The organism is Variovorax sp. 38R (assembly GCF_014843395.1).
Lineage (GTDB): Bacteria > Pseudomonadota > Gammaproteobacteria > Burkholderiales > Burkholderiaceae_C > Variovorax > Variovorax paradoxus_H.
The window spans coordinates 3,622,706-3,676,965 of the sequence record NZ_CP062121.1 but is presented as its reverse complement, the minus strand read 5'-3'; the positions used below and the strand labels follow the sequence as shown (position 1 = coordinate 3,676,965).

The following is a 54,260-nucleotide window of genomic DNA, read 5'->3' as shown; positions in this document are numbered from 1 at the left end:
GCACCGGTGTCCTTTGCGGCCGCATAGCCGCGGTCGAAGGCGATCAGCTGTTCTTCGCTGAACTCGGGACAGGGTACTGGCAGCGCGGCCAGCTTTGGGTGGGCCGTGTGCCCGGGGTTGTTGTACATCTGTGCTCCTCGCGGCTGCGTCAGCCGGTGGAGCGAATATTAGGTGCACCGAACTATTTGGTCAATAGGTGTGCCTAATATTTATGAGAAAGTCTCGTAGGTGGATGGTGCGGCGCCTTTTGCCTATGAACTTTCGGCGAGGCCTTCGGTGCCGCATAGGTTGATTGGGCCAAAGGCCTACCCTGAACGAGGGATGTAAGCCAGACGACTCCTTGCCAAACTCCGCACGGGTTCTCAATCGTGTAAGTCAAAAGGAGACAATTGTGAAAATCGCTGCTGTAGCAATGACGGTGGTGCTTGCGATTACGGCACCTGGTGTCTGGGCTCAGGCTGCTGGCGCGGGTGCTGAGTACAACAAGCGCGAGGCCGCCAGGATGCAGGAGGTTCGACGGCTGGAAAAATATGACAAGCCGTTGCGGGATGACCCAATAGGGAATGCGCTGACGGGCGGAGCTGCAACAGGCCTGGTGCGAGGGGCCGCTGCCGGCGCAGCAGGAACCGCGTCGCGTGCTGCCACCGGCACCGCTTCTTCTGAATACAAGCGGCGCAACGAGAAGTAGAAGTTCAGCGCGCGCCGCGGAGGACCATCAAAGGCCAAGCGGCGAGAGGCGTCGAGGAGGGAGGACTCGGCGCTCTCGTCGCGATATGCCGGATAGATCCGGCCGCGATCAGTACTGTTCGCTTTTCCAGACGGTCAATATCTTGCCGATGATCTGAAGGTGTGGGTTCTTCGGAGAGAGGTCATAGGGCGGGAAGTCCTCATTTTTCGAGATCACGCGCAGCACGAAGCCCGGCCCGTTGAACTCCGGGACGCGCTGCAAAATCTTGATGTAGCCCTCGTCCCCCACGCGAAAAAAGTACACGCCTTCGTGGTCAACGCGGGTGACGCCTCGATCCATCAACAGCGGGTCGCCGGGGTTGAACATGCCTCGCATCGAAGGACCGAAGCCGGTCACGATGCAGAGGTTCTGAATGCTCGAGTACGACCGGACGTTGAGCTGCAGCCACTCTCGATCCACCCTCCAGCTCTTGATGATTCCGGGTGGCTCTGCTTCGAGGAGCAGCTTTCCACGGCTATCCATGCCGCCGCTCACATCGTATTGAACGATCAGCACCTCGTTGTCGCTTACCTGCGGCGCGGCGGCGCTTGCTTGCGATAGCTCGCTCGGCGGAGTGGGGGCGACCGCTGCGGTCGTTGTGCTGTTGCGAGAAGTCGGCCACATCTGTCCCTGGCCATCGGACAGCCAGAGCGTGTTGCAGCCATACAGCTCCGCAGCCTTTGCGGCAGTGGTGGCTTTCATGGCCTTCGTCTCACCGCTAAACCACGCATTCACTGAAGGTGGCTTCGCACCGGTCGCGCGTGCGAGGTCGGCTTGGGAAATGTCGGGTCGCTCGTGGGCCAACAGAGCGAAGCGCTGCTTCAACGTGGTCATTAGGCAATCCTAATAAATAAAGCATTAGGCGTGCCTTGCAATGAATCTTAGGCACACCTTAGAATGCCGTGCATGATCACCGTACAAGACCTCGGCGGCCCGACGGCCGTAGCTCGCATGGTTCGCCTTTCCGTGCCGACCGTGCACGGGTGGAAGGCGATACCGGAGCACCACTGCCCAACGATTGAGCGAGCAACCAACGGCCGCTGGGTCTGCGAGCAGCTGCGCCCGGAGGCTCCGTGGCTGCGGGTGCCTGACAAGAAATGGCCGCACCCGAAGGGCCGCCCCGTCCTCGACCTCGCCGCCGCTGCGCCTGCGGCCGAGCCCGCGGGGCAGGGGGCAGAGGCGTGATGTCAGTCTTGCATTTCGCGCCGACGGCTGCGCAGCAGCTCTCCGCATTCGTGGCGGCGCATCAGGCTTTTGCTGTCGTAGTAGCTGTAGATGAACCAGTAGCCGGCAGCGACTGGTACCGAGACCCAGCGCCGGAATCGTTGATCGGGGGTGGCGTCCATGGCTAGCCATGAACAAATCAAAGCTCCGAAGGCCAGCGGCCAGAACTTGACCAGCGACAACAGCAAGAAGCGGTCGTGGCGCACGGCATATCGAATCAGCTTGATCTTCACGATCCTGACCATCGGGATCTCTTTCATCGCCGGTGATTCCGCCTACAGCGGAGGGGTGTGGTTGCTCGGCATCGTCTCTTTCAGCGTGGCGATGTCCGCCCGCGCCATCAGCGAGGTCTAGACCATGAACCCCTTCGAAGCCATCGGCGCGGCTGCGCTCTTCATCGTGATCGTCGGAGTTGTTCTCTGGTGCGCGGGCGTCCTCAAGGTGTCCGTCGGCACAGGCGGGGAGGGCTGATATGAGCAAGCCATTGCTTGGAACGCCTGAGCACATCAAGGCCAAGTCAGTTGAGGTGCTGCGCCCGCTCGCGGGCATGTCGTACGCGGACGCGCTGTATGTGCTGGAGATCGCCCAGCGCACGATGGCGGACGCAGTTGACCGGTTGCACGCGGAGCAGTTTTTTAGCCCTCCCGTTTTCCAATGTTCGCCTCCCAAAGATTCGGGAGATCGTCCTTGAGCAAGCGGTGCAGCTTTTTCGACAGCGCATCCACGTGCTCGGACGTGTTGTTGGCGTACTCGTACATGTCTTCTCGTGAGTTGCCTGCGATGTCTAGCTTGCGCTTGATCTCCTGGATCTCGATGAAGTTGGCAATGCACATGAGCTTGATCGTGCGCAGCTCGTCGAGCAACTGTTTTTCCATGGTCGGGGCCTTCGTTGGGTTGTTGAGGAACACCCATTGTGGCGAAGCAACCCCGGCCACCATTTCGGGAGATGCCTGACATGCGAAGCACCACGAAGAAGGGGGCGCGCACGCCGGCCCTGATCAAGGCGAAGAGCCGAGTTGAGATCGCTGCGCGCGTGCATGAAGTGCTGCAAAGCGCGCAGTTGGTAGTGGCGATGTCGACCGCGTCGCTCAATGCGATCGGTGTCTCGGCCAACGAGATTGCGCGAGCCGCCGGATACCGCGAGCCACTCGAGCCGGAGCCCGCGATCCAGAGCACCCCGTTGACGCCACTGACCCCGACAGGTGGCGCCGCGCGCCCCATCACACTGACCTTGCGTTCTGGCGGTGCTGCATGTCTGGAGATCGAGGATGTGGCGCTCTCACTGAGCTCCGATGAAGTCGCCTTGCTTCGGACTATCTGCTCGCCGAGTCCGCCGAGGGGGTCTGGCGTGACGGTGCTCGAGGCGCTTGAGCTGGCGCGCATGGCGCTGGTGACCAACCACAACGTGTTGGCCACGGACCGGCCTGACCTGCCGCGCTCGCCCGACACCGGCTGGACGACGAACTTCTTGCGCGAGATCGCGGCTATCGACGCCGCGGTCGAAATGCAGGTTGGAAGCCGTTCCCGTACTGATCTCGGATGTGGTCGTTGTAGTACGAACCAGCAGAGCGGGCCAGGCATAGGCCATTCCACACCTGTACCGGAACTCCCGGGAAGTCGTACCCCTGATGAGGTTCGCTCGTGAACCAGAGCGTCAGAACCTGCGCTGCTGGCTCGTATGTGCCCTTCACGAGGGCGCTCGAAACGAATCGCGTCTCTTCCATTTTGTCCGCCCCTCGCGGGGTCCGTGTTGTGGTGACCGGACTTTACCCCGCGAGGGCGCGGGCACCCCGTCACCACCTCATTCCTTCGAAGGCCCGCTGATGCACGTCAGGTCTCTTTCCGCGCTCGATCACGCTGAAGTCGTCGAACTCGCCACGCTCGCGGCCGAGCGGGGCGACGACATCGCGAATACCAACCCGTTTCCGTCGGGCTGCTGGCGCCACACCGTCTTCCGCGACGTGTTCGTCGCCCGCACCGCCGACCTCCAGCCGGTCGGCTGACCACTTCACCCCAACGAGCAATTCCAGATGTCCACCCTCAACGAGAACGACGAGCCGGCTTTCGCCCGCGGCATCGCCGGGCCCCTCGGCAAGCTGACCGAAGACCTGAAGACCAAGGTTGACGAGTCGACTGACAAGGTATTCCGGCAGCACTGCGCCATGAGCGGAACGGATGCCTCCACGCTGCTGCGCGACTTCGTTTACCTGACCTGCTACGGCAAGACATGGCGGGCGATGGCGGCTGAGAAGCTGATTCATGACGAGGAGCGTATCGGCGCGCTACGCAAACTGACAGGGCCTTTTGAGGGCCCCGAATTCGCACAGCGGGGAGGGCGGGCTTGATGGGCGGCGCGACTCCTGCACCCGCCGTGAAGCGGCCGCTGCTGATGGCTCAGCAGCACTTCGACCAGTTCACTCCGGCCTTCATGGCCTATCTGCCCGAGAACCTGCATGTCTACGACGCCTTCGAGCGCGAGGCCATGCGCGTGGTTCGCCGCGGCTTCGAGCACTACAGCGCGCGCACCATCATCGAGGTGCTGCGCCACAACTCGGCGCTGGCCGAGCGCGCGGGCCCGTGGAAGCTCAACGACTGGCACACGCCATACCTGGCGCGCCTGTTCGCGCTGCTGAACCCGGCTTTCGCCGGCCTGTTCGAGTTTCGCGTCACGAAGGCCGTGGGCCGCGGCCGTGCTGCTGCGGCCAATGATCCTTCGATGGGGGGCGCGGACTGACGTGACGAAGACAGTTCCATACCCCGCAGACACCCGTGCGAAGGGCTGGCGCTTCGAGCTGGACCACGAGCGCATCGAGCAGTCGGACACCTGGGCGTTGGCGCCGGCCGACGTGCGCCCCTGGCTGCTGATGCTGTGGCTTTCAGCTTGGCGCCAGGAGCCCTGCGGCTCGCTGCCCAACGAAGACGAGCTGATCGCGGTGCGCATCGGCATGCCCATGAAGACCTTCGCCAAGGTGCGCTGCAAGCTCATGCGCGGCTGGTGGGAAGCCGAGGATGGCCGCCTGTACCACGACACGGTCACGAAGCGTGTCCTGGAAATGCTGTCCGCCCGCGAGGCGGAGCGACGCCGGAAGGCCGAGTACCGCCAACGGAAGGAAGCGGAAAGGACGGGTCTGTCCCATGGGACACCCGGCGGACACCAGCAGGACGACGCGGGGAGCGACACCGGGAGAGACGACACCGGAACCGGAACCGGAACCAGTACCGGTAAAGAAGAAACCACCACCACTTCCCGAACTACGACCGGAGAGGTGGGGGGTGATCGGCATAGCCCGTCGAAGGCGGGAGCCACCTGCAAGGCCATCCGTGCGAAGGGCATTGCCGACGTGAACCCTTCGAGCCCGGAGCTTCTGGCCCTCATCGCCAAGGGCGTGCCAGTCGAGACGTTCGAGGCCGCGGCCGAAATTTGCGCCAAGGCCACGCCTCCCAAGGGCTTCGCCTACCTGCTCGGCATCGTCAAGCGCCAGCTCGGCGAGGCTGCGGCCATTGCTTCCGGCGTTGGCATGCCTGCGAAGCCCTGGGACGAGTCCCGCACGTCCATCGAAGCGAAGGGCGAAGAGGTCGGCCTGGGCCGTTGGAACGAGCACGACCTGAGCGTCAACCGCGAAACCTTTCCCCAGTACACGGCCCGTGTGCGCCGGGCCGTCGAGCAACGACAAGGAGAACCCGCATGACCAGCATCGCTCACGTCGCCTCCATCGCACTCGGCGCGCAGCGCCGCCTACACGTCCTCTCGTGCGCCGAGCGCCAGCTGCGCGGCCAGGGGCAGCTGTCCGCCGCGGCCGCGCACGGCATCAGCGCCTACCGCGCTGTCGAGCGCAGCAGCCTGGACGTGTGCGCCGAGCACTTCGCAAACCTGACGCCGGCGAACGACGGCGCCTTCACCCCAACCCCGGAGTCCGAACTGGCATGACCACGCGCCGCCCCAAGATCGAATTCGACGCGGACGAGGTGTTCGCCCGCATCCGTACCAAGCCGGTTCGCTGGAATGACCTGGCAGGGACCAAAACTGCACGCCGCCAGCTGCGCCCGATCATCGACAACCTGCTGGCCAGCGGCGCCGTCAAGTTCGTGCGCCTTGGTGGCAGTCGGCACCTTGCTGCAGCAGCCTGGAGCCCGTCGAAGCAGGAGGAACTGGACGAAATCTACGGCCGTTGCCGTGCGGTCGACGGTTGCATGCTGTGGACCGGGCGCATCGACCCTGACCGTGGCCCGGCCATGTACGCCGCTTGGGGTGGTACCGAGCGCTCTGCGCGTCGGCGCGTCTGGGGCATCCGGCAGCGCAAGCTCGACCGCGCGAGCACGATTGCGATGACCTGCGCCAACCCCTCCGACTGCGTGCTGTTCGAACACATGCAGCGCACCAACAGCGGCGCGAAGATGAAGGGCAAGCCCAAGACTCTTCTGCACCGGATTGCCATCGCGACAGCGAAGCGCAAGACCTCGGGAAAGCTCACGGACGAGAAGGTCGCGCGCATCCTCGAGGGTGATGAGAGCACCAGGTGCCTCGCGCGTGAGCTGGACGTGAGCCAGGCCACGGTCCATGCAGTGCGCTCGCGCGATCGCTGGCGCAACTACCGTGCGACTCCGTTCTCTGGCCTCGACGCCGCCAACGATTCGGGGAGGCGCCGTGCATGAGCTGCCCGAACTGCGACCTGGCCGCCGTGCGCGCCGATCACCCGGGCTACACGGCCAACTGCCGTGAATGCCTTGCCCGTGGCATTGCCAACGGCCCCGAGTTCTGGCGCTCGCGCCAGGACGGTGCCATGAGGCCCGAGTACGTCACCGCGCTCAAAAGCATCTGGGGCGAAGACTGGGAGGCTGGCAACGCGGCCGTGAAAGCGGCGCACGTGCGACTGCGCGCGCTGCGCACGTCGCCGCAGGGGGCGCTCCTGTGACGACACGAATCCTCGGCATGGACCCCGGCGCCAGCACCGGGCTGGCCTGCTACGAAGACGGCGTGCTGACCTGGCTGCGCACCATCGAGCCGCACGCCATCGACCACTTCCTCCGCGACCTGATGCCGGCGCGTGTGGTGTTCGAAGACAGCCGCCTCGAGAAGCGCGCGTGGAATGCGCGCACGAAGAAGGACTACGGCGCGGCACTAGCCACGGCCCGCTCGCTGGGGCGGGTGGACGCCTGGTGCAGCCTGATCACTTCCATCTGCGCGAACCTGGGCATCCCGGCCCACGGCATCAGCCCGACCGCGAAGGGCGCCAAGTTGGACGCGGCCGCCTTCGCTGTCGCCACCGGCTGGACGGCACGCAGCAACCAACACGAACGCGACGCCGCGATGCTGGCGCGCATCTACCGGAGAGCGATTCGATGAGCGACCTTGCCTTGCATGTGGTCTGGCCGGACCAGGAGCGCGCGCGCTCCAGCTTCCTCGAGCGCGTGGCGCCGTGGTGCAAGCAGCAGTGGGCCGCCGGCCGTCGCCTAGAGCTGGAAATCCGGCTGCACGAGGACGCCAAGACCGACCGTCAGCGGAAGTACTACCACGGCGTGGTGCTGAAGACGATTGCGGCGCAGGCCCGACCGCAGGGTGCACAGTTCCCGCTGGCGGTGTGGAAAGAGCACTTCCGCGCCGAGTACCTGGGCCACAAGACCGTCATGACGAAGAACCCTCTCACCGGCAAGAAGGTGCGCCGGCGCGAGCGCGTCAGCACCGAAGACCTCGGCGTGAAGGGCTACAGCCAGCTCATCGACCGCGTGAGCGCCTTCGCCGCCACCGAGCTGGGCGTTAGCTTCGCTGCAAGCTACGAGCAGTGGGAGCGCATCCAGGTCGACCCGGACACGGGCGAGATCATCGGAGCCATCACGCCATGAAGTCGCTGACCTTCGGGCTGGACTACGACGACACCTTCACCGCAGACCCGGACCTGTGGCGCCAGTTCATTGCGACGGCGCAGGCGCGCGGCCATTCGGTGGTGTGCGTCACCGCGCGCCGCACGCCGCCCGACTTCTCGCGCGAGCCGCGCATGCCCGACAGCGTGCCCATCGTGTGCACGGGCGGCCAGCCCTACAAGAAGCATGCGGCGGCCAAGGCGGGCTTCGCCGTCAACGTGTGGATCGACGACATGCCGGGCCTCATCGAGCCGTCCCTGGTGCTGGACTTCGGCCTATGAAGCGCAGCGCGCCCCTGAAGCGAACCGCCTTCAAGCGCCCCCGGCCCAAGGTTGTCGGCGTGGACCTGGCCGCGGGCCCGGACACCACGGTGCTGGTCCGCGTGCAGCAGGTGTCGGGCCGCATCGTTCGTATGGCTGCGATCAACGATGCGGACTTCCGGGGCGGCGCGCCGAAGACCGAGGCACAGCGCAATCGGGCGCTGCTGGCGATGGCGCGCGGCCAGCGCTGCTTGCTGACTGTGCCTGGCGTCTGCCGGCCGGACCCGGCCACCACGGTCGCGTGCCACAGCAACCAGTCGGTGCACGGCAAGGCCGGCGCGCGCAAGGCTGACGACCAATGGCATGTGCACGGGTGCGCGGCTTGCCATCGCTGGCTCGACCAGGGGCCGGCGCCGGTGGCCGAGAAGAACGAGCGCTTCGCCGTGGCTCACGACTGGATGGTCTCCATCTGGCAGGACATCGTTGCCGGCATGCAGCCGTCGACGCCGAAGGAACGGAAGGCCGCCCAGTGGGCGCTCGACCGCATTGAACCCAGACGAGGAGAAAAAATAAATGGCTGACGCTCGGAAATCTACAACCGCCCTGGTGCTCGAGGCAGTGCAAGACCTGCATGCCCAGGAGCAAATCGTCACTCGCGAGACGCTGGCCGAGCTCACGGGCCTGAAGCTGAGCGTGATCGACGACCGCTTGGGCACCCTGGCTGACGACGGCGCCATCCTGCGCGTGCAGCGCGGTGTGTACGTGCCTGCGCCACAGCATCCGCCAGCGCGCCCGATGTCGAAGACGGTGATGCCCAACGGAATGGTCAAGATAGAGATCGGCGACGAGGTGCTCACGCTGACGCCGCGGGAGGATCGATCGCTCGCGAATCTGATGGCTGGAGCAGCCGCGCAGGCGGCCGCCATTGAGGCTGGCCGGAATACCGCCATCCTCGCGGCCGAGCTCAGCGAGGAGGTGAAGCGTCTGCGCCGCCAGGTGACAGCACTTGAGTCAAAGATTGATCCGAGTCAGGGGCAGCTATTTGGATTGTCTCAAGGGATTGAGAACCGAGTTGCAAACGGAGCACTATTCTTAGCTTCAGTGTGATACGAGGTTATAGATCGCCGCTTCCGAAGGCCAAATAGTCGTAAATACAAACTGCTTTAATAAATTGGGTTTGAATCAGAGTATTTCCCTGTTCAAGAGTCGCTTCGTGCGCTTTTAGATATTCTCTTAACGGATTAATTAGTATTTTTTCTTCGGGCAGGCCGCCCAAGTACATCACGACATCCTCAGGAGGCATTGAATGAAGATATCCTTCAAAAGAACCGGCCTGCTCGAGCAAGTGAGGGGCTTTTTTAGCGTAATCCCTAGGTGGCTTGAACGTCTCAAGCGTCGCAGACGCGGCTTTAGCAACACGAGGATCGAGGACTACATCTTTTCGGACACGTCCTTTCTCATCAAGCATTTTGGCAAGATGGAGATAACGAAAAACCGGTACGTATCGATTTGCCTTCAAAATTACAGGCAGTGATTCACTAACGATTGAGCTCGCCGTATAGTTCTTGTTCTCATGGAGCAAATCTTCGAGCAAATCTTTTCTTGCCAAGCCCGTGTAGCCGACGCCTTTAATCGCAGATATCGCGCCTACGCCATAAACGATTTCGATGTGCTCTCCATCTTCGTCTGCCTCATCCAAATCTTTAACGTATAAAGTTTTGTGCGGATCATTATCCCGTACTAGCGTGTATACATGCTCCTTGAGCCGGCGAAGAACCTTGGCTGGGAATGCGCGAGGAATTCCCATGAGTGCTTCGTAGACGGGTTTGAAGGAGGCGGCACGGATTTCAAGCACGGGAATCGCATACCCCTCTGGCACAACAATATTGCCGGCCTGCATCTTCGGGGTCGCACTATCTTTGTCCCAGGTCACAAATATCAGACGATCGCGAAGTGAATCAATATTTGCTGATGTGAGACAGTTTCCGATATCTTTAAGTATTTGAACAATATTGCTATCCGTCATCGAGTAACCGAGAAATATTATCGGGTGTTCGACGAATATGGTAAGCAGTTTTGCAGTCAAATAAGCATTTCGCTCGACAAAGCGAGCATAATCTTTGTCTGTTAGGATTAAGGAGTTTGGATCTGAAATGCTTCCGTGAATTTTGTAGATTTCACCAATTCCTTGGGGTGCCGCGAAAAGCAATTCATCTTGGCCGACGTAAGGTTTTAAATCTGGAAAGGAGTCTTCCAAAAAAGAATCCCAGTTTGTTGTAATTATCCCGTCTATAACAGCCTTTTTTAATGTTTCTATTTCTTCGATCAAGGCGGGATTGTCTACGAGCTGGTGGCCCTTCTTGTCCAGGTATCGCGAGATTTCAATCTTCAATGCGGAATCGGGAGCAATGCAATATTCGGCGTTTTCTTTTCTACTTTGTTCAAAGTCTTTCGACTCCCACCAGACTTTGTGATATGCCTCTGCAAGCGCGCGAGCGACTCCAGGAAGGCCGTTAGATGCGCTCGATCGGAAAAATTCGTATGCCGCGCCAGTTGGCTCTGCAAATCGTCGTAGCAAAGCCTCCCAAGTTTCCGCGTCAAGATAGCGTCGAGAAATTCCCGAGCCAACAAAAAGAAAAGGTGCAGTTGAAAACTTCCGTAGGTGTTCAGCCAGTTCTTTCATGTCACGCTTTAATGTAGAGAAGAAGCGCGAGTATCTACGATTAATTTCACTGTCGAACGCATATGTAGCGCGGTACTGGTCTAGCGCTGCGTTGCCGCGCTTCGCTCGCTCGTAGAAAGGACTCGCCGCGTCAACTTCTAGGGGATATGAACAACGCAGCCGGTTCCGGTCGCGTGGCTTAGGCCGCACGGTCGCCGCCAGGAGCACCAAGGGCGGGACTGTTGCATGCACTAGGCCCGTTCCGATGACGGCTTCGCAAGCTGGATCATGGCTTCAGCTTGGATCTTCGCCAGTATTCGCAGAGCCTCTTCCGGCTTCGTTTTAGCGAACTCTGCAAGCCAACCTTCGAGATCCGCTTGTTCGAACTGGAAATGCACGAGGAACGAGCCGCTGAGAGCTAGATCATTGACCTTGCCGTAGGCCGAGCCGGCATCATTCCAGATCAAGGCTCTATTCGACTCTGTCCTCAGGCCCCCTCCAGTGCTCTTACGCACCGGCGTTACGGGATGCCCGTGCAGGGTGGTCGCCCGCTGCCAGCCGCGAAATGTGAGTTTCATGTCGCCTCCGTTGTTGTTACATCATCGTAACAACATACGGCGCACCCCAGCCGCGCAGGTCTGGGACGGCTCAGCTTTCAAGAGGCGTTGTAATCGCCGGGACTATTGCCGTTCCAGTCGATGTCCCTCAGCTACTAATGCCACCAAGCGATCTGCGATGGAGGTAGCTCTGCCGGCAACAGCTTCAATCAGCTCGGTCCCACTCGAGAAGCCGTTGTAGCGAACCTCTATGAAGTGCGCGAAGCCGTTGGGTACGTCACTTGCCTCACCAGCTATGGCAGCCTCGATTGAGTGGTACTCGCGGGGGTCAGTAACCAGTGCACCGGTGTTCAGCAGCCGAGCGGTGTAAATGCCGGGCACTTCTTTGTGGATGTCGAGTGTGAGGATCATGCGACTCGCTCTGAGTTGATCTACTCGTCCGATTTTTTCTTCACTGCAGTCCACTTTGAGCGCATGGCCGCGATTCGTTCGCGAGTTGCCGTGGCGTCCGCTAGGCGCTCGGAGTCGACATTGACCCCATAGTTGCGAAGAGCTCCATGAATCTCGTCCAGCTCATTCGCCAGTTCATCAATCCGCTCGAGCATGAGTTCGATCGGTTCAGGCTTTTCAAGCTCGATATGAATCCATTTGAGGAGCTCGCCTAGTTCATGAGCTTCGTCCGGACTGAGCTGCGCCCTCGACTCTCGCATCTTGCCTTGCAGAAGGCCGAACATGTTCTTAGTCAGCCGCAAGAGCTCACGCAGCTTTTGCATATCGGCGCTTCGGTCGTCCAGCTCGGTCTGGAGCCGCTGAACCGTTCGAGCCATGTCCGAGCTTTCAAGCTCGCCAGGGTTGAGCGATTCCTGGAGGCGGGCCACGATTTCGGCATTCATGCTTCGGCCGCTCTCACGGGCGGCGGTCTCAATACGTTCCTTCAGCTCCGGCAGCATCCTTAGCCCGAAAGGTGGCAGTTGACCCGTGGGGGCGGTGGTGGTGTTCGGTGCTTTTGCCATAGCTACGCAGTGTAGTCAAAAAACAACTTGCGGACGATAGTTACGCGGCGATACTATCTACGCCGTGTAGTTATATAACGGCTGAAAGGAGCTTCAATGGCTACGTTAAATAGACAGGATGACTGGGCTCGAACGGCGATTCGGCTGCCCAAAGATGTCCACCAACAGGTTCACGAAGTTGCTCAACGAGAGGACCGAAGCTTCAACGGACTGCTTGTCGCCCTCATTCGTGACGGCCTACGCCTTCGGCCGCAGCACCCTCTGGGAGCCCGGCAATGAGCGCCATCCTCGATATCGACAGCGGCCGGCTGACCATGAGTAGTCGAGAGATCGCGGACTTGACTGGCAGGGACCATGACAACGTCCGTCGCGACATCAAGAACATGGCTGAGCAGCTTTCCCTCAGTTTTGAGGAAAAGGTCGAACCCTCTACCGGTGGTCGTCCGTCCAGAATTTTCCTGTTGCCCAAACGCGAGACGCTGATCCTCGTGAGCGGCTACAGCGTGGAACTGCGCGCCCGCATCATCGACCGCTGGCAAGAGCTCGAGGCTGGCGCGCCGCCGGCACTGAACATGCGTGACCCACGCCAACTGGTCACGGCGGCGCTGCAATTGATCGAGGTCAACCAGGAGCTGCAGGCCACCATCGACCAGCAGCAGCGAAAGATCGATGACGATGCTCCGAAGGTCGACGGATTCGAACGCATCGCGCGTTCGGATGGTTCGCTGTGCATTACCGATGCAGCCAAGACGTTGCAAGTTCAGCCGCGCAGCCTGACTCAGCTGCTGCAAGAGAAGGGCTGGATTTATCGCCGCCCGATGGGCTCAGGCTGGTTGGCTTACCAGGACCGTATCCAGTCGGGTCACATGGAGCACAAGGTCACTACGGGCGAGAAGTCTGACGGTCGCGAATGGAGCAACACCCAGGCGCGCATCACGCCGAAGGGGTTGGCCAAGTTGGCTGAGATCGTGCGCCAAGCGGGGTTGCATTGACTCCGCCGGCATCGCGACGCCAACCAACTGACTGTGATTTTTCACTAGTGCGTTTCGAGGATCGAACGCATATGCTCGAAGCGAACCTACCAAGGCGAAGGCCCCAACGGCGGCAACCGTTGAGGCCTTCTATGAAAACCACCCAGCTCTAACTGAAAGGCATTCACCATGGATGATAAGTCCTTGACCCATTCTGGGGAAGCGGAGGCTTCCTCTTCGCTCGAGACCCGCGTCGCGCAGGTCTTGAGCGGCCCTGGCCACCGGGCCGCGATGGTTGTTCGGCGCGGAGGTGGCGGCTTCACTATCCGACCGATCGAGCATGGGAAGTCCATCGTCAACATCCAGCGCGATTTGCTGGTGCACTTGAACGAAATTCCTTTTGAAGATGGCTGGCTGATGGCGCTGCGCGACTACTGCGACGGCCGCTTGAAGGCGAGGGCCGAGGCTCGTAGTGTCCGCGGCTTCATCACCCCGAAACCGGCGGCATGCTGGGACCTGACCGTGTTGTCTGCCGGGGAACGCTGACGTGGCCGGCTTGTGCGCACGGCCCTCGCGATAGGCGATGATCAGCCGCCGGCTGCGCAAGGGGGAGGGCGGTTGGGTAGAGGAGCGCGCGGCGCGCGCCATCGTTTCAGCGAGATTCGGAGGAGAAGTTGATGGATGACGAAGACTCGAAGATCAGGCGCAATCTGGTTGCTGCCTGCATGTTGATCCTGCTCGCGGGGTGGCTTAGGGCGCCGCTCGACGTGCTGAGCGAGCAATTGTTGAAGCTCAAACCCGTTGGACCGGACTTTGCGTGGCGAGTCTGGATAGCCGCAGGAGCGGCGCTCGTATATTTCGCACTGCGCTTCCGTTTTTCGAGTGAGAACCTCGATGCACTTCATCCGCTCGAGGTCGAGTACTTTACGGTGGAGAAGAGAATTGTTGCGAGTTACCTCGCGCGTCGTATGGCGAAGTTCGTTCGGGTCGGCGCCGCGCGCCCGTTGGACACTGGCGCGCTTTCGATGTTCGTCGAAGCACAGCGGCGGGGAATAGAACAGACCCAAGGGGGAAACGGGAATGCGAAGCTCCAGCGCATCACAGTCGCTCAGACCGGGCGAGCGGCGCGGCAGGGCGGCCAAGCGGGAGAGCGTGCCAGCCTGAAATTTGTCGAGGCAGATCTAACAATCTGGTTCAGCTCGAACGGCGGTTTGGCAACAAACGTCGTGACGCTCGGCTTCGAGCTGCCTGCCTGGGTGGTTGCGCGGATCAAGCTCAACACTCTCGCGTGGATGCTCATGTACTCAAAGGCTAGCACCCAGATTCTGTTGCCGTGGATCTTGAGCGCCTGCGCATTTTTGCTAGTGGTCTACAAGGTCTACCGCACCTGGTAGAGCCTCTCAAGGGCACGCTCGCAGCAGACATGCAGCGAAGCCTATCTCCTCGCTCGCCTATTGCCTGCGATTTGCCCGCGCAGCAAGCTGGCGGGCATTTTTCAGTCGAAATCGAGTTCCACAATAGCGGGCTGCCGCAAAGTTCCCAGGAAAGTGTGCATGCCAGGCATGCGGGATTTGCGGTTCAGATTCAGTAGGTCAGGGTACAACCCGGCTGTTATATGCGCGCTGATCCATTCGGGTGTCACTTCGACGAACTCGACGCGATCCACGGCACCTGAAGAGGCGATATTCAGATCCCAAACGAGCTTGTGCAGCCGAGCTACCGCCACGGCGCGAGTTCGTTCTGGCGGAAGGTTGGCCCTAAAGCACATTGCGAATTCGGAAGCAGCCACGCCAGGCCCTGAGGCGTTTGGAGAGATCAAGAAGCCTTCGGTGTAGGCCTCTTGGTTCCCTTCAAGGGCAAGAATTGCGAGATATGGCGGGCGGCCACGTTCGACTCGGACTTCATAGACTTCGACGCTCATGCTGATGATCCCAGAGTGAAGATCGGATTTTCGAGGGCATCGATGACCGTGGCATTGGTGGCATCCCGCGAAGGCGGAGCACCCCTTGTAGGGTTCGACCGCAAGGCCTGCGCTCGGAACACTCGCGAGCATGGCAACTCGCAAGCCGGCCAAGAAGCCAGCACCCGCAACGAAGAAGACCACCAAGACTCCCGCCGCCCCGAAGAAGGCTGCAGGTGTTCCTGCGCGCAAGAAGGCCGCAGCCGCGCCTGTGAAGCCCAAGAGAGCGCCCCGGAAGGTCAAGCCCGCACCTGTCGAGAGCCCACAGTTCGGCCTCACCCCCTTGCAGCAGCGCTTCGTCGACGAGTACCTCGTTGACCTGAACGGCACGCAGGCTGCGATCCGGGCGGGCTACAGCGTCGACACCGCCCGGCAGATGGCCTCCGAGAACCTTGCAAAACCGTACATCGAGGTTGCCATTGCAGATGCTCGCCAGCGTCAGCAGGAGCGCACGCACATCCAGGCCGACCGCGTGGTGCTCGAGGCGTGGAACATCGTCTTCGCCGACCCGCGCGAGCTGGTGCAGGTGAAGGTGGGCTGCTGCCGCCACTGCTACGGCGAGGGCTTCAAGTACCAGCGCACCCTCGGCGAGTTCAACCATGACCAGGAGCACCACGCCCTGAAGGCTGGCAGCCTGGCTGACTTCGATGAGAAGGGCGGCATCGGTTTCGATCCGCTCAAGCCGCCGCACCCGTCGTGCCCGGAATGCGGCGGCGATGGCCATGCACGCGCCGTGCTGGCCGACACCCGCAATCTGTCGCCCGCCGCCGCGGCGCTGTATGCCGGCGCGAAGCATGGCAAGTACGGCATCGAGGTGCTGACGCACGACAAGGCCGCATTCGCCGAGAAGCTGTTTAAGCACATGGGCCTGTACGAGAAGGACAACCAGCAGAAGGCCGACCCGCTCGCGGCTTTGCTGCATGCCATCGCGAAGGGAAGCGGCAACGGTTTCAGCCCGGTCGCCAACGACCCGGAACGCACAGCAGCGCCCGCGGCGCCCAGCGCCTTCGTGCCGCGCGCCGACGTTTCGGAAGACGAGGACTGAGCGTGGCCGGCCGGACCCGAGTCGTCCACGACACGCCACTGCGCCCTCTGCCTACCAACGCGGAGGAGCTGCAGCGCTGCCTGGCCGACCCGGAATGGCGCCTGTTCAGCGGGTGCCTCTACAAGATCATGGTGAAGGGCGACGACGCGGAAGAGGGCGAGCCGGCCGAGTCGTTCGTGTTGCCGTTCAAGCCCAACGGCGCGCAGCGGCGCTTCCTACGTCGCCTCTGGCACCGGAACCTCATCCTCAAGGCCCGCCAGCTCGGCTTCACCACGCTCATCGCCATCCTGTGGCTCGACCACGCGCTGTTCAATGCCGACCAGCGCTGCGGCATCATCGCGCAGGACCGCGAAGCGGCCGAGGCGATCTTCCGCGACAAGGTGAAGTTCGCCTACGAGAACCTGCCCGAGGAGATCCGCCAGCGCTTTCCGCTCGCGCGCGACAGCGCCGTCGAACTGCTGTTCGCCCACAACAACAGCAGCGTGCGTGTCGCCACGTCGATGCGCTCCGGGACCATCCACCGGCTGCACATCAGCGAGTTCGGGAAGATCTGCGCGAAGTACCCGGAGAAGGCCCAGGAGGTCGTCACCGGCTCCATTCCGGCCGTGCCGAAGAACGGCATCCTGGTCATCGAGAGCACCGCCGAAGGCCAGGAGGGCGAGTTCTTCGACATCGCCAAGCGCGCCCAGGCGCTGCACTTCGGCCACCGCGTGCTCACGGTGCGCGACTACCGCTTCCACTTCTATGCGTGGTGGCAGGAGCCGAACTACACGATGGACCCGGGCCTGGTGCCCATCACTGTCGAGCAGCACGAATACTTTGAGCGCATCGAAGAGGAGATGGCCTGCAAGATCGACATGGGCCAGCGTGCCTGGTACGTCGCCACGCAGCAGGCAGACTTTCCGGGCAAGGAAGAGCGCATGTGGCAGGAGTACCCCTCCACGCCCGATGAAGCGTTCCAGGTCAGCACCGAGGGCAACTACTACGCCAAGGACATGGTGAAGCTGCGCAAGCGCGGCGGCATCACCGCGGTGCCCGTGTTGGACCTTCCCGTCTACACGTTCTGGGACATCGGCAACAAGGACGGCACGGCCATCTGGTTCATGCAGGAGCTGCGCGGCGAGGCCCGCTTCATCCGCTACTACGAAGAGCACAACGAAGACCTGCGCCACTACGCCGCGCAGCTGAAGAACACCGGCTATCTGTTCGGCGCGCACTTCCTGCCGCACGACGCCGACCACAAGCGGCTCGGCGACTTCAACCACAGCACGCGCGATCAGCTGCAGGCCCTACTGCCCGGCCACACCTTCTTCATCGTGCCGGCCATCACGGAGTTGATGTCCGGTATCAGCATGACGCGCAAGCACCTCAAGGGCGCGTGGTTCGACCAGGAGGGATGCAAGCAGGGGATGGAGCGCATCCAAGGCTACAAGAAGAAGTTCAGCCGCTCCGAGAACCGCTACCTCGACCAGCCCGACAAGAGCAACGGCTGCACTGAGGCCGCCGACGCACTGCGCCAATGGGCCCAGGCCAAAGAGAACGGCCTGCTCGCATCGATGACCGACACGAACTCATATCAAGAAGCACCCGCCCTCCACTGGCGCGTGTAGGAGCACCCAATGACCGCAACCGACACCACCACCCAGAACAGCACCGATGAATTCGAGGCCGAAGGCGCTCTGACGCTGGAGGAATACAAGGACTTCATCTACGAGATCGAGCAGCAGCCGCACTGGCGCGTCGTGGCCGACAAGGAGCTGGACTACGCCGACGGCAATCAGCTCGACACCGAGCTGCTGGCGGCGCAGCGCGAGTTGGGCATTCCGCCGGCCAAGGAAGATCTGATCGGGCCGGCGCTGCTGTCGATCCAGGGCTACGAAGCCAACGTGCGCACCGACTGGCGCGTCACGCCGAACGGACAACCGGATGGCCAGGACATCGCCGATGCCCTGAACTTCCGCTTGAACGAGGCCGAGCGCCATTCGAAGGCCGACCGCTCATGCTCCGCGGCATTCCGGCCGCAGGCGGCGGTGGGCCTGGGCTGGGTGGAAGTCTCACGCGACTCCGACCCGTTCAAGTACCCGTATCGCTGCACCGCCGTGCACCGCAACGAGATCCACTGGGACTTCTATGCACTGGAGGATGACCTGAGCGATGCGCGCTACCTGCGACGCACGCGCTGGCTTCACCCCAGCCGTCTCGTGAAGGTATTCCCGCAGCACAAGGACTTGATCCGCGAATGCGGCCGCCACGGGCAGTCGTGGTGGCTGAACTACTCGCCCGAGGCGCTGGATGGTGGCAGCTCGACTGGCCTGTCCACTGGCGCGTGGGATGCGGCGCGCAGTTGGACCGTGGCCGAGCACCACTGGTACGACCCCGTCAGCAAGGACGTGTGCTTGGCCGAGCTGTGGTATCGCCGCTGGGTGGACGCCGTCGTGCTGCGCGCGCCTGATGGCCGCGTGGTGGAGTACGACGAGAAGAACCCGATGCACAACTACTCGCTGGCGCGCGGCTTGGTGCGGCCCCAGCGTTCGGTCGTCGCGCGCGTGCGTCGCAGCTTCTGGCTCGGCCCGCACTGCCTGCACGACGGCCCGAGCCCGTACACGCACCGGCACTTCCCCTATGTGCCGTTCTGGGGATTCCGCGAGGACAGCACGCGCGTGCCTTACGGCCTGGTGCGCGGCATGATCTTCCAGCAGGACCGCCTGAACAGCGGCACGGCCGCGATGACCTGGGGCATGACGGCCTACCGGGTGGAGCGCACCGGTGGCGTGGTGGACATGACCGACGAGCAGCTGCGCCGCCAAGTGGGCCGCCGCAACGCGGACATCAAGCTCAACGCCGCGGCCATGATGCAGCCGGGCGCGCGGTTCGAAGTGAAGCGCGACGTGCAGCTCACGGACCAGCAGCTGCAGATGCTCGCGGATGCGCGCATGGCGCTGGAGCGCGTGTCTCCGGCTGCCGCCGGCGCTTTCTCGGGCCGACGCGGCACCGCCACCAGCGGAGTGCAGGAAGAGACGCAGGTGGAACAGGCGAACCAGAGCCTCGCGCATCTGATGGACAACTTCCGCGCCGCGCGCACGCAAGTCGGCGAGCTGCTGATGTCGATGATCGTGGAGGACATGGGCCGCGAGCCGCACACGGTGGTTGTCGAAGGCGACGCAGTCACACCGGACCGCGTGATCCACATCAACAAGCCGGAGATGGATCCGGCGACGGGCGCGCCGTACCTGAGCAATGACCTGCAGCGCATGCGCCTGAAGGTCGGTCTGGAGGACGTGCCCAGCACCGCCACCTACCGCGGGCAGCAGCTGCGCGCGATGTCGGAAGCGGTGAAGAGCCTGCCGCCGCAGTTCCAGGCCGCGGCCATGCCGTTCCTCGCCAGCCTCATGGACGTGCCCTTCAAGCGCGACCTGGTCGAAGCGCTGCGTGCTGCCGGGCAGCAGGAGTCGCCTGAGCAGATCGAGCAGCGTGTCAACGAGGCGGTGCAGCAGGCGCTGGCCAAGGCCGGCAACGAACTCAAGGCCCGCGAGCTGGACATGAAGGAGGCGCGCAACGACGCCGAGATCAAGAAGATCATGGCCCAGGCCGTGCAGATCGGCGTGCAGGCAGCCTTCTCGGCGATGCAGGGCGGCGCGCAGGTGGCGACGATGCCGATGGTGGCGCCCATCGCCGACAACATCATGCAGGGCGCGGGCTACAAGCGCCCGAACCCCGGTGGCGACGATCCGAACTTCCCGACGCCGGTGCAGACGGCGGTCATGAGCATCAAGGACCCCTACATCCAGGGGCAGGGGCCTGCGATGGCGGCCGAAGAGGAAGCGTCAGCCGCGGCCCCCGTCCGCGAGAACACCAGCCCGATGTTTCCGGCTCGGTCGGCAAATGGAGGCACAGGGATGAATGGAATCGAGACGACGCGCGTCACCGATAACGTTGCATAGGAGAAGCTAGGCGCCGCGGGAGGTGTTCCTCATCTCAAGCGAATCTCAGTCAATCGCGCTTTGGTTTGGGAAGGATCGGACTGTGAGGATAGGGCTGCTTCGTCCCCAGAAGCCTGGCCCTAGTAGCGCGGTCTCTGAGTAAGAAGGTTAGAGAGAACGCAACCAGCCGGAAGAGGCCCTTAATGTTGCCATCGTCTGAATTCGGATGGTCCGCATGAAGCTCTTGACCCAATCGCAACGATTTGCAGCGAGAAGAAATTTTCTGACTAGCAAAGTTCAGATTTTCTTCTTCGTGAGCAAAGAAATTTCGGATCTTTCTTATCAAATTCAGGTCGTGGTGCTCTGCTTCTGAAAGAAGACCGCACAGATTGGCGACCGTTATGCGAGAGGAAAAGGTCGATAGTGGGCCATTCCCCTCAAAAATTTCTTCCTTCTTGCTTCCATCGACTGGAAGAAAGTGAGCGATCAGCAATTCGCGAAGTCGGTTGTCCAAATTTGCTGCGAGCACAAGGGCACAGGTCCTATCGTCGGCGCTGTCAACAGTGCCCAGAAGGCGCTGAACTGATTCCGGATTCATGGTCATTTTGTCGCCAATTTAGCTGAGGTGATTTGACCGGGTAGCCCTGTCTGAACTTCTGCGGCCGCCTTGGTCCCCACAAATGTAAAGCGTGCTACCCCCTGTAGGGTTTCGCCTTTCAAGCCTGTTTTCCCACACTGCCCCCAAGCAACCGCGCGCGAGCGTCGTTGCGAAGGTCACGACCGAGAGGGCGTGAGTCTCCATAGCAGATGGAGCAGGGCCGCGAGGTCTTGCACCAGATTGCTGGCCCTTTGCGGCCACGGCGATATGTGGCGGGACAGGCATGACGACATCAACCAACGAATTTTTCCAGAACACCGAGATTGACGGTGCATTGACGCCGGAGCAGGCCGCGCAGCTCATGGAGCTGTCGGATTTGGGCGATACCAGCAACTCGCTGGACAACGGTGGCGCGCCCTCGACCACCACTGCGGCCGACGCAGCCAAGACCGAAGACACGAACGACAACGCAGCAGCTGCTTCGCCTACCGCGGCGCCTGCAGCAGCTCCCGCCAGTGAGCTCGACGCGACCAACGCTGTCGTGCTCGCGAAGGATGGCAAGCACACCATCCCCTACGCGAAGCTGGTGGAGGCCCGCGAGGGCGAGCAGCACTGGAAGGCGACGGCGGAAGCAACGCAGCGCCAGCTGACTGACCTGCAGGCCCAGGCCCAGCAGCGCGCGGACGCCGGCCAAGCGCCGACCACGACCGACAACCAAGTGGCAGCCGCGCAAGCGGCCATCGCCAAGGGCGTCGACCCGGCGATCTTCGGGGACTTCTCTGAAGAGGAGCTGGCCAAGGGCATCCAGACGCTGGTGGCGCAGCAGGTGCAGGAGCAGGTGACTGCTCAGGTTGGAAAGGCACTCGCGCCGTTCCAGCAGCACCAGCAGCAGACCGCACAGGACGCCCACACCGCGGCGATCTACCGCGCGCATCCCGACGCCGACTCCGTCGCGGAGAGCGCTGAGCTGAAGCAGTGGATCACCTCGCAGCCCAGCTACCTGCAGCCCACGTTGCAGGCCGTGCTGGAGAAGGGCTCCACGAGCCAGGTCATCGAGCTGTTCAATGACTTCAAGAAGGGCACTCGCGCACCCGCGCCGGCGCCGTCTCCTGGAAAGAGCGCGACCGCTGCAGCTGATCCGGCTGCAGCGGCGAAGGCCGCCATCGCGGCTGCGGCGCCAGCGGTTCCCGCATCCCTCTCGGACATCCCGGGCGGGCGGGCGGACTCGCTGTCGCCGCACGAACGACTGGCGGCGATGGATCCGACGTCGATGGCGGAGGCCATGCAGGGCATGTCTCCCGACCAGATCGACGCATTCCTGAACCGTTCACTGTGAGCCACGAGGCCCACGCAGCACCACATCACAAGGAGGTCTAGATGACCGCGACCAAAACGCAAACGTCATATGGCGACCCGAAGGCAATGGTCCAGCAAGCCGCTGGTGTCTTCGCCGTCTGCCAGCAGCGCAACACCACGATCAACCGCCTCACGGGCAAGATGCCCAAGCTCGAAGGCGCCATCGCGACGATCAAGAAGCAGTCGAGCAACCACATGCCCATCGTGCAGGCGCAGGACCTGGGCAAGGGCAAGGGCGACGAGGTGAAGTTCAACCTCATCAACCCGAGCGGTGGCTACCCGATCATGGGTAGCGAGTACGCCAAGGGCAAGGGCGTCGGCGTCAAGCTGTCCGAAGACCGTCTGCGTGTGAACCAAGCTCGCTTCGCCATCGACATGGGCGATGTGATGAGCGAGATCCGCAGCCCGGTGGACCTGCGCCGCGTGGGCCGCCCGCTCGCGCAGCAGAAGATGAACGACTACATCGATCAGTCGATCCTCGTTCACATGGCCGGCGCTCGCGGCTCGCATGACAACATCGAATGGCGCGTGCCGGTTGAGTCCCATCCGAAGTTCAAGCAGATCATGGTCAACCGCGTGAAGGCGCCGACCAAGAACCGCCACTTCATCGCGAAGGCCGGTGGCATCGATCAGTTCAAGGTCAACGCGGGAGAAGTGGACATCGCTTCCACCGACCTGCTGAAGATGGGCACGGTCGATGCTGTGCGCACCTACATCGATCAGATCGCGCTTCCGCCGCCCCCGGTGCAGTTCGATGGTGACCAAGCCGCGACCGACAGCCCGCTGCGCGTGATGCTGATGTCGCCGGCCCAGTACAGCGGCTTCGCGACTGACCCGGCGTTCCGCAACTTCCAGGCTGCCGCCACGGCCCGCGCTCGTCTGGCGAAGGATCACCCCCTGTTCCTCATGGACGCGGGCCTGTGGAGCGGCATCCTCATGGTGAAGATGCCCAAGCCCATCCGCTTCTATGCTGGTGACTCGCTGCGCTACTGCGGTGCCTACGACACCGAGGTTGAATCCGACGCCCTCGTGCCCGCCGCTTTCGCAGACAAGTTCGCCATCGACCGCGCGATCCTGCTCGGCGGCCAGGCGCTGGCGCAGGCATTCGCCGCGTCGCGCCACAGCGGCATGCCGTTCTTCTGGAGCGAAGACGACGACGACCACGGCGACAAGATGGAACTGCTCATCGGAGCCATCCTGGGCATGTCGAAGATTCGCTTCGCTGTGGACCACGGCGACGAAGTGCAGTTCACCGACCACGGTGTGACGGTGCTCGACACCGCCGTGCCAATCATCAAGCCGCGCGGCTGATGTCCAGGGCCGGGGCAGCCCGGCCCTCTCCCTTTACTCCCTCATTCATAGGAGCCACACATGGCCACCATCAAACTCAAGGGACTGGGCATCAACCAGTTCGGGGGCATGGTCCCCTACGGCAACGTCACCACGCTGCGCGCGACGCTCGAAACCGATGCGACCGGCGCCGCGGTGCGGGCGAATGTCACCACGCCACTCGGTATCGGCGACAAGGTCTACCTGCAGATGCTGCCCGAGGGCTTCCGCCTGGAAGACGCGCAGACCATCGTCTCCACTGCGCTGACCGCGGCCGTCACCGGCTCGCTGGGCTTCGAGTACGCCGATGGTGTTGATGACGCCGCCGTGCCGCAGGACGCCGCCTACTTCGGCGCCGGCATCGTGCTCAACGCCACCGGCCGCGTGCGCACGGCGTCGTCTAAGGCGCCTGTGACGCTTGCCAAGGAAGCGTTCCTGGTGCTGACCATCGCCGGCGCGGCAAACGCAAAGGTCGGCCGCGTGGACGTGGTCGTCCACGGCGAACGCCTCGGCGCGCAATAAGCGGCAAGGGGAGGGCGGCGACGCCCTTCCCCTCGGCATCACCCCCAAGGAAACGAAATGACCACCTCCACGCCTGGCGTGCCCGTGAAGTACACCGGGCGCGAAACCCCGTTCATCGACCGCCTCTACGGTTCGAGCCTGCCGTTCGATCCGGGGCAGACGCGCGTCATCGCCGACCTCGACCTGGTCGCCAAGCTGCTGCGCCACTCGGACGTGTTCGAGCGCGATGACAAAGCCAAGCCGGCGGCCAATCCCGTGACGCCTTCCGTCGAAGACGACACCACCACGCACCTTCAGGAGGCCGACAAGCTGAAGCAGCAGCGCGACCTGGCCGAGAACCAGCGCCAGGACATCGTGGAAACGCTGAACTCGATGGACAAGGACGGGCTGCAGACCTTCGCGCAGGAAAAGTTCAGCCAGAAGGTTCCCAAGAACCTGAGCGTGGACAACATGCGCGCGAAGGTCGTGGAGCTGATCGACCAGTACGGCCTTCCATGAACGTCGAAGACCTCATCGGCTCATTTCGCGTTGACGCGGATGACCTTGCGCGCAGCCTCGGCGGCGGGCAGGGCGACCTTCTGTGGTCGGACGATGACGTGGCGCGCTGGCTCACCGAAGCGGAAGAGGAAGCCGCCATCCGCAAGCGACTGCTGCCCGATGAGGTCGCACTGTCGATCACGGCGCCCACGCGCACCTATCCGTTCACCGAGCTGTTCGAGATCACGCGAGCCGAGTTGCAGCCTGTCGGCGGCGACCCCATCGTGCTCCGCATCGTCAGCCGCGACGCGATGGACCGTATCGAGCCCGACTGGCGACGTGCCGCCTGTCCGCCGGCGCACCTGATCCAGGAAGACACGCGCATCGTGCTGGCCGGCACCATTGACCAGGCATACACGCTCAGCCTTGAAGGGATGCGGCTGCCGAAGGTGGCGTTGAGCGCCGACGATCAGACCGCATCCCCCGAGATCGCACCAGTTCATCACCGCTTCCTGGTTCACTGGGCGCTTCACCGTGCCTACGGCAAGCAGGACGCCGACACGTTCGACCCCGCACGGTCGCAGCGCGCACTGCAGGCCTTCGAGCAGTATTTCGGCCTTCGTCCGACTGCGGATCTGCGCAAGGACATGCGTGCCGACGTTGAGCATCAAACGCGCGTCTGGCAGTTCTGATGGCATCCAAGCCCGTATCCCTCGGCACCTTCCTCGGCGTGAACAACCGCCGGGAAGCGGCGCGCCTGCAGGTTCGACTGCCCGGCAATGTCCAGGCGACCTACCTGCGTGCCGCCGAGAACGTCGATGTCGATGGTGGCTTCATGCGCCGCCGGCGCGGCATCAGCGCGGCACTGACGCCACGGGCACACTCCATCTGGGGCGACGGTGCCGATGACGGTTATGCAGTCGTCGATGGCGCGCTGGTGCGCCTGGCGCTGGACGGCGACGAGCTGCAGCAGCAGGCGCTGCTGGCGGGCTTCACTTCGGCGCCGGTGTCGTTCGAACGCATGCCCACGGGCGCGGTCGTCTGGTCCGATGGCCAGCGCCTGGGCGCTATCCGCAACGGCGCGCCGGGCGAGCTGGTGCCTGAGGCGCCCAACCCGGTGCCCGTGGTCAACGTCGTGGCCGGCGCGCTTCCCGCGGGCCGCTACCTGCTGGCATTCACGCGCGTGACCAGCGCCGGCGAGAGCGCCGCCACCCAGCCGGCGCAGCTCGACCTGGCGGACGGCTCTGGCTTCGTCATCACTGGCATGGACGCCGCCACCCAGGTCTACATGAGCGGGCCCAACGGCGACATCCTCACGGCCGTGGCAGGCGACACCATCCTGAGCCTCACGAACACCGGCCCGCGCTGCGAGACGCTGCTGCTCGAGCGCATGCCCGCCGGGCAGATCGTGCGCCACTACAACAGCTCGCTGCTGGTGGCGCGCGGCAACATGCTGTGCCGCTCCGAGCCATACCGCTATGGCCTCTGGCGGCCAGGCAAGAGCTTCATCCTGTTCCCGGCCCCCATCACCGTCATGGAGCCCTGCGTGGGGGGCGTCTTCGTTTGCGCGGACCGCACCTACTGGCTGGCCGGCGACCTTGATGCCACCGCCATGCAGCCCGTGCTGCCCTACGGTGGCGTGGCTGGCTCTGGCACGCGCTGCGGCACCGACGACAACGTCCGCGTCTTCTGGGTGTCACCGCACGGCCTGGTGATGGGCACGCCTGATGGCGCGGCCAAGGCCGTGCAGGAAAAAGACCTGACCTTCTCCGGCGCCGCGCGCGCCGCAACCCTGTACCGCGAAGGGCAGGGCATCGCACAGGCCATCTTCACTCGCCAGGGCATCCGGCCACTGGCAACCGCATCCCGTGGCTTCGTCGCCTCGGAAATCCACCGAAAGGAAACCGTCCTATGAAGCTCGAAGAACTCGGGTTCTGGTATCGCCTTCGCATGACCCACGCGAACGGTCTGATCGAATTGTCTGACCCGGTGCACAACCTCGTTCCCGTAGAGGGCCGGACCTACCTGCTGAACACTGGCTTCAAGGGTGTGGCTGCTGCGCCCAACTGGTACATCGGCCTCTACTCGGGTGACTACTCGCCCACCGGGCTGGAGACGGCCGCGACCTTCGGCGCGCTTGCCACGGAGTTCACCGCGTACAGCAGCGCCACGCGCGTGCCCTGGGTGCCCGGCACCGTGGTGAATGGCTCGGTTGACAACGCGGCGTCGCTGTCCGAGTTCATCTTCACGACCAACGCCACCGTTCGCGGCAGCGTGCTCGTGTCGGCGTCATCCAAGGGCAGCACGGCCGGCGTGCTCGGCAGCATCGTGCGCTTCCCGTCTCCGATGGCAGGTGCCATCGGCTCGAAGCTGAGCGTGCTGGCCGGCCCGACTGCTCAGTCCATCGCATAAGGAGTTCAACCATGAAGCCATCCACTGGCCTGCGCAATCACGTCCTCGCCTCTGGCTCGGTCAAGGCTGCATTCGACGGCGTGAGCGAGATCCGCATCTACGCCGGAGCCATCCCCGCTGACGCCGACGCCGCGACGACCGGCGCCACGCTGCTCGTCACCCTCAAGAAGGACGGCACCGATGGCATCAGCTTCGCGGCCTCGCCGGCCGGTGGCGTGCTCGCCAAGAACCCCAGCGAGACCTGGACTGGTCTCATTGCCGCGTCCGGCGCTCCGGCGTTCTTCCGACACGTCATCACTGGCGACGCTGACGGCGAATCGACTGCGGCGCTGCGCTACCAGGGCAGCGTGGGCGTGGTCGGCGCTGAGATCAACCTGACAAGCGCTGCGCTGGTGTCGGGCGAGAGCCAGGCGCTCGCCTACTACCAGTTCACTTGGCCCGCGGGCTGAGCGCAGGAAGGGTAGGGCGTGGCTTCGATCTACCGGGCTGACTTTTCCGCGGTGTCCGATGGCGACCTCGTGGGGAAGACCATCGACGGGCTGACTTGGCAGCTGGACTCGGGCTCGCCCGGCAGCACTATCACCGGTGGTGTGCTCACTGCGCGCGATCAGGCCTTCGTGGAGATTCCGGGCACGCGGTTCAATGCTGGTGCCACGCAGATCGAGATCGTGCTGCAAGTTGACCTGTCCGCGTGGCGAGGCTTGGACATGACACTGTTCCACCAGCCGAATGACTCCTACTGGTGCGGGCTCGTCGCGAACACCTTTTATGGCGACAACAGCTTCACTCCCTACTACCCGCCCGACCACCAGGGCGGCTCCACCGTCAGCTATGACGGGTATCTCAATGGCGGCCCTGTCGAGTTGCGAGTCACCACGGACCTGACCACCTCGGAGACGGTGATCCGCGTGAATGGCATCACTGTGGTGATCTCGTCAGCGGGAGAGCCGTTCGACCCGACCACCTACACGCACCGCCTGCGCATGAGCCCCGAGTACGACCCGCAGATCACACTCATCGAGGTGCTGGACGACACCGGCGTCGTGACGCCGCCTTTCTGGACAGGGTTCAAGGGCACGTATGAAGTTCGCTAAGGACCGTACGTTCCCCATGCCCGTGGGCCGCGCCGTGGCGGCTGCGCGCGGGCTCGACGAGAGCGGCGTCGCCTTCCTCAAAAAGCGCGTGCTCGGAGGTGCCGTGGCTGAGAAGAAGGGCGCGTTCCTCTACGTCAGCAACGCGCAGAAGGAAGAGGAACCGGTGCTCTGGTACATCGTCACCCGCGATGCCGACGGCTCCCAGCAATTCGCCCTCGGCGTACCCACGCGCGCCCCGCAGGTCAAACGCCGGCGCCGGTTGCGCGCGCTGACCTTGGCCAGCAACTTCGGCGCCTTCAACCTGCAGCTGTACGTGGGCGGCGGCTACCTGCTCGCCGCCGACTATCGCCACGGCATCAACTGGAGCGACACACGGCCGCGCCAGAGCTTCGCGCTGCTGCCGCGCGCCACTGACCGGGCCAGCACCACGCTCGTGGCTTCGCTGAGCGAGGACAACACGCCGGGCGCGGCGGTGCTCTTCGACGATGTGCTGCAAGACGGAGCCTGGCTGCTGCCCGTGGCCTATGGCGCCGACACGTCGGCCGTCGGCGGCGCCACGCTGTTCGCCTCGGGCTGGGATGCCACGCGCCAGGCCTACCGCTTCGGCATGCATGGCCTCTGGTACGACCCGGCTGCCAACGTTGCCAAGCGCCGTTTCTTCGTGGGCGGCACCGACGACCGCAAGCTCGTCGAGGTCGCCAGCCCGTTCGCCGAGGTGGACAGCTCCAACTGGCCGCTGCGCTGGTCGAGCGTGAACATCCAGGCTCGCCAGCCCGCCAACCTGCATAGCGTCACGGTGCCGCGTGGCCCGTCGCGCACGACCGAGGGCGGCGGCTCGGGCAACGTCGTCACCTACCTGGCATATCCGGCGCCGCTCAAGGCTCTGCGCTCTGCAGACCACGGCACCACCTGGGCGCTCGCTGACCTCGCCGAGCTGACGCCGCACCTGTACCGCCGGCGCTACACCAGCGAAATCGTGGACTACAACTACGCGCACGACGACACCTGCGCGGCGCACGTCGCATCGCCCATCGGCGGCGGCCGCATGGCGCTGGCGCTGGTGTGCGCCAAGCTCTACGACCACACGTACACGCCCAGCGAAGCCTCGGATTCCGTCACCGGCGGCGAGTACGCGCCGATGGCGACGAAGTGGAAGTTCTTCGTGTCGGATGCGAACGGCCTGAACTACGAGAACAGGCCGTGGCCGCTCGACGACGAGCACGGCATTCGCTGGCCCTGGCCGCCGACCTTCGAGGCGGCCATCGACTTCAAGGGCTGGCACCTGACCAACGAACAGGGCTGGGCCCTCGGCGCCTCGCAACTGTCGGCCGGCCCCGGCTCTTTCTTCGTGCCTATCTGCCGACTGGAGAGCGAGGGGCCGCCCACCGCTGAGCAGCTGCGCGACGCGCCCATGCGCATGCTCTGGACGGTGGACTACGGCGACACCTGGCAGATGAGCGAGCCGCTGCCCGCCGATCTGCGCACCGTCGGCCTGAACGATGGCGAGCGCCTCGGCTTCCCCGGCGTCAGCTTCACCGTCTGCCGCGGCATCACGGCAGACGACGACGGGCTGCTGTATGCGGTGGTCGTGCGGCAAGGGGAGGGCGCGGTGCTGTGGCGCACCGACGCGCGTTTCTCGGCCTTCGAGAAGGTGCGCATGCTGGAGGCAGACCTGCAGGCGGCGCCTCTCTTCGAGCTGCGCGCCAACGCGCAGAACGCGGTGTTCGTCGGCTCGCGGACTGTCGCGGCGTCGGTGCGGCCGGGCTTCACCGGCTTCGACAAGGACTGAACATGGCGAACACTCTCACGCGCCTGGGCCTGCGCTACTCTATCCCCGGCTACCCGTACCAACCTGCGCGCCCCGGCTACTGGACCAGCGTCCCGGTCGTCGTCGAAGAGCCGATCTACGGGAAGTCGCCGGGCGGCACCTTCATCGACAGCACCGGGAAGGTGGTGCACGTCCCCGTCACGGTCATCGTCGGCTACCGGCGCGTGACCACCATGCGCGCGGAGTACATCCCGCCCGTGGCCGAAATTCCGGGCGTGCCGACGACGACGGCGGAGAATCCGCCGCGCGGCTGGACTTCCTTCGCGCGTTCCATCGGTGCGATCCCTGCTGCCGGCACCGCCACATGGAAGGTCGTGCACGGCACCAATGGCGCGGCCGTGGGTCTGGCGCCCTGGGCCGCGCCGGAGTCGGGCTACGGGCACATCACGCACGGCCTGGTGTTCCTCGACGGCTACGCGCGCCTGCTGCGCACTGGCGCCGTGCTTGGCACCTTCGCCGATGGCGACACCTTCACGCAGGACGTGGATGCCGTCAACGTGGTGTTCAAGAAGAACGGCGTCGAGCTGGCGACCGAGGCCAATGTCTACCCGGCCTCGACCCCGCTGCACCTGCAAGGCGTGCTGTACAGCGTCGGCGACAGCCTGACCGATCCGGCGCTGGCGACCGCGGCCCCGCCGTTGGCAAACACTGGCAGCGGGTCCGTGGTTGCGCCGCAGTTCGCCGTACTGGGAGGCGATGCCGCCATCAGCCAGGGCGCGGTGGTCGCGCCGCAGTTCACCGTGTCGGGCTACGGCGGCGGTGTCGAGCCGGCACCGATCAGCTACGGCGGCGTGGCCGCACCGCAATTCGCAGTCGCCGGCGTTGGCGCCGTGACGCACACGGGCGAGGGCGCAGTGACCGCGCCGCAGTTCGCCATGCTGGCTTCCGAAGAGGCCTATGGCGAGGGCCGCGTGACGGCGCCGCAGTTCACCGCGCTGGGCGTGGCCTACCCGCCCGGCATGGAATACGCGCTCGACGTGATCCTGTTCGATGTGCCGATGCTCGCGCGCTCCGAGCGCATCGTGGATGCTCGGGACACGTTCACCGTCGATGCACCGATGTCGGCCGAGCAGTCGGCGATGGTGGACGCGCGCGACGCCTTCACCTTCGACGTGGTGTTCAGCTTCATCGGCGACCAGGTGGCCGACGCCCGCGACGTCTTCTGGTTCGATGTGCCCATGCTGGTGGCCTCGGACAGCACTGGCGATGCGTGGGCCGTGAACCTCGACGGCTTCGGTTCGACCACCTACTCGGGCTTCACCTTCAACAGCTTCGCCAACATCGGCGGCCGGTACTTCGGCGCGGCAGCCACCGGCATCCACGAGCTGGACGGCGGCACCGATGCCGGCGCGCCCATCCGCGCCGCCGTGGACTTCGGCGATGTCGACTTCGGCGACAGCTTCAAAAAGACCGTGGCTGCGTGCTATCTGGGCATGTCGAGCACCGGGTACCTGTTCATCAAGATCCTGGCCGAGGGCCAGGAGTTCATCTACCGCACGAGCGGCTACAGCGAGCACATGCAGCAGCAGCGCGTGATCTTGGGCAAGGGCCTGCGGCCCAACTATGCCGGCCTGCAGCTGTTCAACGACGACGGCGCCGATTTCGCGCTCGACTCGGTGGAGTTCCTGCCCGTCACCATGACTCGGAGAATCTGAAATGGCCACCACCCCACCCATCCCACCCGGCGGCATCGTCTCCGTTCCGACGCCTGAAGGCGGCGTGGGCGCGCCCATCGTGGTCTCGCAGATCGTCAACGCGAAATGGGCCAACGCGGTCGCGATGTTCAACCGCGCGTACACGCTCAACGACAAGGCCGTGGACATGCTCGACCCGGCGCCGCAGATGGCGACGCCCGTGCTCGACACCAGCTATGTGCCACCCGTCAAGCCAACGCTGCCGGTGGCTGATCCGAATGAGGCCAAGTCGATCTATGACGACGCCTACCAGCAAATCGGCAACCTGATCGAACAGGGCTTCTCCACGTTCCTCGCGGAGAACTTTCCGACGGGCCCGTACTGGAATGCCGCGCTGGGCTGGCTGGAGCGTGCGCTGACGCAGGGCGGCACCGGGCTGAACGTCGACGTCGAGCGTGCGCTGTGGGAGCGCGACCGCGGGCGCTTCCTCGGGCAGAACGAGCAGGCGCGCCAGGAGGGGCTGGCAACCTGGGCCAACCGGGGATTCGACCTGCCGCCCGGCGCGCTGGCCAACCAGCTGCATTCCCTCGACCTCGAGGCCGGTCGCCAGCTGGCCGCGCAGAGCCGCGACATCGCCATCAAGAGCTTCGAGGCCGAGCTGGAGAACACGCGCTTCGCCGTGCAGCAGGTGCTGGACCTGCGCCTGCGCAGCATTGCTGCCGCCGGCGACTACATCCGCACACTGATGCTGGGCCCGCAGACGGCGATGCAGCTGGCGCTCGGCCAGGTAGGTCTGCGCACCGACTACGCACGCACGCTCACGGCGCTCTACCAGGCCGAGAACGCAGCGCTCGAGCCGCGCGTACGGCTGGCCATCGCCGATGCGCAGATCAAGCTAGAAGGCGAGCAGGCGAACCTACGCGCGCGCACGCAGACGATGAGCGACCGTGTGCAGGCCGCGCTGGGCAACGCCAAGATGACGGCGGATGCTGCTGCAGCTTCGTGGAACGGAATCGGCGCAGGTGCTTCGATCAGCGGCAGTGACAGCTCTTCGGTGTGATGTGCCTGCCCCCTCTGGGGTTTGGCGCTCCGCACCGCACCCGAAAGAATCGCGCGATGCGACACATGAAGGGATAGGCCATGTACGGCTTTCAACCACGCTCGGCACGCAAGGCCCAGCACAAGGCGAACGGTGGGCCCATCCGTGGGCCCGGTACCGGCACGTCCGATTCCATTGAAAAGACGGTGCCCGAGGGCAGCTACATCATGCCGGCGGACTCCACGGAGCAGCTCGGCGAGAACCAACTGGCTGGGCTGGGCGCGCCGGTGCCGGTGCGCGTCAGCAATGGCGAGTTCGAGCTGCCGCCCGAGCAGGTGCATGCCGTCGGCGTGAAGGCGCTCGACGCCATGAAGGGTGCCACGCACGCACCCACTGGCGGTGCGCGCGGTTTCAAGCCACGAGGCGCCGAACCGCCCATGTTCTTCGCCAACGGCGGCGACGTGACGCGCGTGGGCAACTCGTACAGCGGCGGCGACGTGTCCGGCCAGGTCACGGTCAACGGCGGTGCGCCTGGCGGCACGGTGAGCACGGTGGGTGGCTTCAAGGCGCCGCCGCCTCCGCCTGCACCTGCGAATCGAACCGTATCGGTCCTCCTGCCGACGCCGCGCACCGCGCCTGCGCCGGTCGCCGCCGCCGGCCCAGGCGTCATCGACAGCTCGGCGCAGCGTCAGCAGTTCTTCGACCAAGCGACGACGGGCACGGCGGCCGCGCAGGGGTTCGCGCCACGTAGCGCGCGCGCACCCAGCGCGCCGGCGCCGATCTTGCCCGGTGGTGCGCGCGGCTTTCAGCCCGCGGGCGGGCAGGGCGCGCCCACGCCATCGTCCGGTGGCCTGCTTGGCGCATCGGAGCACGATGCCTTCGGCTTCCAGCCGCGTGGCTTCGCGAACGGCGGTGCCGTGACGGATGAGGAGCGCGACCGCGCGGTCTTCGGCGTCTACCCGAAGCCCAGCAGCATGCGGAGCACGAATGCCAATGACGCGGCGCTGCGGCGCGGCGTAGTGGCCACCGGCCCCTCGAGCTTCCAGCCGGCCAACGACCTGCCGGCGGCCACCGCGCCTGTGCGTATGAACAACCTTACCGATCCGCGCAGCACCCAGTTCGCCGGGCCAGCTTCCGAGCGGGCACCGGTCGGGTTTACCGCGCCGGGCACTGCCGCCCCGAAGACACTCGAGCAGGAGCCGGGTGCCGCTGCTGCGAGCGCTCCAGCCGCCGCGCCGGCACCGGTGACCGAGGCAACGCCGGCCAGCGCGCAGGGATTCGCGCCAGGCCAGCGGCGCAACGTCTTGGGGTCGACGGAAGATGCGAATGCGCAGGCGGCTGAGATCCGCGCTGCCAACGCCTCGCTGCCGCAGGGTGGCGCAACCATCATCGACGGCGCGGGTGGCGCACAGGCCGCGCGTCAGCGCTTCTTCGACGATGCGAACCTGCGCACGGCGGCCGCGCGCGGCTCCTGGTCGCCGCGCCGCGGTTTCCAGCCGGACGAAGGTGCCGTGCGCGCCGCAGCTCTTCCTGTGCAGGCCCGTGCCGCGGCCGACATCGAACAGGTCCGACAGGCCGGCGATGTTCAGCGGGCCGCCGTGGGCTTTCAGTCGCTCGCGCAGCGCGAAGCGGCCGCCGCGCGCATGCAGGGCGAGCGCATCGCCGCCGAGGACCGGCGTGCAGCCGATACCAACTCGATCCGGCGCGACGAAGTGGCCGGCGCGAACCGGCTGCGCGATGTGCAGGTGTCGGCGGCCCAGGATGAAGCCGCGCTGCGCCGCACGCTGCTGGACCCGAATGCGTCGACGGCCGACCGGGCGAAGGCGCAGCAGGCCTTGCTGGCGGCTCAGGGCAAGGTGGCTTCGCCTGAGTGGAGCGTTCAGGTCACGCCTGCGACGAAGAACGCGGACGGCAGCTCAACCGAGGGCAGCATCTACCGGGTCAATAAGACCACGGGCGAGGTGCAGCGGGTTGATGGGGCGGGTGCGGGCCGCGCCGCGCCGCCGGGCGGAGCCATTCAAGCCCTCAAGGCCGATCCGAAGCGAGCAGCAGAGTTTGATGCCAAGTACGGTGCGGGTGCTGCCCTGCGGGCCTTGGCAGGCCAGTGAAGTAGTCGTGAGTGTGGGCAGGGTGCAGCTTGCATCTGCAGGTCGAGTGCAGCCCCTGTAGGGTTCGACTACCCAGGTCAAGGGCGGAAGACTTTGGGGATGGCAGAAAACTACTTTGACCGTTTCGACCAGCAACCCAAGAGCGGTAACTACTTCGACGAGTTCGACGAGAAACCTGAGCCCGCGAAGCGCGGCGCGTTGGCCGTAGCCAACGACACGGCGATCGAGGCCGCCAACGCGGTGGCCGGCGGCGTCTCGGCCGCGGCCAACTTCGTGAAGCCTGGCAATTCCGTCTCGAAGTTCATCGACGACAAGATCATCAAGGCCGGCGAGGAATCGCAGAGTGATGTGGTCAAGGCGTCGAAGAAGAAATTCCGCGACGACGTGGAAGGCGCTGACGGTGTCGGCGATGAGCTGAAGGCGGTTGGCGGCTACGTGCTCGAGAACCCGCTGCTGTCCGCGGCGCAGGCGGCCGGCTCGTTCGTCGGGCCCGGCGCGGCGATCAAGGGCGCTGGCGCGGCCGCGCGAGCTGCCGGTGCTGGCGCGAAGGCTGTGGAGCGCGCAGGCCTTGCTGGTGGTGCGGCTGCTGGTGCAGCGATGGCCGGCGGTGATGCTGCGGGCACGGCCTACGACCTCGCGTCGAAGGCAGGCGCGACCGATGACCAGGCCACGGCCGCGGGCCGACAGGCCAGCGTGATCCCGGCGGTGGTTGGCGCCGCGGGCAGTCTGGTTGGTGCAGAACGCCTGGTCGCCGGCGCCAAGGGCTTCGGCGGCAACGCGCTCGCGCGTGCGGGCAAGACGGCCGCCGTCGAAGCCGCGCAGGAAGGCTTCGAAGAAGGCATCACGCAGTACGAGGGCCAGCGCGCGGCGGTTCCGTTCGATCCGACCATCGACCCGACGAAGGGCGTGGCAGCCGCGGCCGGCATGGGCGCTGCGCTGGGCGGCATTACCGGTGGAGGCGTTTCGCTGCTGACCGGCGGGCATGGTGGAGCTGCGCCGGCGCCGGCCGCTGCACCGCTGCTGCTTACGAATGAACCCGACCCGCTGGTGGCCTTCCCCGATGGCACCGTGGGCCGGCAAACCGAGATCGACGCCTATCTGGCCAGCCTTCCCGAAGACCAGCGTGCGGCGGAGCGCGCCCGCATGATGGGCCTGGGGCCCGAGGCGGTTGCACCTGCACCGGCGCCCGCAACCGCAGGCGCGGAGGATGCGCGCCGCAGCGCCATCACCCGCATGAACGAGCTGAATCAGCAGGAACGCGGCGAGCCTGCCGTGGCCCAGGTTGCGCCGCCCGACGGCGCGGCCCTGCTGGCGCAGCAGCGCGCAGCCGAAGAAGCGGCGCGCCAGGCTGACCTCGATGCGTCGCGCGCCGTGACCGGGCCCGATGACGAGATCCTGCAATCTATCGGAGCAGTCGACGCGGCTCCCACACTGCCTTCGCAGCGCATGGGCCTGGACCTGGCTGCCGGCCCGCTGTCGTCCGCGGCGGTGGTCGCGGTGGACAGCGGCGCGTCGCGGCAGTTGGCCGACCAGGCCGCGCTGCAGCAGGCGGCCGAAGTGGCGAAAGAGCAGGGCGACGCCGAGCAGGTGGGCCTCGACTTCTCCGCCGAGCGACCGGGCCGCGAGCAGCTCGTCGAAGCGCACGCAGCTGATCTGCGGGAGCGCCTGGACTTTCTGCAGCAGCAAGGGCGCGCCGGCGGCTGGGATGCGCGGCTCATTGCGGAGCGTGACCGAGTGCAGTCAGAGCTGGACGCGCTGGCGCCTGCGGTGGCGGCACCAGCGCCCGCACCCACAACCGTGAAGGAAGGTGTTGAGCAGGCCCGCGCGCGTCGCGGCGCATCGAAGGGGGCGGCATCTGCGCCCGCCGCCGCGCCAGCGCAGGGTGCCGCCGTGCCTTCCGACGCTGTAGCAGCGCGGCCGAGCGCTTGGCGCACGAACGCGCTGCAGGCGCGCAAGGTCGCGAAGTCGCTGGGCATCGACGCTGGCGGCCTGCGCACGCCGCAGATCGTCGCGGCCATCGATGCGCGCGATGCACAGGTCCAAACGGAACCCCAAGGAGGTGAAGATGTTGCAGCCGCACGTGGTGTTCGGATGGCAGATGACGGCGTACAGCGCACTGCTGATGCTGCGCCGCGCGCGGGAGACCAGCCGCAGCGAGACGCGGAGCCTGCTGGAGGTGCTGGACAGCGGGGCGGAGATTCCGCCCGAGCTGCACCCGCTGTGCCAGAAGCTGTACCTGATGCAGCTCGCGCCGGCGAGCGCCAGCCTGCACTGAGCGAAGAGGCCGCGCCCGCCGCTGCTGTGGACGCTGCGGCGCACGAGGCCGCCACGAGCCCGCTGAACGACACGCCCGAGCCGACGCAGGCGCAGAAAGAAGCCGGCAACTACAAGCTCGGGCACCTGTCCGGCGCGGATGTGCAGGGCCTGCGCCTCAGCATCGAGAACCCGCAGGGCAGCACGCGCAGCGGCACGTCGCCGGACGGCACCGAATGGAGCAACACGATGGCCGCGCACTACGGCTACGTGAAAGGCACCGAGGCCGCAGACGGCGACCACGTCGACGTTTTCGTCGGCCCGCACGCTGCCACTGCGCCCACGGTCTACGTGGTGGACCAGGTCAATGCTGACGGCTCCTACGACGAGGCCAAGGCCCTGTTCGGGTTCAACACTGAGGCCGAGGCCGTGGCCGCCTACCGTGGCAGCTACGACGCTAACTGGAAGGTGGGCCCGATCACCGCGATGTCGGTGGACGAGTTCAAGGCAGGCCTAGCGGCGGCGCGATTCATGAAGCCGCTGGATTCCAGTCTTGCCGATGTGCCGTTCCGTCGCATGACCGACGCGGACGGGACCCAGGGGCTGTCCCCAGCCGTCGCGAACGCGATGCGTGCGCTGAGCCGGCCGTCCTACTCGCCGGAGGCCCGCATGCAAGCAGTCACTGGCGTGCAGAAGACCGTGGACGCCATTCGTGCAGCTTGGGGCAACGGGCCTGACGTCGTGGTCGCGTTCGACATGGGCGATCCTGTGGTGCCGGCAGCCGCGCGGCGCGCTGACTTGAAGCAGCGCAGCGGCGGCGCACGCGGTGCGCCGGAGGGCTTCTACTACCGTGGCAAGGCCTACCTGATGGCGTCTCGGCTGTCGAGTGCCCAGGACGCAGCCCGCGTGCTCTATCACGAGGTGCTGGGCCACCATGGGCTGCGCGGCCGGTTCGGCAAGCAACTCGACGGCGTGCTCAACCAGATCGCGACGACGCGGCGCGCGGAGGTCGACGCCAAGATCAAGGAATACGGCCTGCGCGGGGTGAACAAGCTCGACCGGCGCGCGGCCGCAGAGGAGGTGCTGGCCGAAATGGCGCAGCGCACGCCCGAGCTGCACTTCGTGCGGCGCGCGGTGGCAGCGATCCGAGCCTGGTTGCGTGAGCATGTGCCGGGCTTTCGGGGCCTGCGCCTGACCGACGACGAGATCATCCGCAACTTCATCCTGCCAGCACGTCAGTTCGTGGAGCGCGGCGCCGGCGCGGCCGCTCCAGACCCCGGGCCGAGTTTCAGTCGTGCGGAGGACGCCGCGGCGCCGCAGCGCCAGGCATCGAACTTCGCGGAAGCTCGAGAAGCAGCCAAGGCGTTCCAGGGCACCCCCTTGCTGAACATCGAGACGGGGATGAAGGCGGTCGTGTCGCGTAATTCGCTGGACAAGATGCTCAGTGCCAAGTCCGTGAGCAAGTCCGAGACGCCCGCAACCCATGCGATGGCGGTGGCGAACGTCGATGCACTATTTCGGGAGGCGATCCTGGGTTGGAGCAAACCTGATCGGGGGAACGATCCGAACATCCGGGCCATTCACCGCTTTTTTGCGCCGATGGAGGTCGACGGGCGGTTGAAGCTGGTCAAGCTGACGGTGAAGGAAAACGCAAAGGTCGAGGGCACCAATCCGCTCTACACGGTCGAAGCTGTGGAGCTCAACGACAGCGTGCCCGGCCGGCAGTGGGTCGAGGCGGCAGCGCGCGAAGATGGGCTGACGCTGGACGAAAAAAATCCCCTGCAGCGGGAGTGGGCCGACGAGATAGCCAGCGATGCTGGCCCTAGATCAGCCCTCGCGCAGCCCCGCGGGGTGAACCCGGGCCGCTCTGCAGAGGACGTCATAAGTCTAGCGGAACAGATCGAACGCGGCAACGCGGCCGGCGGCGAGGCTGGTGATACCGACATTATGTTCAGCCGCTCGAAGGTGGCGGGCTACGCACGCACGGCCACGGCCGAGCTGAACAAGACGTTCAGTGCGCCGGGCACGCTGTCCTGGTGGCACAAGACTGTGGGCACGATGTACCACCTCGCCGAGCGCTCGCCGGCCTTCAAGCCGGTGTTCGAAGCCGCGCAGGCCTTCGTGGACGACGTGAGCTTCTTCGCCAACGACGCCGCCGAGTTGGCGCCCAAGTTACTACCGAAGCTGGAGACTTGGCGCGACACCCTGAAGTCGCCTGTAGCTGCCGCCGATAACAAGGCTGTCGCCAAGCCAGTGTTCGAGGGCACGCTGACGTGGGCCCGCGACGAGCAGCGCAGGGCCGTACCGGTGCAGAGCCTGATCGATGCGGCCGCCGGTCTGACTGCCGAGCAGAAGGCGCAGCGCTTGCTGCGCAATGGCCACCTCGACGAGCGCATGCTGAAGGCGTGGCAGGGCATGCCTCTGGAGTCCTACGAGAAAGCGGTGGGCACGCGCTTCGAGTCGCGCATGCTGCAGGCGGGCGTGGTCTGGAGCGATGCCGAGCTGCGCTCCATGTTCAACCTGAACGATGGCCAGGTGGAGCTCTACCGCGAGTTCCGCGAAGCGACCGACCGCAGCCTGGACACGATGGCGCGGGCCGACATGCTGCGCTACGCAGGCGACGACGCCAAGGGCCTGCGTGGCATGGTGATGGATGCGCCGGATGCGCAGTCGGCCGCGGTGCTGATCCGCGACCACCTGGTGCAGCTGGCGGGCGACCAGCCCGACCGCGCGACCCTGCTGCTCAACACCGCCAACGGCGTCATCGACCGCGCGGACAAGGTGCGTGACCTGCAGGCCCGCGGCTACGCGCCGCTGTCGCGCTTTGGGCGCTTCACCGTCGATGCAGTGGACGCGGCCGGTGAGCGCCAGTACTTCGGCCTGTTCGAGACTGCACGCGAGGCCAACACGATGGCGGCGCGTATGCGCGAGGAGTTCGGCGAGGCCGGCGTCAGCCAGGGCACGCTCTCCGAGGAGGCCTTCAAGATGTTCGCCGGCGTGACGCCGGAGACGCTGGAGCTGTTCGGCAATGCCCTCGGCCTCGACTCCACCGGCGACAGCGCGCAGGACAAGGCCTTCCAGGACTACTTGCGCCTCACGAAGACCAACCGCAGCGCCATGCGTCGGCTGATCCACCGCAAGGGCATCGCCGGCTTCAGCGAGGACGTGGGCCGCGTGCTGGCGACGTTCGTCTACAGCAACGCGCGGCAGACCGCCGCCGGCCTGCACATGGGCGACCTGGGCGAGGCCGTGACTGCGATCCCGAAGGCACAAGGCGAGCTGAAGGACGCTGCGGTGCGCCTGGCCGAGTACGTGAAGAACCCGCAGGAAGAAGCGCAGGCGGTGCGCGGCCTGCTGTTCGCGCAGTACCTGGGCGGCTCGATCGCATCGGCGCTGGTGAACGCGCTGCAGCCCGTGCAGGTGACTTTCCCGTGGCTGAGCCAGTACGGCGGCGCCAAGGCGGCGGCCGCGCAGATCGGCCGCGCCGCGAAGGATCTGGCAGCACGCGGTAAGAACTACGAACCGGACCTCGCGGCGGCGCTCAAGCGCGCCGAGGCCGAGGGCGTGGTGGCGCCGCAGGAGGTGCACCAGCTCATGGCCCAGGCCCGCGGCGCTGGCTCGCTACGCTCGGGCGACGGCACCCGGGGCGGCGACCTGCGCGCGCTGGGCCAGAACGCGCTATCGCGCGTGTCGCTGGCATGGGGCAAGGTGTTCGGCGCGGCCGAGCAGCTGAACCGCCGCATCACCTTCATCGCTGCCTACCGCACCGCGAAGGCGCAAGGCATTGCCGACCCTGCTGGGTTCGCGCGCCAGGCCATCACCGAGACGCAGTTCCTGTACTCGAAGGCCAACAAGATGGAGTGGGGCCGCGGCGCCGTCGGCGGCACCCTGATGACCTTCAAGACGTACTCGATCGCCTACCTGGAGCTGCTGAACCGCATGTACACGCAGGGCGGGCCCGAGGGCAAGCGCGCGGCGCTGCTGGCGCTGGGCATGTTGATGCTGATGGGTGGCGCCGGTGGCCTGCCGTTCGCCGAAGACCTAGAGGACGCGGCCGACGGCCTGGCACAGATGATGGGCTACAACTTTTCGGCGAAGAAGGCGCGGCAGGAGTTCCTCGAGAGCATGCTGCCGCGCGGCATCGCACAGTTCATCGACAAGGGGGTGAGTGGTCTGCCGGGCGCGCCGCTCGACGTGTCGGGGCGTCTGGGCATGGGCAACCTGATTCCCGGCACTGGGCTGCTGCTGGAGAAGACTCGCCACGCGCGCGACGTGCTGGAGATCGCGGGCCCGGCCGGCGACTTCGCCAGCCGCATCCTGTCCGGCGGTCGCAGTGTGCTGACGGGCGACGTGGGAGCCGGCGTGCTGGAAATGTCGCCGGCGGCAGTGCGCAACGCCGCGAAGGGCGCCGACATGGCGGCCACCGGCATGTACCGCGACGCCAAGGGCTACAAGGTGCTCGACACCAACGCGCTGGAGGCGGCGATGAAGGCCATCGGGTTCCAGCCCGGCAGCGTCGCCACGATCCAGGAGGCGAACCGCATCAGCCAGGGCGCGAAGGCCTTCTACAACCTGCGCGCCCAGGAGATCCGCGCTCTGTGGGCGCAGGGCATCTTCGAAGGCGACCCGAAGAAGGCGCAGGCCGCGCGCGACCAAGTGGCGGCGTGGAACGAGAAGAACCCCGAGCAGCCGATGCAAGTGCGCATTCCTGATGTGATGCGGCGCGTGCGCGAAATGCGCAAGAGCAAGGACGAGCGGATCGCGGACACTGCGCCGCGCGCGATGCGCGCCCAACTCCGAGAGGATGCCGCGCGCGTGCGGGCCGAGATCGCGTCAGAGTGAACTTGCGAACCAGCGGCAAGCTATTGGGCCCTGAGCGGACCTAGCCCCAAGCCATTTCACCTTCCGAGAGCGGTCGCTCAATGTTGAAGCGACAGGCCCGCAGCGACGGGACGGTCCAGGTACAGCCACGGTTGAGGCTTGAGAATAGGCTTACTAAAGCAATTCAACGTTTCGAACGATTCGATCAAGCGACATAAATGACATTGAGCTCGCATCAATAATTTGCAAGACTTCTGGGGCGATGCCGTATGGTTCAAGTTTTCGAACCATATCATTCAGGATGGAGATCGCCTCTGCTCTCTCGTATAAGTTTTTCCGGCGCTTCGCTACATCTTTGGCAAAACTTGATAGCAGGTCTTCATTTTCGGATTTCTTGGCCTTGTCGTTTTTTTTCAGGATCGTCAATAGCGAATTGCAAGCGGATTCAGCGTCGCTAAATATACGGTCTGCAAACGCAATGTGGAGCTTGTCGCAGCACTTGGAAAGCCCGCTGAGGTACATTCGCGCGTTTTCGACCGTGAGCGATCCGGGCTCGGACTCATCACTCAATGCGTAACTTGCGAGTAATGCGTTCTCCGTACGGTTACGCTGAATCCCCTCGCATACGCCCCATTCAAAATAGAAGCCGCGATGGCTTGGGTTGGAATCAAAATCCCTAAATAGCCTGACGGCTTCATCCGCATTACCTTGTCGGCGATATAAGGATGCTAGCTTGGTGAGTAGGTGGAAAGATGTATCAGCCTCGTAGACCTTTCGGGCGACGTCTATTGCAAGTCGCGTCTTTCCCGACAGGAATAACCTTTCGGCCATTTCAAATCGCCAAAATGCTAAATCAATGACTTGCTCAGTCTTTGAGCGCTGGACCTCCGATATTGCCAGGTCAATGTAGAAGTGAGAAATGTCTTCGTTGAATTTGGTCTCAAGCACCTCAATGAGCGCCGCGGCGATATGCTTATGTCGGGTAAAAATGCTCGTCGATGTGCTGGTGGCAGCCGCTTCTTTACCAAGCTGTCTTAATACTTCGCTTTGCAATTTTGGGATGGATAGCTCCAAAAGTCCCGCGAGCGCTGCAAAGCTGAGCTTATCGAAACCTTCTACGTGCATTGCTGCGATGTAGCCGAGCACGTCTTTCAGCGTGTGCCCACTTGGCAACTCAACCTCTGCAAGCCGCTCAAGCATTGACTGCGCATGATCTAGCAAATCATTGCCGTGGCGGGACATCAGCAGTGCACCAAAGAAAGCGTCGGAATTCCCCTTCGATTCCTTCTTCGCGTAATAGCGCAGCTTATCTGCACGCTCATTTTCCGGAAGCAATGCAAGTTCTTCGCCAAGACCTTTACTTCCGAACTCAGCCCAAGACTTGACGATTAAGTCCGCGTCTCTGACGCTAAGGTCTTTGAGGACCTCTTCTTTGAACTTGGCTTTGAACGTCCAGGGCAGCCACTTTGCGCCAGATGACTGCCAATCCGAATCTCTACTCGCCAGTAGGAAGTCGATCCTCCCTGCGTAGCCATCGAAACCAGAATCAATGAAGCGTAGTACCTCCTTCGCGACCTGATCTGCCTCATCAATAACAACCAGCCAATTGTCGTGACTGCGGAAGGTTTCCATTAACTCCGCGCCATTGAACGGGCGAGTGTGATTTGTTCTAAATAGAAGCTTCTTGGTTCTGTTTGCAAGCAGTATTTCTAGGCCCGACTGCAACAGGGCCGTTGTTTTTCCTTCGCAGCCAGCCCCCATTAGCACGCAAACATATGGCGTTGTTGAATCATGGCGAAAATTGTTCGATACCTTGCCGACAATTTCTCGTCGCGGAATGGACTCGGACAGCGCGATAGACCAAGTTGGCGTCGCGCCATCGAAAAATGCGATCGACTCATCCTCCGTCAGCTTTTCAGTGCTTCGCTCGAGAGTGGTTAGATCCTTGATTTCCCAGCCTATGAGAGGTTGGCTTTTTTGTCTCGGCGCGTAATCTGGTTTCGTGCGCGCGCGCGGTGCTTCGATTTCCCACCAGTCTCCGTTCCGGTAATTCTCGTGGAACCGAGCGCCATCCAGCGTCCAGCACTGATTTGGAAAGCTCCAACTGAAGGGTTGGAATCGAATCAAACCAGCATCAAGATCTGCAGCTCCCCACATGAAGCCATTTCTCCATTTTCCGCTTTCCGGGCTCTGCCACCCAGCCCCGGACTGAACGGCGAGAAATTCGCCCGCGCCATTTAGTGTGTTGGAAAACGATTCAGTGTGCATGTGGCCATGCAAATAGATGGCGTGCTTGGCGGCCAATAGCGACTGAATGGGTTGCCTGTGAGGAGGGTACATCCAGTCAAGCGGATGATGTCCAAGAACGAACTTAATGTGACAATCCGAAATTCCTTCAAGGGCATCTCTCAAAATTGCAACGCCAGGAGTCAGGGCTTCTTTGTCCCTCTCTCCGTCACAGAGCCAAGCGGTATTCAGTCCAACGATCCCGATCTTGATAGTACCGATGGTTCGTTCTGCCACAACCGCACCGCGGTCGGACTTGATGCCTTCGGAGCTCTGGCAAAAATTGTGCTCGAAGAAATCTTCGAATCTTTTGGCTAGCATTTCGCGGCGCAAGGCAGATCCTTGGTCCGGATAAAACGAACGCGATTCCGGCCTGACGAATTTTTCCTTGCTGAATTCTTCGTTGACCTGCCGATTTAGATCGTGATTGCCCGGGACGGTGAAGATGTTATCTAGGAAATCACTTCCAAATAGTTCCACGATCGGCGAGATCAGATGCTCGACAAATTGCTCATACTCTGCCTTCTTCCCGGAGTTTGCAACATCACCCGTGACGAATATGAAGTCTGGAGTAAACCCCCTAACTTGTGCATCCTTGAGGTGCTCCACGATCTTCTTAGCAGAGAACGCCTGTTCGAAAGGGTGGAGGCCGAAATGAAAGTCGGACAGATGAAGCCAATTGACGGGGTGTGACATCCGGTTGATCTCCCTTGATGGTTCTATTTTGTGCACCGCAATGACTCGTTCGGCCAACGGCAGAACCGCTTTCAGCTTTGACAAACGGACAGGCTCGCGAAGACTGCCGCTTAGCTGCTCCTGACGGTCAGTCAGGTTTGCGATTCTTCACCTGCTTGGCGAACAGGTTGTTCGGGCGCTCCGAGTGGTCCAGCACGATACCGCGACCCTTGGCCGTCTCGGGCAGCTTGCCTGTGCTTATACCTTGGTTGAATCTGCCACTCCGAAGCAGCCGTTCTGGGACGGCCGCTTGTGGCCGAGAGCGGCGCTCGTCGATGAGCGCATACGGGCTCACCAGCGACTGAATGAGCCCCTGACGGATCGTCTGTGGAGGAGTTCGTCCGCATGGACGGAAACCCATCGCACACGTACACCTCGCCAGGCGTTGTGACGATCCGCGTTCGGGTCAGCAACCTCTTTGGTTGGGGAGGCTGGGCCAGCAACGACCAGACCCTCACGCTCGCCGTGCCGATCAGTGAAAACTCGTGGGTCTTCGCTCTCGACAATGGTGCCACTCTCACTGCCAACGGCACGCTGGACGCGGCCGAACTGTCTGACTCCGACATGACTGCTGGCTCGGTGCTGGCGCTCGACACGGGGGGGCGTATTGCAGTGGACTTCGGTCAGCGCATCGACCTGCTCGAAATCCGCGTGCGCCGCCGCCCCAACAACGACTTCGGCACTTGGCAGTGGACCAACTACTTCTTCGATGCCCAGGTGGAAGACTTCGACAACCCCGGCACTTGGTCGACCTGCAACTGGGGATTCGAAAACTTCACCCCGCCTGAGCCGGGAGCAGAGGCCACGCTCCGGGTCCAAGGCGGTCACAACTTCCGTCAGTCGCAGAAGATGCGCTTCCAGATGAACGCGGCGGTCTGCTTTGGTGGAATCACTTTCGTCGGGTTCGAGGCCGACGGCGCGTAAGTGTTCCGACCAGCTTGCCACAGCAGGCTCCCGCCTGCGGAAGGGTGGGGCCCCTGTAGGGTTTCACAGCGTGAGCCGGGCCCGGAATGATCCGGGGCATGAACGAAGACCCCACCTCTATCAGCATGCCCGCGCTCAAGGCCGGGGCCTCGATTGCTGCCGCAACCGGTGCGCAAATCGTGGACAGCGCCTCGAGGACGACGTCGATCTTCGCGGACTTGTTCGTGCTGAACTGGCCGAACATCGCTTCCGCTGCGGCCGCCTGCTACACCCTCGCGCTGCTCATCGAGTTCTGCTGGAAGAGGTTCTGGCGGCCCTTCTTCGAGCGCCTGGACTGGATTGAGCCGCGCCGCACCTACACGGCGCGCGAGTGGGCCGAGCGGATGGCTCAGCAGGACAGCGGGCGCGTTCCGCTCGAATGACAATGGCAGCCGAAAAGCGCTACTTCCCCCACCTCGCTGGTTCGCTCGTGCTGGCCAGCGCCGGCCTGCTGGGCTTGCTGGGAAAGTGGGAGGGGGGCAAGCAGTACGTCGTCTACGCCGACAAGCTGGCCGGTGGCCTGCCGACGGTCTGCAAAGGACTGACTCGGCACGTCACCTCGACGCCGATCATCGTGGGCGAGCGCTGGAGTGCCGAGCAATGCGAGCGCGAGGAACGCGCAGCTCTCATTCACGTCCAGCTGCAGCTCGCGCAGTGCTTCAAGCTGCTTCCCCCGCAAGACGTGTTCGACGCCGGCGGCAGTCACGCCTGGAACTTCGGTGCTCCGTCCACCTGCAGCAGCGGCGCGATGGCGGCGTGGAACCGCGGCGAGTGGGTACGCGGCTGCCAGCGCTTGAGCCGCAGCGATGACGGCAAGCTCGTGTGGAGCTTCACCAGCCGCATCGATCCGAAGACCGGTGCCAAGGTCTACACCTTCGTGCAGGGTCTGGCGAACAGGCGCGCGGACGAGACGCGCTACTGCGTCGGAGGCCGCACGTGAACCCGATCATCGTTGCGATGTGGATGCGCTGGTGGGGGTGGTGGTGATGGTGCTGCTCGACTTGAGGACGCCGCTGCTGTGGCTGCTGGGCGTTGGGCTGGTTGCTGCCCTGGGCGTTGCAGGTATCGAGCGCACGCGCGCTGCCGTGGTGCGTGCTGACCTCGCAAGTGAAAAGCGCGAACGCGCTCAAGAAGATTCGGACCGCTACCGCGTGGCGTTGACCGATGCGCTACGCTCTTCCGAAAAGATGGCTGCGCACGCGGCCGCACAACAGGGACTCACCCATGCACTCGCTCAAGAAGCCGCTGCTCGTATTGCTGCTGAGCGCCGCAATGGCCAGCTCGCTGCTGGGCTGCGCGACGCCTTCGCGGCCTTCGCCGCCCGTGATCGCGCAGAAGCCGCAGCCCACGCCGCTGGCTCGGGAGATCCAGGAGATCGACCCGGCACCGTCGACAGCCTTTTTGGCGAAGCAGGAGAGCTACTTGCTCGATCTGCAGACCTTCAGGAGGAAGCTCGCAGCATCGTCACGCGCCGAGACAGCGAAGTGAAGGCGTTGAAGGCGCAGGTCGATGTTGACAGGGCCCTGGTTGAGCGATAAACCCACCAGCTATCACTGGCGGTACTGGCGGATGATTTCCCGCGCGTGCTCAAGCGCTTTTTCAAAATTCTCCGGGGTATTCGTACGCAATTTGTTCATGACACGCCGATGCTCGTCATCGTTAGTCTTGAACTCAATAACTCCGAAGCGCGCTGCAATATCCTGTAGTGGCGCTTTGCCCCAAGAATCCTCACCGCTGCCATCGGGGTGAAGGACCACGCTGTGGAAGTAGCCGGTGTCACTTCGGCGCGTACCCTCGAACATCGGCGCGAAGCGGATTGCCAACAGTGCTGTTGGTTGAAGTCCTTCAAGTTCGCGCATTGCTTCTGCGTATGGGCCGCATCTGCCGAAAGAAAACCCGGCAGCCTCGTGCGCGGGCATCCTTGATGCCACCCTCGCAGGCACAGCAGTTTCGTAGTACGGATGGCTTCTGATCGCATCAGTCGCTATTCGAATTTTCTCCTCGTCAGGTTGGAATCGAAGAGGCAATTCTGCGAGCTTTGATTCCGAGTAGAAGCGAGTGAGGACACCTCCAGGCTTGTGGGATGCGCCGCTTCGACGAGCCAGGTCCAAGATGATTCGGCGGTTGAATTCACTGATGCTCCGGACTCCTCGAACATCGAACACTCTGTCGGCGTTGTCGGCAACATACACACGGAGGGGCTGCATCTGATCTGGGCGGGGATGTTCCGATGTCGTCCACCAGTCGACATGGAGGAGCCAGCCGCTTAGCCGAGCAAGTGCGACCGCAAAATCAACGCAGTCACGGGATTCCCACCCAACCACTTGTGCAGCAGAAAATGTGAAGATCGGCTTGTTTCCTGACTGTCCCATAGCTTTCCTTTTTAATAAAACTTCCGGTTCGGTGTCTCGCGCCTGATAATTGTCGCTTCATGAAGGGGGCTGAGGGACGTATGGAAAACGCCGAGACGACGCTGAAAATTACCTGCCGCACTTGTGGCTTGGCAACGAAGCATGAGATTTTGCATGCAGTTGAACATGCTGCAGAAGCGTCTTGGTTTAACGAGCTTCATTCTTGGCAGATTATTAGATGCCTAGGTTGTGAATCATTGGGATTTCGGTATCGGATTGACGACTTTGATGATATTGAAGAAAACCCATTAAGTGGTAAGAAGTACCATGCGGTAAAGGTTCATCGCTATCCGCCTTCAATCCTTGGGCATCGAGAGCTGGATTCGCAGCACGTGATTCCGGAGCTAATTCGCAAAGTTTATCGTCAGACTATTAGTGCATATGCAGGTGATGCATGGATTTTGGCAGGGATAGGCTTCCGAGCTACAATTGAAGCCGTCTGCACTCATTTACAGGTCTCAGGGGCTTCGCTGGAAAAACGGATAGATTCCCTTTTTAGGGGTGGGCATATATCAAGCAGTGACAAGCGTCGGCTCCATGCGATCCGATTTCTCGGGAATGATGCGGCGCATGAGATTCGAGAGCCAAAAAAATCTGAGTTAAAAGTTGCTCTGGAAATTGTTGAGCATCTAATTAGTTCGTGTTTTATTCTTGGGCATAAGGCCAAGGATATGGATCTCCCGATCGATAGCTTCGAAGATTTTGAAAAGCTCCTGCGCGCGAGGGCGAAATCCTCAGATTCGGATCAACCTCAAAGCGTTGCTTCAATCTTGGGAAGAGATAAAAGGCGATTAGGGCCGGAGCTGCCTCTTTTTGATTCGGCACTCGTCAAAGCAGTTAATAACGGTGCAGTAAAATTTCTTGCGCTCGACTCTGTCGAAAAGGTTGAAGGCAAAGACGTGCAACTCTACAAAATTGTTCGCTCGGAATTGTCCGCCTTTGATTTCGATGACGACATTCCCTTCTAGACGGGACCTTGCGTAGGGGGCGCCAGGCTATGCCCTGGCAACGGGCACCTGGCGCACGTCGGTGGTGTAGTGCGGCGTGCGGCGCCCCTGGCGCATGGTCCATTCGCGCTTGTCCCCGCCATTGCCAGTGCTTGCGACTCCCAACGTCCCCTTGCCGTATCGACGACGTCCAGGGCCTGCATCCGACAGCTACATCCCTGCGGCTTCGCGCTGAGCCTTACGCCATTCCCATGGCGCCGTCGCACGCTTGTCGTGCCACATGCCGATGCCCTTGGCTCGCGCTTCAACCTCAGCGAACTCGTACTGTTCACGCTCTTGCTCCGTCTGCTCGCGTGCGTAGGCGCGGTTCCATCAGGCCAGCCCGAGCGTGACCATCGTGAGCCCGGCGTCGCGCGTCATCGGCCCATGCGGCGCAGACGCCGGCGCGACGTGCACGCGGCACACGCTGCGGCCGTAGCGGTCGGTCTTGCGGCAGTCGAGTTCCACGTCCTTCATGTAGACCAGATCGGACAGCGCTTCCTTCGCGCGCTGGCCGAAGGGCTGCTTCTTCTCGGGCGCGTCGATGCCGTTGAACCGCACCTTCACCTGCTCGTAGGCGCCGGGCTCGCCGCAGCGCGCGGTGATCGTGTCGCCGTCGCTGACGCCCACCACCAGACACTCGCGCGGCTCGGCCGCGGCGGCCAACGTTGGCGCGAGTAGGGCGGCGAGCAGGAAAGGACGCAGCTGCATCACTGCAGGGCGACGTCGGGGGCGGTGGCAGCTGCCATCGCGTCCTTGATCTTGCGAAGGGTGTTGGTCAGCGCCTGTGGGCTGCAACCAGCGGCCTTTGCTGCCTCACCAGGGCGAAGGTTCCCAGTGAGCACGAACCGAGCCGCCTCAAGGGACTTCGTATCGCGCAAGCGTGCCGCTGTGGCCCAACCTTGAAACTCGGTCCTGGTCATGAGCGTTTCGCCGTCGTTGGCGAGTTGTTGGGAGGGGCGGAGTCTAGGAGCGTGCACGAACGAGCTTGATAAATCGCACGACGGCGCGCATAGGGCAAGAAAAAGCCCGCACGAAGGCGGGCAAGGACGGCCCAGAGGAGGGAAGAGGGAGAAAACGTGGGCCGCCGAGGTCAGTCTAGTGGCCGATCTGCTCGATCAGCGCTCTGAGGCAATGTGTTGCATTCATCGACTGTCTGGTGCGGCGCTCAGGAGTCCATGCTTTTGGGGACGGTTTGAGTGGAAAAGAACGCTGCGCCTTTGTCTTGAATGACCCCCAGCGGTAGTGCAAGCGCAGCAAGTAAGCTAGGCGCTTCGCATGTGCGACATCGATCGTACAGCCCAGGTAAGGAACCGCATCATGTCCGATACAGGCCACCTCAATCAGCTATCTGGCCTCCAGCAGAAGGTGGACCAGTTCGCCAAGGAGCGTGACTGGGAGAAATTCCACACCCCAAAAAACCTCAGCATGGCGTTGGCTGTCGAAGCATCCGAGCTCATGGAGATTTTCCAATGGCGAGATGGGCAGGAAAGCGTGTCAAGCCTGCCTGAGAAGACGCGCGAAGCCATCAATCATGAAGTGGCCGATGTGTTCATCTACCTGCTCCGGCTTTGCTCGGTGACCGGTATCGATCTGCTTGCGGCAGCTGAGGAAAAGCTGGCTCAAAACGCACAAAAATACCCCGCCGATTTGGTGAGAGGCAAGTCCAACAAGTACTCGGAGTATTGAGCACGCATGCGACAGCTATACATTTTTACTGCCGGCGATGCAGATGCGCGAGAGCATCTCAACGACTCCATTCGCAACCCACAGCCAAGCTCACTCCTCGACTCGCACCTGACAGCAGAGCGGGCCGACTACCTGAGGTCGCTGTTGCCGGACTCGCAGGGTTTCTATGCGTGGGGCGCGGTGCCTGGCGAGCGCAACATTCCCATGTGGAATCAGATGCAGGACGGCGACATCGTCCTCACCGTGTTCGACAACCGCTATCGGTACGTTTCTTCTGTGATCGCCAAGATCCACAACGCCGATCTCGCGCGTGCGATTTGGGGCCAGACGCCGGAGGGGAAGACTTGGGAGTACATGTACATCCTGACTCAGCCGCGAGCTGTCGACGTGCATGTCACCAGCAAGCCAGTCATCGACTATCTCAACAATGGCTATCGTGGGTTTTCCAGGATCGGGGACGAGCGCCTTGCAAAAATTCGCGGCACGTACGGGAACCTGGAAAACTTCGTCGAAGAGGTTTTCTCGACTGTTGTTCCTCCATCGGCTGACGAGCAAGATCTGGTGGCCGCAGAAGCCACAGTCGATCCCACTGTTTTTGACTCGGAAAACTTGGTCGATGGGCGCAAGAAGGTACTGGCGGAGGTTGTCCGCCGCCGCGGTCAGCCGAAGTTCAGGAAGGACCTGATCAAAGCCTACGATGGAAAGTGCGCGGTGACGGGCTGCGAGATCGAGGCGGTGCTCGAGGCCGCCCACATCATTCCCTACATGGATGGCGATACCAACCATGTGGTCAACGGACTGCTGCTTCGAGCCGACGTCCACACCCTGTTCGACCTTGGACTGCTCAAGATCGATGCGACGGGCCGCATTCATATTGCTGATCCACTGTTCGGATCGATCTATGAGCCGTATGGAGGCAAGAGGATCCACTTTCCCAGTCAACTGAGCGAGCACCCGGATCCGGGGGCTTTAACCAAGAAGTTCAGTCAGCAAGTTTGAAGCCTGTGCGCCGGAGGCCCGCGCCCAAGAAAAAAACCGCCCGGAGACGGCGAGCTCCGAACAAGGTGTCGCAGATCATCCTGTATGGGCGGTGGTAGCGGGCCGGGAGGGCGCCGTGGATATAGTCGTACTGTACAAGCACTCAGCAATGCACCATGGATCTCTCGCTCCTCAGCTTCATCGTCGGCACAATCATCGCGCTTATAGGCCTTTCGATACCTATTGCCGCCCTTGAGGAGAGCAAGCGCGACAACCTGGTTCGTTTCTGGAAGCGATGGATAAAGATCGTCTTTTTGATCGTGCTCGTCGTCAACTCCACCTTCGGCATTTGGCTATTCTGGCATTCCACCGGTGCACCTACGCGAGGTGAAGTTCTGGTCCTGTTGATGCACATATTCAACTTGTTCGGAGTGCCGTTCATTCTGTTCATGACAGCGATGGACAACGTGCTCGACGTGCGGAATGCAAAGAGGAGCGAGCTGGAGGAGAAGGTCAGAAGTCTTGAGCTTCAAGTCCAGGCATTGACGTCATTCAAAGCGTTGCCTGCTGCGGCGGCAGCCGCCTCCAAGCCAATCTAGCTGCCCATCCACACGCCAAACATTGCGGAAGCAGGGGGCTTTTCTAGGGCACGCGGAAGGTTGGCTTGCAAGCCCTTGCGCCGATAGTCGCTCAGGTCCACAGTGGCCAGATGATTCACCCCATCATTGCGCTCTTCGAGGAGCGCGCCGGCCTGCTCGACGTGCAGCGCAGCAAGGCAGGGCTGGATGAAGCCGTCGCCAACCTGGCGGCCTGGATGGAGTTGGCCCGCGATCACCTCACAGAGGATGACTGGGCAGTGCTGGGAGAGATCGGAGGGGTGCTGTACCGCGAGGGAGCGAGCAGGCGAAGGGCAGGTTAAGCCTACCGCCACGTCCGTCGGCAGAAAGTGCGTCCACTTGACCGTAGCCGGCGCATGCGTGCCCTGTGCGTTGCACCGCCGAGCTGCGGCCTCTCGAGCGCAAAGACGGCGTACGCCAGCTTGGCGATATGCCGCGGGTCATCTTTGAAGGCGATGGGGTAGACGACGCGGCAGACCATGGTGAGCCAGGCGCTGTCGACCGAACCCTCCGCCAGCTCTTCGAGTTCGTTTCGAAACTCGTGCCACCAAGCCTCCTCATCGGTCAGGGCTTGGCCGGTGATCACGATGGGTCTGGCGGGCTTCCACATGAGCGAATGCTACTTTGCAGCCAGGCTGCCGGTGCTTCCGCTCGAGTGGGCAACCCATGAAAAAGCCCGCACGAAGGCGGGCAAGGCGATCCCCGGAGGGAGGGAGGATAGACATGGGGATCGCGATATAAGTCTAAGGGGTTAATGTCTGATGGAGGTACGCACCCATAAAAAAGCCCGCATGAGGCGGGCATTGTTTGCAGGTCTGGCCTCCTCACCAGCCATCTCGACGGTAGCGCTCCGCGATGGCTCGATATGCATCTCGAGTCGAGTCGATGTAGCAGAGCCAAAGGCTATACAGAAGGAGCAGAAATCCTGGGGCAGCGATGGTTAGAAAGGTCCAGCCCGCGGCCGAGGAATCTGCGGGAGGCGCAAGGGACTGCACAACGAGAACAATGTTGGCAGCAGCCCAGCCGATGACAAAAAAGACGACGCCCGCTGCAGCGTGAAGTGCCCAGCGCCATTGTCCGAACCTGTGCGCGACCCAGCCCGTGTTGAGAAGAATGAGCATCCCCACCTCGCAATGATGTTGTGAAGCAGAGCGTATCTGGATTTTGTGTTTTTCGCGATCGTCGCCTGAGCGGCCTGTACAGCGCCAGTGGGGGCGCTGTGCGCGAAGTGCGCTGACTACGTGTCGTTCCAGCTCGATTGGGAGCCCGCGAAGCTGCGGCTTCGGGTGTCTCAGATCATTCTGGATGGGCACTGGTAGCGGTGTGCAGTGAAAGCGCTTTGGGGGCGATAAACTCTGCGGCATACGGAGTATTCGGAGCAAAGCCTTGTCTCAGTTGAAGAAAAATCACCATTTCATACCGAGGTTCTGGCTGCGAGGATTTCGTAGCGGAACTGGGCAGCTATTTGGTCGTCGGGACGGACTTACTGGGCCGGTTTCGACTGGCAATGTCATGCAATCCGATTGGCTCTACACGGTCTACGACGACGACTGGATTGCTTCGGACCAGATTGAGGACCAACTTTCGACGCTGGAGTCGAAGCACGCAGCGGTGTTTCGAAGATTTGTTGTACCTGCGGCTCAGGTGAAGGATGCCGACCGCAAAGAACTTTGCAGTGCCCTCGCGCTACAGGCGTGCCGGCATCCAGATGTGATGCGTCGCGGTTACCGCTTAACCAAAGAGTTGGGGATCGCGTTCATGACAGCGCCCCAACTTTCGAAAGAGGTCTTCGCGCAAACGCTGGCTCCCTATGGCGTTGTCGCCTCGGAGGCTGAGAGTATTCATGGACAACTGACATCGGTGTCGCTTGAACAGTTGGCCGAAGCAGTGCGTGCATTGCTGGATCTTCCACCTTGGGATCCGCAG

61 protein-coding genes and 2 pseudogenes (2 of these 63 running past the window's edge) are annotated in these 54,260 nt (G+C 63.3%); 46 read left to right on the top strand and 17 right to left on the bottom strand.

Going from position 1 to position 54,260, the window contains the following annotated elements:
• On the bottom strand, positions 1–128 hold the 5' portion of the coding sequence (locus IG196_RS16975) for a hypothetical protein (RefSeq protein WP_192192050.1). It extends 73 nt beyond the left edge of the window; the window shows 128 of its 201 coding nt (coding positions 1–128); its start codon is at positions 126–128; its stop codon lies beyond the left edge, outside the window.
• Positions 129–391: 263 nt separating this feature from the next.
• Between IG196_RS16975 and IG196_RS16970 the strand changes: the two genes are divergently transcribed.
• Positions 392–688 (top strand): hypothetical protein, encoded by a 297-nt coding sequence (locus tag IG196_RS16970; RefSeq protein ID WP_192192049.1) that lies wholly within the window; start codon positions 392–394, stop codon positions 686–688.
• Between the two features lie 108 nt (positions 689–796).
• Here IG196_RS16970 and IG196_RS16965 read toward each other — a convergent pair whose 3' ends face one another.
• Entirely contained in the window at positions 797–1,561 is a 765-nt protein-coding gene (locus IG196_RS16965; RefSeq protein WP_192192048.1) for a helix-turn-helix transcriptional regulator, read from the bottom strand.
• A gap of 63 nt (positions 1,562–1,624) precedes the next feature.
• Here IG196_RS16965 and IG196_RS32375 point away from each other — a divergent pair, with 63 nt between their 5' ends.
• Positions 1,625–1,912 (top strand): YdaS family helix-turn-helix protein, encoded by a 288-nt coding sequence (locus tag IG196_RS32375; RefSeq protein ID WP_412556344.1) that lies wholly within the window; start codon positions 1,625–1,627, stop codon positions 1,910–1,912.
• Between the two features lie 2 nt (positions 1,913–1,914).
• On the opposite strand, the gene IG196_RS16955 is transcribed toward IG196_RS32375, so the two are convergent.
• Positions 1,915–2,184, bottom strand: a complete 270-nt coding sequence (locus tag IG196_RS16955; RefSeq protein ID WP_192192046.1) for a hypothetical protein — start codon at positions 2,182–2,184, stop codon at positions 1,915–1,917.
• On the opposite strand from IG196_RS16955, the gene IG196_RS32215 reads away from it, so the two are divergent.
• On the top strand, positions 2,174–2,305 hold the full coding sequence (locus tag IG196_RS32215) for a hypothetical protein (protein ID WP_263864217.1): 132 nt from the start codon (positions 2,174–2,176) through the stop codon (positions 2,303–2,305). The two genes, IG196_RS16955 and IG196_RS32215, sit on opposite strands and share 11 nt — an antisense overlap.
• A gap of 281 nt (positions 2,306–2,586) precedes the next feature.
• Here the strand turns inward: IG196_RS32215 and IG196_RS16950 are convergent, their stop codons facing one another.
• The gene (locus tag IG196_RS16950) at positions 2,587–2,826 is read right to left on the bottom strand and encodes a hypothetical protein (protein ID WP_192192045.1); all 240 of its coding nucleotides are present in this window, start codon (positions 2,824–2,826) and stop codon (positions 2,587–2,589) included.
• Between the two features lie 609 nt (positions 2,827–3,435).
• Complete coding sequence (locus IG196_RS32370; protein WP_192192044.1) at positions 3,436–3,675, bottom strand: KTSC domain-containing protein; 240 nt, start codon at positions 3,673–3,675, stop codon at positions 3,436–3,438.
• A 99-nt stretch (positions 3,676–3,774) separates the two neighbouring features.
• Here IG196_RS32370 and IG196_RS16940 point away from each other — a divergent pair, with 99 nt between their 5' ends.
• The 12 genes from IG196_RS16940 to IG196_RS16885 are packed head-to-tail and all read left to right on the top strand — an operon-like array spanning position 3,775 to position 9,177.
• A complete protein-coding gene (locus IG196_RS16940) occupies positions 3,775–3,954 on the top strand; it encodes a hypothetical protein (protein ID WP_192192043.1) in 180 nt (59 codons plus the stop codon).
• A 27-nt stretch (positions 3,955–3,981) separates the two neighbouring features.
• Positions 3,982–4,296, top strand: coding sequence for a hypothetical protein (locus tag IG196_RS16935; RefSeq protein ID WP_192192042.1), 315 nt, complete (start codon positions 3,982–3,984; stop codon positions 4,294–4,296).
• Positions 4,297–4,322: 26 nt separating this feature from the next.
• The gene (locus IG196_RS16930; protein ID WP_192192041.1) at positions 4,323–4,685 is read left to right on the top strand and encodes a hypothetical protein; all 363 of its coding nucleotides are present in this window, start codon (positions 4,323–4,325) and stop codon (positions 4,683–4,685) included.
• Between the two features lies 1 nt (position 4,686).
• Entirely contained in the window at positions 4,687–5,640 is a 954-nt protein-coding gene (locus IG196_RS16925; RefSeq protein WP_192192040.1) for a hypothetical protein, read from the top strand.
• Entirely contained in the window at positions 5,637–5,879 is a 243-nt protein-coding gene (locus IG196_RS16920; protein ID WP_192192039.1) for a hypothetical protein, read from the top strand. Before IG196_RS16925 ends, IG196_RS16920 begins: the two co-directional genes overlap by 4 nt.
• Complete coding sequence (locus IG196_RS16915) at positions 5,876–6,604, top strand: hypothetical protein (protein ID WP_192192038.1); 729 nt, start codon at positions 5,876–5,878, stop codon at positions 6,602–6,604. The genes IG196_RS16920 and IG196_RS16915 overlap by 4 nt, the downstream gene beginning before the upstream one ends.
• Entirely contained in the window at positions 6,601–6,864 is a 264-nt protein-coding gene (locus tag IG196_RS16910) for a hypothetical protein (protein WP_192192037.1), read from the top strand. Before IG196_RS16915 ends, IG196_RS16910 begins: the two co-directional genes overlap by 4 nt.
• On the top strand, positions 6,861–7,295 hold the full coding sequence (locus tag IG196_RS16905) for a hypothetical protein (protein WP_225616690.1): 435 nt from the start codon (positions 6,861–6,863) through the stop codon (positions 7,293–7,295). The genes IG196_RS16910 and IG196_RS16905 overlap by 4 nt, the downstream gene beginning before the upstream one ends.
• A complete protein-coding gene (locus IG196_RS16900; RefSeq protein WP_192192036.1) occupies positions 7,292–7,792 on the top strand; it encodes a recombination protein NinB in 501 nt (166 codons plus the stop codon). The genes IG196_RS16905 and IG196_RS16900 overlap by 4 nt, the downstream gene beginning before the upstream one ends.
• Complete coding sequence (locus tag IG196_RS16895) at positions 7,789–8,091, top strand: hypothetical protein (protein ID WP_192192035.1); 303 nt, start codon at positions 7,789–7,791, stop codon at positions 8,089–8,091. The genes IG196_RS16900 and IG196_RS16895 overlap by 4 nt, the downstream gene beginning before the upstream one ends.
• Entirely contained in the window at positions 8,088–8,651 is a 564-nt protein-coding gene (locus IG196_RS16890; RefSeq protein WP_225616689.1) for a nuclease domain-containing protein, read from the top strand. The genes IG196_RS16895 and IG196_RS16890 overlap by 4 nt, the downstream gene beginning before the upstream one ends.
• A complete protein-coding gene (locus IG196_RS16885) occupies positions 8,644–9,177 on the top strand; it encodes a hypothetical protein (RefSeq protein ID WP_225616688.1) in 534 nt (177 codons plus the stop codon). Before IG196_RS16890 ends, IG196_RS16885 begins: the two co-directional genes overlap by 8 nt.
• A gap of 7 nt (positions 9,178–9,184) precedes the next feature.
• On the opposite strand, the gene IG196_RS16880 is transcribed toward IG196_RS16885, so the two are convergent.
• From IG196_RS16880 to IG196_RS16865, 4 genes are all read right to left on the bottom strand, one after another.
• Complete coding sequence (locus IG196_RS16880; RefSeq protein ID WP_192192034.1) at positions 9,185–10,753, bottom strand: SIR2 family protein; 1,569 nt, start codon at positions 10,751–10,753, stop codon at positions 9,185–9,187.
• Positions 10,754–10,983: 230 nt separating this feature from the next.
• Positions 10,984–11,310, bottom strand: a complete 327-nt coding sequence (locus IG196_RS16875) for a hypothetical protein (protein ID WP_192192033.1) — start codon at positions 11,308–11,310, stop codon at positions 10,984–10,986.
• A 102-nt stretch (positions 11,311–11,412) separates the two neighbouring features.
• Positions 11,413–11,700, bottom strand: coding sequence for a hypothetical protein (locus tag IG196_RS16870; RefSeq protein WP_192192032.1), 288 nt, complete (start codon positions 11,698–11,700; stop codon positions 11,413–11,415).
• Positions 11,701–11,720: 20 nt separating this feature from the next.
• Positions 11,721–12,302, bottom strand: a complete 582-nt coding sequence (locus tag IG196_RS16865) for an Arc family DNA-binding protein (protein ID WP_192192031.1) — start codon at positions 12,300–12,302, stop codon at positions 11,721–11,723.
• Between the two features lie 96 nt (positions 12,303–12,398).
• On the opposite strand from IG196_RS16865, the gene IG196_RS32365 reads away from it, so the two are divergent.
• The 4 genes from IG196_RS32365 (at position 12,399) to IG196_RS16845 (ending at position 14,667) form a co-directional block, all read left to right on the top strand.
• Entirely contained in the window at positions 12,399–12,581 is a 183-nt protein-coding gene (locus IG196_RS32365; RefSeq protein WP_192192030.1) for an Arc family DNA-binding protein, read from the top strand.
• Positions 12,578–13,294 carry a phage antirepressor KilAC domain-containing protein gene (locus IG196_RS16855; RefSeq protein ID WP_225616687.1) on the top strand — a complete coding sequence of 239 codons (717 nt, stop codon included), beginning with the start codon at positions 12,578–12,580 and terminating at the stop codon, positions 13,292–13,294. Before IG196_RS32365 ends, IG196_RS16855 begins: the two co-directional genes overlap by 4 nt.
• Positions 13,295–13,462: 168 nt before the next feature.
• On the top strand, positions 13,463–13,819 hold the full coding sequence (locus IG196_RS16850) for a hypothetical protein (RefSeq protein ID WP_192192029.1): 357 nt from the start codon (positions 13,463–13,465) through the stop codon (positions 13,817–13,819).
• A gap of 131 nt (positions 13,820–13,950) precedes the next feature.
• Positions 13,951–14,667 carry a hypothetical protein gene (locus IG196_RS16845; RefSeq protein WP_192192028.1) on the top strand — a complete coding sequence of 239 codons (717 nt, stop codon included), beginning with the start codon at positions 13,951–13,953 and terminating at the stop codon, positions 14,665–14,667.
• Positions 14,668–14,768: 101 nt separating this feature from the next.
• On the opposite strand, the gene IG196_RS16840 is transcribed toward IG196_RS16845, so the two are convergent.
• On the bottom strand, positions 14,769–15,194 hold the full coding sequence (locus IG196_RS16840; RefSeq protein WP_192192027.1) for a hypothetical protein: 426 nt from the start codon (positions 15,192–15,194) through the stop codon (positions 14,769–14,771).
• 130 nt (positions 15,195–15,324) lie between these two features.
• Here IG196_RS16840 and IG196_RS16835 point away from each other — a divergent pair, with 130 nt between their 5' ends.
• From IG196_RS16835 to IG196_RS16825, 3 genes are read left to right on the top strand one after another with little or no spacing between them, the layout of a single operon-like run.
• Positions 15,325–16,278 carry a terminase small subunit gene (locus IG196_RS16835; RefSeq protein WP_192192026.1) on the top strand — a complete coding sequence of 318 codons (954 nt, stop codon included), beginning with the start codon at positions 15,325–15,327 and terminating at the stop codon, positions 16,276–16,278.
• Between the two features lie 2 nt (positions 16,279–16,280).
• Positions 16,281–17,888: a terminase gene (locus IG196_RS16830; protein ID WP_225616686.1), complete on the top strand. Its 1,608-nt coding sequence runs from the start codon at positions 16,281–16,283 to the stop codon at positions 17,886–17,888.
• Positions 17,889–17,897: 9 nt separating this feature from the next.
• Positions 17,898–20,219, top strand: coding sequence for a hypothetical protein (locus IG196_RS16825; RefSeq protein WP_192192025.1), 2,322 nt, complete (start codon positions 17,898–17,900; stop codon positions 20,217–20,219).
• A gap of 49 nt (positions 20,220–20,268) precedes the next feature.
• Here the strand turns inward: IG196_RS16825 and IG196_RS16820 are convergent, their stop codons facing one another.
• Positions 20,269–20,802, bottom strand: coding sequence for an MltR family transcriptional regulator (locus tag IG196_RS16820; protein ID WP_192192024.1), 534 nt, complete (start codon positions 20,800–20,802; stop codon positions 20,269–20,271).
• Positions 20,803–21,079: 277 nt separating this feature from the next.
• Here IG196_RS16820 and IG196_RS16815 point away from each other — a divergent pair, with 277 nt between their 5' ends.
• The 14 genes from IG196_RS16815 to IG196_RS16750 all read left to right on the top strand — a co-directional run bounded on the left by IG196_RS16815 (position 21,080) and on the right by IG196_RS16750 (position 41,690).
• Positions 21,080–22,132, top strand: a complete 1,053-nt coding sequence (locus tag IG196_RS16815; RefSeq protein WP_192192023.1) for a hypothetical protein — start codon at positions 21,080–21,082, stop codon at positions 22,130–22,132.
• Positions 22,133–22,173: 41 nt separating this feature from the next.
• Positions 22,174–23,463, top strand: a complete 1,290-nt coding sequence (locus IG196_RS16810) for a DUF4043 family protein (RefSeq protein ID WP_192192022.1) — start codon at positions 22,174–22,176, stop codon at positions 23,461–23,463.
• Positions 23,464–23,523: 60 nt separating this feature from the next.
• Positions 23,524–24,003, top strand: coding sequence for a hypothetical protein (locus IG196_RS16805; protein WP_192192021.1), 480 nt, complete (start codon positions 23,524–23,526; stop codon positions 24,001–24,003).
• A gap of 57 nt (positions 24,004–24,060) precedes the next feature.
• Positions 24,061–24,501: a hypothetical protein gene (locus IG196_RS16800; protein ID WP_192192020.1), complete on the top strand. Its 441-nt coding sequence runs from the start codon at positions 24,061–24,063 to the stop codon at positions 24,499–24,501.
• A complete protein-coding gene (locus IG196_RS16795; RefSeq protein WP_192192019.1) occupies positions 24,498–25,172 on the top strand; it encodes a DUF6682 family protein in 675 nt (224 codons plus the stop codon). Before IG196_RS16800 ends, IG196_RS16795 begins: the two co-directional genes overlap by 4 nt.
• Complete coding sequence (locus IG196_RS16790; protein ID WP_192192018.1) at positions 25,172–26,395, top strand: hypothetical protein; 1,224 nt, start codon at positions 25,172–25,174, stop codon at positions 26,393–26,395. Before IG196_RS16795 ends, IG196_RS16790 begins: the two co-directional genes overlap by 1 nt.
• On the top strand, positions 26,392–26,892 hold the full coding sequence (locus IG196_RS16785; protein ID WP_192192017.1) for a hypothetical protein: 501 nt from the start codon (positions 26,392–26,394) through the stop codon (positions 26,890–26,892). Before IG196_RS16790 ends, IG196_RS16785 begins: the two co-directional genes overlap by 4 nt.
• 11 nt (positions 26,893–26,903) lie before the next feature.
• Positions 26,904–27,341 carry a hypothetical protein gene (locus IG196_RS16780; protein ID WP_192192016.1) on the top strand — a complete coding sequence of 146 codons (438 nt, stop codon included), beginning with the start codon at positions 26,904–26,906 and terminating at the stop codon, positions 27,339–27,341.
• 18 nt (positions 27,342–27,359) lie between these two features.
• Positions 27,360–27,986 (top strand): hypothetical protein, encoded by a 627-nt coding sequence (locus tag IG196_RS16775; RefSeq protein WP_192192015.1) that lies wholly within the window; start codon positions 27,360–27,362, stop codon positions 27,984–27,986.
• A 16-nt stretch (positions 27,987–28,002) separates the two neighbouring features.
• Positions 28,003–29,775, top strand: a complete 1,773-nt coding sequence (locus IG196_RS16770) for a hypothetical protein (protein WP_192192014.1) — start codon at positions 28,003–28,005, stop codon at positions 29,773–29,775.
• A 2-nt stretch (positions 29,776–29,777) separates the two neighbouring features.
• Complete coding sequence (locus tag IG196_RS16765) at positions 29,778–31,469, top strand: hypothetical protein (protein WP_192192013.1); 1,692 nt, start codon at positions 29,778–29,780, stop codon at positions 31,467–31,469.
• A gap of 1 nt (position 31,470) precedes the next feature.
• Positions 31,471–32,508, top strand: a complete 1,038-nt coding sequence (locus IG196_RS16760) for a hypothetical protein (protein ID WP_192192012.1) — start codon at positions 31,471–31,473, stop codon at positions 32,506–32,508.
• A gap of 80 nt (positions 32,509–32,588) precedes the next feature.
• Positions 32,589–34,595: a hypothetical protein gene (locus IG196_RS16755; protein WP_192192011.1), complete on the top strand. Its 2,007-nt coding sequence runs from the start codon at positions 32,589–32,591 to the stop codon at positions 34,593–34,595.
• Positions 34,596–34,694: 99 nt separating this feature from the next.
• Positions 34,695–41,690, top strand: a complete 6,996-nt coding sequence (locus tag IG196_RS16750) for a PLxRFG domain-containing protein (protein ID WP_192192010.1) — start codon at positions 34,695–34,697, stop codon at positions 41,688–41,690.
• A gap of 153 nt (positions 41,691–41,843) precedes the next feature.
• On the opposite strand, the gene IG196_RS16745 is transcribed toward IG196_RS16750, so the two are convergent.
• Positions 41,844–44,735 carry a metallophosphoesterase gene (locus tag IG196_RS16745; RefSeq protein WP_225616685.1) on the bottom strand — a complete coding sequence of 964 codons (2,892 nt, stop codon included), beginning with the start codon at positions 44,733–44,735 and terminating at the stop codon, positions 41,844–41,846.
• 300 nt (positions 44,736–45,035) lie between these two features.
• Between IG196_RS16745 and IG196_RS16740 the strand changes: the two genes are divergently transcribed.
• The 4 genes from IG196_RS16740 to IG196_RS16725 all read left to right on the top strand — a co-directional run bounded on the left by IG196_RS16740 (position 45,036) and on the right by IG196_RS16725 (position 47,191).
• Positions 45,036–45,614, top strand: a complete 579-nt coding sequence (locus tag IG196_RS16740) for a hypothetical protein (RefSeq protein ID WP_192192009.1) — start codon at positions 45,036–45,038, stop codon at positions 45,612–45,614.
• A 98-nt stretch (positions 45,615–45,712) separates the two neighbouring features.
• Complete coding sequence (locus IG196_RS16735; RefSeq protein ID WP_192192008.1) at positions 45,713–46,036, top strand: hypothetical protein; 324 nt, start codon at positions 45,713–45,715, stop codon at positions 46,034–46,036.
• A 2-nt stretch (positions 46,037–46,038) separates the two neighbouring features.
• A complete protein-coding gene (locus IG196_RS16730) occupies positions 46,039–46,593 on the top strand; it encodes a lysozyme (protein ID WP_225616684.1) in 555 nt (184 codons plus the stop codon).
• A gap of 19 nt (positions 46,594–46,612) precedes the next feature.
• On the top strand, positions 46,613–47,191 hold the full coding sequence (locus IG196_RS16725; protein ID WP_192192006.1) for a hypothetical protein: 579 nt from the start codon (positions 46,613–46,615) through the stop codon (positions 47,189–47,191).
• A 12-nt stretch (positions 47,192–47,203) separates the two neighbouring features.
• On the opposite strand, the gene IG196_RS16720 is transcribed toward IG196_RS16725, so the two are convergent.
• Positions 47,204–47,512 (bottom strand): hypothetical protein, encoded by a 309-nt coding sequence (locus IG196_RS16720; protein WP_192192005.1) that lies wholly within the window; start codon positions 47,510–47,512, stop codon positions 47,204–47,206.
• A 593-nt stretch (positions 47,513–48,105) separates the two neighbouring features.
• Here IG196_RS16720 and IG196_RS16715 point away from each other — a divergent pair.
• A complete protein-coding gene (locus tag IG196_RS16715; RefSeq protein ID WP_192192004.1) occupies positions 48,106–49,032 on the top strand; it encodes a DUF4145 domain-containing protein in 927 nt (308 codons plus the stop codon).
• Between the two features lie 27 nt (positions 49,033–49,059).
• Here the strand turns inward: IG196_RS16715 and IG196_RS16710 are convergent, their stop codons facing one another.
• From IG196_RS16710 to IG196_RS32355, 3 genes and pseudogenes are all read right to left on the bottom strand, one after another.
• On the bottom strand, positions 49,060–49,221 hold the full coding sequence (locus tag IG196_RS16710) for a DUF4113 domain-containing protein (protein ID WP_192197042.1): 162 nt from the start codon (positions 49,219–49,221) through the stop codon (positions 49,060–49,062).
• A gap of 206 nt (positions 49,222–49,427) precedes the next feature.
• Positions 49,428–49,448: pseudogene (locus IG196_RS32360) on the bottom strand (hypothetical protein).
• Positions 49,447–49,761: pseudogene (locus tag IG196_RS32355) on the bottom strand (thermonuclease family protein); the annotation flags it as partial. The pseudogenes IG196_RS32355 and IG196_RS32360, both read right to left, overlap by 2 nt.
• Positions 49,762–50,370: 609 nt before the next feature.
• Between IG196_RS32355 and IG196_RS16700 the strand changes: the two are divergent.
• From IG196_RS16700 to IG196_RS16685, 4 genes are all read left to right on the top strand, one after another.
• A complete protein-coding gene (locus IG196_RS16700; RefSeq protein WP_192192003.1) occupies positions 50,371–50,739 on the top strand; it encodes a nucleotide pyrophosphohydrolase in 369 nt (122 codons plus the stop codon).
• 6 nt (positions 50,740–50,745) lie between these two features.
• Positions 50,746–51,738: an HNH endonuclease gene (locus IG196_RS32060; protein WP_225616683.1), complete on the top strand. Its 993-nt coding sequence runs from the start codon at positions 50,746–50,748 to the stop codon at positions 51,736–51,738.
• Between the two features lie 155 nt (positions 51,739–51,893).
• Positions 51,894–52,316: a hypothetical protein gene (locus IG196_RS16690; RefSeq protein WP_192192002.1), complete on the top strand. Its 423-nt coding sequence runs from the start codon at positions 51,894–51,896 to the stop codon at positions 52,314–52,316.
• Positions 52,317–52,426: 110 nt separating this feature from the next.
• Positions 52,427–52,636, top strand: coding sequence for a hypothetical protein (locus IG196_RS16685; protein WP_192192001.1), 210 nt, complete (start codon positions 52,427–52,429; stop codon positions 52,634–52,636).
• Between the two features lie 2 nt (positions 52,637–52,638).
• Here IG196_RS16685 and IG196_RS16680 read toward each other — a convergent pair whose 3' ends face one another.
• Positions 52,639–52,944, bottom strand: a complete 306-nt coding sequence (locus IG196_RS16680) for a hypothetical protein (RefSeq protein ID WP_192192000.1) — start codon at positions 52,942–52,944, stop codon at positions 52,639–52,641.
• 776 nt (positions 52,945–53,720) lie between these two features.
• On the opposite strand from IG196_RS16680, the gene IG196_RS16675 reads away from it, so the two are divergent.
• A protein-coding gene (locus IG196_RS16675) for a DUF4238 domain-containing protein (protein WP_192191999.1) crosses the window boundary here: on the top strand, positions 53,721–54,260 show its 5' portion. It continues 318 nt past the right edge of the window; only the first 540 of its 858 coding nucleotides appear in the window; the start codon lies at positions 53,721–53,723; its stop codon lies off the right edge, out of view.

Excerpts from the sequence above, each read along its gene's own strand:
- IG196_RS16965 (WP_192192048.1), bottom strand. The coding sequence starts at position 1,561 with ATGACCACGTTGAAGCAGCGCTTCGCTCTGTTGGCCCACGAGCGACCC.
- IG196_RS32375 (WP_412556344.1), top strand. The coding sequence starts at position 1,625 with ATGCCGTGCATGATCACCGTACAAGACCTCGGCGGCCCGACGGCCGTA.
- IG196_RS16950 (WP_192192045.1), bottom strand. The coding sequence starts at position 2,826 with ATGGAAAAACAGTTGCTCGACGAGCTGCGCACGATCAAGCTCATGTGC.
- IG196_RS32370 (WP_192192044.1), bottom strand. The coding sequence starts at position 3,675 with ATGGAAGAGACGCGATTCGTTTCGAGCGCCCTCGTGAAGGGCACATAC.
- IG196_RS16940 (WP_192192043.1), top strand. The coding sequence starts at position 3,775 with ATGCACGTCAGGTCTCTTTCCGCGCTCGATCACGCTGAAGTCGTCGAA.
- IG196_RS16935 (WP_192192042.1), top strand. The coding sequence starts at position 3,982 with ATGTCCACCCTCAACGAGAACGACGAGCCGGCTTTCGCCCGCGGCATC.
- IG196_RS16920 (WP_192192039.1), top strand. The coding sequence starts at position 5,637 with ATGACCAGCATCGCTCACGTCGCCTCCATCGCACTCGGCGCGCAGCGC.
- IG196_RS16915 (WP_192192038.1), top strand. The coding sequence starts at position 5,876 with ATGACCACGCGCCGCCCCAAGATCGAATTCGACGCGGACGAGGTGTTC.
- IG196_RS16910 (WP_192192037.1), top strand. The coding sequence starts at position 6,601 with ATGAGCTGCCCGAACTGCGACCTGGCCGCCGTGCGCGCCGATCACCCG.
- IG196_RS16900 (WP_192192036.1), top strand. The coding sequence starts at position 7,292 with ATGAGCGACCTTGCCTTGCATGTGGTCTGGCCGGACCAGGAGCGCGCG.
- IG196_RS16895 (WP_192192035.1), top strand. The coding sequence starts at position 7,789 with ATGAAGTCGCTGACCTTCGGGCTGGACTACGACGACACCTTCACCGCA.
- IG196_RS16890 (WP_225616689.1), top strand. The coding sequence starts at position 8,088 with ATGAAGCGCAGCGCGCCCCTGAAGCGAACCGCCTTCAAGCGCCCCCGG.
- IG196_RS16885 (WP_225616688.1), top strand. The coding sequence starts at position 8,644 with ATGGCTGACGCTCGGAAATCTACAACCGCCCTGGTGCTCGAGGCAGTG.
- IG196_RS16880 (WP_192192034.1), bottom strand. The coding sequence starts at position 10,753 with ATGAAAGAACTGGCTGAACACCTACGGAAGTTTTCAACTGCACCTTTT.
- IG196_RS16875 (WP_192192033.1), bottom strand. The coding sequence starts at position 11,310 with ATGAAACTCACATTTCGCGGCTGGCAGCGGGCGACCACCCTGCACGGG.
- IG196_RS16870 (WP_192192032.1), bottom strand. The coding sequence starts at position 11,700 with ATGATCCTCACACTCGACATCCACAAAGAAGTGCCCGGCATTTACACC.
- IG196_RS16865 (WP_192192031.1), bottom strand. The coding sequence starts at position 12,302 with ATGGCAAAAGCACCGAACACCACCACCGCCCCCACGGGTCAACTGCCA.
- IG196_RS32365 (WP_192192030.1), top strand. The coding sequence starts at position 12,399 with ATGGCTACGTTAAATAGACAGGATGACTGGGCTCGAACGGCGATTCGG.
- IG196_RS16855 (WP_225616687.1), top strand. The coding sequence starts at position 12,578 with ATGAGCGCCATCCTCGATATCGACAGCGGCCGGCTGACCATGAGTAGT.
- IG196_RS16850 (WP_192192029.1), top strand. The coding sequence starts at position 13,463 with ATGGATGATAAGTCCTTGACCCATTCTGGGGAAGCGGAGGCTTCCTCT.
- IG196_RS16845 (WP_192192028.1), top strand. The coding sequence starts at position 13,951 with ATGGATGACGAAGACTCGAAGATCAGGCGCAATCTGGTTGCTGCCTGC.
- IG196_RS16840 (WP_192192027.1), bottom strand. The coding sequence starts at position 15,194 with ATGAGCGTCGAAGTCTATGAAGTCCGAGTCGAACGTGGCCGCCCGCCA.
- IG196_RS16835 (WP_192192026.1), top strand. The coding sequence starts at position 15,325 with ATGGCAACTCGCAAGCCGGCCAAGAAGCCAGCACCCGCAACGAAGAAG.
- IG196_RS16825 (WP_192192025.1), top strand. The coding sequence starts at position 17,898 with ATGACCGCAACCGACACCACCACCCAGAACAGCACCGATGAATTCGAG.
- IG196_RS16820 (WP_192192024.1), bottom strand. The coding sequence starts at position 20,802 with ATGACCATGAATCCGGAATCAGTTCAGCGCCTTCTGGGCACTGTTGAC.
- IG196_RS16815 (WP_192192023.1), top strand. The coding sequence starts at position 21,080 with ATGACGACATCAACCAACGAATTTTTCCAGAACACCGAGATTGACGGT.
- IG196_RS16810 (WP_192192022.1), top strand. The coding sequence starts at position 22,174 with ATGACCGCGACCAAAACGCAAACGTCATATGGCGACCCGAAGGCAATG.
- IG196_RS16805 (WP_192192021.1), top strand. The coding sequence starts at position 23,524 with ATGGCCACCATCAAACTCAAGGGACTGGGCATCAACCAGTTCGGGGGC.
- IG196_RS16800 (WP_192192020.1), top strand. The coding sequence starts at position 24,061 with ATGACCACCTCCACGCCTGGCGTGCCCGTGAAGTACACCGGGCGCGAA.
- IG196_RS16795 (WP_192192019.1), top strand. The coding sequence starts at position 24,498 with ATGAACGTCGAAGACCTCATCGGCTCATTTCGCGTTGACGCGGATGAC.
- IG196_RS16790 (WP_192192018.1), top strand. The coding sequence starts at position 25,172 with ATGGCATCCAAGCCCGTATCCCTCGGCACCTTCCTCGGCGTGAACAAC.
- IG196_RS16785 (WP_192192017.1), top strand. The coding sequence starts at position 26,392 with ATGAAGCTCGAAGAACTCGGGTTCTGGTATCGCCTTCGCATGACCCAC.
- IG196_RS16780 (WP_192192016.1), top strand. The coding sequence starts at position 26,904 with ATGAAGCCATCCACTGGCCTGCGCAATCACGTCCTCGCCTCTGGCTCG.
- IG196_RS16770 (WP_192192014.1), top strand. The coding sequence starts at position 28,003 with ATGCCCGTGGGCCGCGCCGTGGCGGCTGCGCGCGGGCTCGACGAGAGC.
- IG196_RS16765 (WP_192192013.1), top strand. The coding sequence starts at position 29,778 with ATGGCGAACACTCTCACGCGCCTGGGCCTGCGCTACTCTATCCCCGGC.
- IG196_RS16760 (WP_192192012.1), top strand. The coding sequence starts at position 31,471 with ATGGCCACCACCCCACCCATCCCACCCGGCGGCATCGTCTCCGTTCCG.
- IG196_RS16755 (WP_192192011.1), top strand. The coding sequence starts at position 32,589 with ATGTACGGCTTTCAACCACGCTCGGCACGCAAGGCCCAGCACAAGGCG.
- IG196_RS16750 (WP_192192010.1), top strand. The coding sequence starts at position 34,695 with ATGGCAGAAAACTACTTTGACCGTTTCGACCAGCAACCCAAGAGCGGT.
- IG196_RS16740 (WP_192192009.1), top strand. The coding sequence starts at position 45,036 with ATGGACGGAAACCCATCGCACACGTACACCTCGCCAGGCGTTGTGACG.
- IG196_RS16735 (WP_192192008.1), top strand. The coding sequence starts at position 45,713 with ATGAACGAAGACCCCACCTCTATCAGCATGCCCGCGCTCAAGGCCGGG.
- IG196_RS16730 (WP_225616684.1), top strand. The coding sequence starts at position 46,039 with ATGGCAGCCGAAAAGCGCTACTTCCCCCACCTCGCTGGTTCGCTCGTG.
- IG196_RS16720 (WP_192192005.1), bottom strand. The coding sequence starts at position 47,512 with ATGCGCGAACTTGAAGGACTTCAACCAACAGCACTGTTGGCAATCCGC.
- IG196_RS16715 (WP_192192004.1), top strand. The coding sequence starts at position 48,106 with ATGGAAAACGCCGAGACGACGCTGAAAATTACCTGCCGCACTTGTGGC.
- IG196_RS16700 (WP_192192003.1), top strand. The coding sequence starts at position 50,371 with ATGTCCGATACAGGCCACCTCAATCAGCTATCTGGCCTCCAGCAGAAG.
- IG196_RS32060 (WP_225616683.1), top strand. The coding sequence starts at position 50,746 with ATGCGACAGCTATACATTTTTACTGCCGGCGATGCAGATGCGCGAGAG.
- IG196_RS16690 (WP_192192002.1), top strand. The coding sequence starts at position 51,894 with ATGGATCTCTCGCTCCTCAGCTTCATCGTCGGCACAATCATCGCGCTT.
- IG196_RS16685 (WP_192192001.1), top strand. The coding sequence starts at position 52,427 with ATGATTCACCCCATCATTGCGCTCTTCGAGGAGCGCGCCGGCCTGCTC.
- IG196_RS16680 (WP_192192000.1), bottom strand. The coding sequence starts at position 52,944 with ATGTGGAAGCCCGCCAGACCCATCGTGATCACCGGCCAAGCCCTGACC.